The following is a 43,804-nucleotide window of genomic DNA, read 5'->3' on the forward strand; positions in this document are numbered from 1 at the left end:
GAAGTGGTTGCCTGCTATTCCGTGTATGGCAGGCACGGTGCCGGTGTATATCGACGCATGGCCAACTGCCGTTATCGAGGGCACATAGTTTATCATCGTGTTCTCACAACTGAAGCCCTCGTTCATAAGACGCCTGAATCCGCCTTCGCCAAACATGTCGTAATAACGGTAAAGATAGTCCCAGCGCATCTGGTCAACAACAATTCCCACAACGAGTTTCGGCCTGTCGGCTCCCGCAGCCAACGCTCTGGCGCTGCCAAAGGCCGTGAACATCAACACCGCCGCAACGGCATTAGCAAGTAAAGAAAATCTTTTCATCTTTTGTGTATATTAATTACAGTTTGTTCAGGGTGCTAAATTAACAACACCGGTTTACACGAATGTTTCACCGGTGTTACAATTAAGCTACGCAGCACCACACAAAGTGCGGTGCTGCGTATATGCTAATAAGTAAAATTCTGTTACAGATCCTCGCCCGTGTACTCGAGCAGCGGCAGCGTTCCCCTGAGTGCTCCGAGGGCGTTGTAGGCAAGAGAGCCCATCTCGTCCTCGCCCGGACAGATAACCACAGGAGCTATATATTCTACCTGTGCCTTCAGTCTGTCGGTGCAATAAGTGTCGTAGGCAATGCCGCCGGTAAAGATTATGGCGTCCACCTTTCCTACAAGAGCCACATGCATGGCGCCTATCTGCTTGGCGATGGTGTAGAGCATGGCGTCTACTACGTTCTTGGCGTGCTCGTCGCCTTCCTCCACATTGCGCGAGATTGTTATCATGTCGTTGGTGCCGAGATAAGCCGTGAGACCTCCGCGGCCGCTTATCATCTGCTTGATCTGCTTCTGTGTGTATTCTCCGCTGAAGCACATCGCAACGAGCTGGCCTGCCGGAAGCGTGCCCGCACGCTCTGTTGAGAAAGGTCCTTCGCCGTCGAGGGCGTTGTTTACGTCGATCACCTTGCCCTTGCGGTGCGCACCAATAGATATTCCTCCTCCAAGATGCACGACGATGAGGTTAAGGTCTTCATACTTGCGGCCTATCGAAGCGGCGTATCTTCTTGCAACAGCCTTCTGGTTGAGGGCGTGGAACACCGACTTGCGCTCCATGCCGGGAATGCCCGTGAAGCGTGCTTCGGGACAAAGCTCGTCGACAACCACCGGGTCGGCTATATATGCCGGACAAGAGCAGCGCACGGCAATATCGTCTGCAATAAGCGCTCCGAGGTTGCAGGCATGCTCCATCTGGGCATGTATGAGGTCGTGCTTCATCTTGTCGTTGACGGCATAAACGCCTCCCTTAAGAGGCTTCAGCAGTCCGCCGCGTCCGATAACGGCGTCGAACTTCAGCTCGATGCCGGCCTCCTCAAGACACTTGAGGATGAAATCACGACGATATTCGTATTGGTCACTGATATGATGGAATGCGGCAAGCTCGCTCACCGGATGGTGTGCGCCGGTCATCCATACAGACTTTTCGTCTTCATAAACAGCAAGTTTAGTTGACGTAGAGCCAGGGTTTATTACAAAAATTTTCATTCAAGACAAATTGTATAAATGATAAGTTAAAGAACAATTATCTATGGCATGGCCGCCAGAGGCAGCCACGCTCACATGGAAATGTTTTTGTCCTGAGGGCGCGTCAGCCAAGTATGCCTGTGCAGGCAAGAGCCAGACTGTAATATTTTGACTCGCACGAGTCGGCACGTGAAGCAACAACAACGGGCACTGTTGTACCGCAGAGTATGCCTGCCGTCTCGGCTTTTGCAAACAATGTGATTGTCTTATAGAAGACGTTGCCCGACTCGATATTGGGGAATATCAACACGTCGGCATTGCCCACAACGGGCGATGTTATGCCCTTGATGCTTCCGCTGTCGGCATCGCATGCCGTCTTGACATCCATCGGGCCTCCCAGACACACGTCGCCGTACTCGCCTGCCTCTGCACGCTTCTTCAGCTCTTCGTAACAGATTGTGTGAGGGAACTTCTCGTTCACCTTCTCTGTGCAGTTGATAAGAGCCACGTTAGGACGGCTTACGCCCATGTGGCGGCTTGCGCTGACGGTGTAACGCAGTATGGCGTCAAACTGGTCGAGAGTAGGACGCGGAACCACTGCTGCGTCTGAGAACACGATAAGCTTGCGGTAGCTCGGTATCTGGGCAATAGTTATATGGCTCAATACTCTGCCTGGCTCAAGCAGTCCGTGCTCTTTATTAAGAATGGCGCGTAAAAGGTTATCGGTGTTGAGCGTGCCCTTCATGAGCACGGCAGCCTGACCCTCCCTGACAAGATCCACAGCCTTATAGGCCGCATCGTCGGGAGTAGGCTCCAGATACACCTCTACATGTCCCTCATACATCGAACGGAGACGCTCGAACTCAGGTTTACACTCACCAGCACACACCAACAAGAAGTCGGCAATTCCTTCCTTAAGACATCGTCCTACTACATATTCAGTGTGAGAGTCGGCCGGGCAGACTACTGCCACACGCTTTCTGTTAGTAACAGAACACTGACGGCTGACAATGTCGTCAAAATTTTGTATTGATTCCATAGCGAATAAGATTTGAGTATATAGACTGATTTTGCGGGCATGAACAGACTCACGGACTGTCATTAACTGCACAAATCGCCTTGTTTTGTGCAAAGATAGTGTTTCAACGGCAAACTTCAAAATAATTAGAGCAATAATAATGCGTTTTAAAGAATTTTAGACCAATCAATACGAAAAATGCGGTGTTTTATATCACAACGGCACTAAAACACACAGTCAACAGGTGTATATCATGGCTTATATTTACAATAAGCTCGAAGATTAGCACTTTATTACACAAAACGTTAGTTACGAATTGAAAGCAGAACCACCTAAACGGCTGTCCCGACAGGCCGAAAAGCACCCGACAGACACGCCCGGAGAGGCACGAGCAGATAAAAACCGTAAGTAAAATATCTATATTTGTTTGTATCTATCACGAAAATTCCACAAATAATTCTATAATCAAAAGAAAACAACAAACATTTGATTATAAACTAAAAGCTATCCTTTCAGAATGCAAAAGGGCATCTTTCACACTGCGAAAGGTCACCTTTTAAAAGGCAAAAGCATAGCAACCGAACGGCATGCGCCCCACCCTGACGGCACGACGCATGCAAACAAAACGGCACAATAGTACTTCAAGGCGTCGGGATGCTTACAGACTGTAAGATGCAGGACGCTAAATGAGCGACAGACCATAGTCGTGCTTTATCTCGTCCATGACAAAGACACTCTCGATAGACGACAGATAGTCGAGACGGCCGAGCACGTTGAGGATGAAATCCCTGTAACTCTTCATGTCGGTAACGTTCACCTTAAGCAGATAGTCGTATCCGCCGGAGATGTTGTAGCACTCAGTAACCTGCGTCAGCGACCTGACCACGCCGGCAAACATGGCTGCCACATCGCTGTTGAGGCGCGTCAGCTTTACCTTGCAGAACACCACGAAGCCGCGGTTGAGCTTGTCGGCGTTGAGCACAGCCACATATTTCATTATGTAGCCTTCGCGCTCAAGACGCTTAAGGCGCTCGAACACCGGTGTGGACGAAAGACTGACGCGCGACGCCAGTTCGCGTGTTGTGAGCCTGGCGTTATCCTGCAAAGCCTGCAATATCTGAAGGTCTACCTTGTCGAGTTTGTCTGTTGCTGCCATAGAATATTTTTCTTTTTAGATGCCGAAAGCGGCATTCGCCAATATTATTTTTCTAAACACAAAGGCAAATATAGTGATATCTTCTAAATTACAGACACATATTGGCAGAATAATCCATACTTTATAACTTTGCAGGACGAAAACAACATTAAGGATAACGTATAACTCTAACAAGACAAACGACATGAGCAAGAATGACGGAAAACTGAGATTTGAGACGCTGCAGCTGCATGCCGGACAGGAACATGCCGACGCTGCCACGGGAGCAAGGGCCGTGCCCATATATCAGACTGCGGCATACGTGTTTGACAACGCTGCCGACGCCGAGGCGCGCTTCAGCCTGAAACAGCAGGGCAACATATACAGCCGGCTGACCAACCCCACGCAGGAGGCGCTCGAGGCACGCATGGCAGCGCTCGAAGGCGGCGTGGGCGCACTGGCAGTGGCATCGGGGGCGGCGGCCATAACGTATGCCATAATGAACCTGGCAAGGCAGGGCGACCACATCGTGGCGGAGAAGAACATATACGGGGGAACATATAATCTGCTCGCTCACACGCTGACTGACTATGGCATAAGCGTAACCTTTGCAGACATATACGACCTCGACGCCATTGAAAGCGCCATAAGAAACAACACCAAGGCTGTGATTATTGAAACGCTGGGCAACCCCAACTCTGACGTGGCGGACATAAGGGCCATAGCCGACATTGCCCACAGGCACGGTCTGCCGCTGATTGTGGACAACACTTTCGGCACACCTTATATAATAAGGCCGATAGAGCACGGCGCCGACATCGTGGTACACTCGGCCACGAAGTTCATCGGCGGCCACGGCACTTCGTTAGGAGGAGTGATTGTAGACGGCGGAAACTTCGACTGGAATGCCGGACAAAAGTTTGAACAGCTTACAAATCCTGATGCCGGATATCACGGACTGGTGTTCACCGAGGCAGCCGGACGGGCGGCATACATAACACGCATAAGGGCAACGCTGCTGCGCGACACGGGGGCAGCCATAAGTCCGTTTAACGCCTTCATGCTGCTGCAGGGTCTGGAGACGCTGTCGCTGCGCGTTGAAAGGCACATCGAGAACACGCTGAAGATAGTAAATTTCCTCGACGGCCACAGCAAGGTTGAGAGCGTGAGCCACCCCTCGCTGCCGTCGCACAAGGGGCATGACATCTACAAAAAATACTACGACAGAGGCGCAGGCTCTATCTTCACATTTAACATCAAGGGCGGCAGGCAGGAGGCTTTCAGGTTTATAGACAGCCTCAAGATATTCTCTCTGCTGGCAAACGTGGCCGACGCAAAGTCGCTCGTGATACATCCTGCCAGCACGACCCACTCTCAGCTCACGCCCGAAGAGCAGATTAGCCAGGGCATTGGGGCAAACACGATACGCCTGTCGGTAGGCATAGAGAATGCAGACGACCTTATAGACGACCTTAGTCAGGCTCTCGACAGCATCTAACCCCAATCAGTCATTAGGCCGCACATAGCTTTATCAATTCTGTGTATTCATGCTTTCAGCCTGCCTTTTTGTTTCTATTGGCGTCTTTTTGTTCGCTTTTTCTTGACATAGCCCGCTATGCCTGCAAAAGATCCAACAAAAAGCTGCTCAATATAAAGCAAAAATACAGACCTAATCATAATAACGGATTGGGGGTTAACTCTAACAGGCTGCACATAAAAACGCCAAGGAGCACATATCCCGAGGAGCCATGCCGCATGGCATAGGCTTTGTTCCGCAGGGATGTGTGCGCCTTGGCGTATGTCTTTATCGCGTAAGCGAGAACTTCAGACTCAGGCCAAAGTCCTGAGTGGTGGTAGGATAGCTGCTGCTCGAAAGCAACGGCGTGTTGGTCTGGCGGTCGTAATAGAAGCTCATTGTGAGCAGGCGCGACAGCGTGTAGTCAGCCGAGAACGACAGCTTGAACGCCGAGTTGCCGCTGCTGGCAGAACTTGTCATCGAGGCTATGTCGCGGCAAATAGACGCCTGCTTGCGGTAAGACAGGTCTAGACGCAAGTTGAGGTCGGTGTTGAATCCGGTGCTGCGCGAGCTGTTCGACGTTGAGTTGTTGTTGTTTTCGTCGTTGCTGCGGCTGCTCTTCACCTTGCGACGGCGGCGTCCGCCAAACAGTTTGAAGTTGTTTATCTTGTAACCCATGCCCACAACCCAGTCGTGACTGGTGGCCTCGTTGATCTGTATACTTGTCATACTGAGGCTGAGCACTCTCGTTGTGCGGTACTCCAGCTTGCAGGTAAGGTTGTTGTTGAAGGTCATGTCTATTCCGAGCAGCGGCGAGAAGGCCTCGTTGATGCTCACAGTGCTGATGTTATACATGCTGCTCGGCACGGGGTTGCCGGTTGACACGTCGCTGACGAAGCCCAGACCGTTCATATATTCCATAAACGTGCTGTAAGAGCTGTATGAGCCGATGGCATAGATGCTCTTGTAGGCATGGTTGATGTTGAAGCTCTTGAACACGTCGCGGAACCACGGCAACTGTGACAGTCCGCTATATTTCACCGTCCAGTTAGGCAGCAGGCGCGACAGTGCGGGGAATATGTTCAGCGAGTTGCCGCCCATGCTCGTATAGGCCGAAAGGAAAGCCGGTATCATTACGTCGGCGCTGTACTTGCTGACAGATCCGTTGGCAGGGTCGAACTTCTGTCCGGCAAGCGAGCTTCCGGCTGGATATTCGGCATTGGTGTACTGTGCCTCGACACGGCTCCGGAACGACTCTAGCGAGTTGCAGAACTTCTCGAATGTAGCCGAATGGTAGCCGTTTGTGGCGTCGCCCATTCCCTCAAACGCGCTGCCGAGACTTATCGTGGTCATGGTGAGCGTTCCGCTCTGTGTGGTCGGCGAGCCGGAGTACATATATTGTATGCTCTTCGACTTGGTTTCGGTGCGGCTTGCGTTGAGGTCTATCTTCAGGTTCTTCACCGGTTCGAGTGTCATTCTGAGCTGCAGGTCTTCAGTCAGACTTGTCGTGGCAGGCGTGGCCACACTGTCGTTCATGAGCAGCCAGCCGCGTTCGGCACTCTTCTCGATGTAGCTGTCGTCAACAAAGCCGAACGCAAAGTCGAGACCCGGAGCCATTGTTCCGCCGCTGCGCTGACCGAACACGTCGCCAACGTTGGGCATGAAGCCCGGCAGATACATGCTGTACTGGTTGCGGTAAGAGAAGCTAACGTTGCGCACGAGCATCAGTCCGCGTGCCACACACTGGGCTGTCTTATACCAGACGTTCTCATCCAGCGGAGCCTTCGGTGTAACGGTGAGCTTCAGCGTCGTCGTGCTGTCCACCTTCGACGTTATCTTTATGCGGTTGTTGTCTACAGCCTTATACTTCAGCCTGAAGGCCTTGCCGTCCTTTGTCTTGGCCGTAACCATAAGCCTCTTGCTGTTCTTGCCGTGAGACACTATCAGCGTGGTGTCAGGATTAAGCACAATCTCCTTTTCAAAGCTGCGCTTGTTCTTCGGCAGCAAGCTCTTTTCCTTGTCGGCGTCCTTTCCGTCCTTACCGCCGTTTCTGCCATTCTTGTCGTCGGCCTTCGACGTCTTGTTGTTGGCAGAGTTCTTTGCCTGCTTCAGCTGGTTGCGTCTCTTCAGCTGAGACGTGCGCGACGTTCTCGAACTCTTGTTGAATCTGTCGTTGGCCTTCTTCAGGAACGGCACATGGTTGTAAAGCCTTTCAAGATTGAACGTTCCGTTAAGGTTGAACGTGCGGTTTGTAGATATCTCGTTACCCAGCGACGTTCCGTCCTCAAGGTCGGTTCCGCGGGTCCAGCTGTAGGTTGCATTATAGTTGGCATCAGAGTTGATCCAGTCGAATATCGGAATAAGATTCAGCGGCAACTGATACGACATGTTGAATGTCTGGTTATAGTCAAGCGGGCGTCCAAAGTCCTTTATACTTGTCCACACAGAGTCTTTCCATGCCGCATACTGATCGGGATAGAGGTCTTTGTTTATCGGCGTGTAAGGCTCTTCTATCTCGGCATGTGTGGCACTGTTGAAGTTCATGTGGAGATTCTTGGTCAAGTCCCAGCGTATCGAGAACTCACGGTTCCACAAGAACTGCTCGCTGAAGGTCAGCGGCAGTTGATTGCCGTCGGTGCTTTCCATGTCGCGCTCCTGAAGTTCATAATAGTTGCGCAGCATTTCCGTGTCGAACGTTATGTTCTGCGGCAGCCAGTTAAGACCGAAGTTCTTCACGATGTCATACCACTTGCTCTTGCTCTTTATCATCTTCTTGAACGGCTCGAAGGTCTTGTAGACAGGAGTGTAGCTGTAGTTGATGGCTCCGCGCCAGTTGTCTTCGTTCTCATAGACGGTTGTCTCGCCGCTCGTGTGTCGGTGGCTGTGGCTGTAAGAGAACGAGAAGTTAGCCGGGTCGTACGGCATGGGGTGACGCTTGGTCTGTATTCCGACACGCACATTCGACAATGAGAAGTTGGTGTTTGTGGTCTTCGTCACGGCAATGCTCTCTATAGAGTCGCGCTCATGCTCGTTGGCAGTTGCCTCGAGAGCATCTTCAAGGAGCATATCCGTATCAAGCGGATTATACTTCGGACGTGTTTCTTCCTGCGTTATAGAGTAATAAAGCGGAGCCGTAACCTTGGCCTTGTCGGGGAAGAACTTGCCCAACTCTACGTTTGCCGTGAAGCTGTAAGTCTTATAGTCGTCCTGCGAACGCTCGGCTACGCCGTCTTCAAGTCCGCCGAATCCGTCGGTAACTATTTTTCCTGTAGCGTTTATAGTTCCAACATCCGACAGCTGAACATTGAGCGCTCCCTGTGCTGCCCATCCGCCTTCGTTGTTATATTCCTTCAGACGGAGTTCGTTGACCCACACCTCTCCTGACTTCATCTCGCCCGAAAGGTTACGCACACCTATCATCATGACCTTAACCTCGCCAAGGGTAGGATTACCCATGATGCTCACCTTGTTGTTAGGCTTGTCTTCATCATAGGCCGAATACACGGTGTTGTATGATGCAAGTCCGAGTCCGCGGGCCTTGTTGCGTTCTTTCTTCAGCGATGTGAACACGCTCAGCGGTATGTCGAGCATATTCTCCTCCGGCCATACGAGCTTACAGTCTGCCAGGCTATATCTGTTGTATTCGCCCGGAGCAGTAAGTTTCAGAGGTATCTCATACTCGTAGTAGTTGTTCTTATAGTCGCTTCCAAGACGGACAAACACGGCAAGCTGATTGTCTGTCAGATTAGTTGTATTCTGCTCAAAGGCATTGGCATGCACAAACATCTGCAGGCGCTTATACTGGCGTATGTCGAGCGTGGTGTTCTTGTATACGGCCTTCGACTCATTTGTCGACATGTTCTCAATCACGATGTTGAGAGCCTGTTCGTTGTCTTCAGTAAGCTGCGGCTGTGTGGGGTCTTGTCCGCGCTGTATGCCCGGAGGCAGCACATAGTTTACAGGCGTCTTGTCGCTGTTTTCCTCAATGCTCACCGCACTTACCGACATGCTTCCGGTCTCATTTGCTCCGGTGTTGAGCGACTGGTCGTAGACGCGCCATTCGCCTCTTACAAGGTCGAACGTGGCAAAACGCAGCACTATAGGCTTCTGGAAGTTTGTAAGGAACATACGCATGAAGCGCACAGATGTGAAATCGTTTATCGAGCCTACACGCTCCTCATACTCGCTCAGAGGTATTCTGAACTGATACCATGTGGCATGTCCTGGCTTGCCGTTACGCAGCGTGGGCGATGTCTCGCGCTTGTCGACAATGAAATTTCGTCCCACCACGAGGTCTTCGGGGCGGATGCTTATCTTGTACTGATAATACTTCTCATATTCGTTCAGCGTGTAATCCTGGTTGATATCCTCAACATCAGGCGTCGTCTTGTAAGACGTGTCATAGCTTTCTGTACGGCTGTCGCTGTCAGGCGAGTTGCCCTGAGGATTGTTTATCCTCTTATATCTCTGCAGGATAGACGCCTCTATCTGGTCGAAGTCTGATCCGCGGAAGTAATGGTAGTCGTCGTTGGCGGGGTCATTCATTATAGAGTCGAGCTGTGCCGCTGACACCTTACCCTGAATGGCTGTGAGGAACTCCTGATATGGTCCGAACTCTCTTTCCTCTGCGTCGGTAAGTCCGTTGTAACCTACATCCTGCAAAGCTCTTGAACCGGTTGTGGTTGCAAAGGCGTAAGTAACGGTGGCCTGCGTAGGTATCTTACCCCACTGTGTGGTAGTGTAGCTGCCTGAACCGTCGACAGACATGCCGCTCTCATAAAACTTCTTACCATCGCGCAAGATGTCTTCGCTCACTTCTCCGAGGTTGATGTAGAAGTCGCCGCCATATTGGTTGGCGTCGCTCTGTTCATTAGAATAGATGAACGGGTCGAGCAGCCAGAACTCGATATACTCAATGTTGGCAGTTTCAAAGTCGCTTGTGTCGAGCTTACGCATCATACCGCCCCAGTGCTGTGTAGGATTCTGCAGCGTTCCGTCATAGTTGAGGTTTGGATTAAAGTTGTAAGGACCGCGCTCAGAAGGATAATATGCGAGGTTGAGTATAGGCAAGGTGGCTGTTGCGCCGCTGTAGCTGTTGTTGTCGCGGTTAGGGAAAAGTTCCTTTACATACACCTCACGCACGTAATAGTTGCTTAGCTGCTCAAGGTCGCCCTTGATGTGAGCCGGAGTGAGCGATGAACTGCGGCGCGTGAACAGCGGGTCGATGTTATACCATGCCAGCAGCGCACGGTTGTATCCGCTGGAAAGCGTCGTCTTGTCCGACTGCTCAGGGAACATGGAAGGCACGCTCGAAAGCACCCACGATGTAGGCGATGAGACGTCAATAGTGTTTTTGGTGTTCTCAAAGTCGTCGATATACGACGCATTGTCCTGCACTCCGCTTGCCTGACCTGCGATGAGCTGCGCAAACTCTCCGGTGAATGATATCACAGAGGGCTGCGTACAGTGAAGGAAAGGCAGCTTGTCGAGCATGTTTGTCAGCCACTGGCTCTCTTTCTTCCAGTTGATGTTGAAGCCCCATAGGGTGTTGTTCAGAGGTTCAGAGCCCATCGTAACCTTCGTGGTGAGCGCCTGTTCCGACAAGTGCTGTATCGTACCGCTTATCTGGAAGTCTTTCGAGAAGTCGTATTGCCAGTTGAGTCCGAGCATGGTCTTACGCTCCTGGGCATAGTCGGTGTTGCTCTCGAGCGATACGTTAATGGCCGTTCCGGCATCAATGATGCTCTGATTAAGGATTGTCACCTCGCCTGACGAATAGTCTACGGTATAGTCAGAACCTTCGGTAAGCGTAACACCTCCGGCCGTAACAACTACGGATCCCTGCGGCACATTGTATGCACCGAGCGATATTACGTTGGCAAGTGTTCCGCGAAACTGTCCTACAAGCTGATACTTGTCTTTCTCCGCTATCTGCTTTGCCACTGTCTTTGTTGAGTCGTAAAGCTCTGTGAAGCTATATTTTGCAGCCACATCCGGAGCCACGCCCTTGGCCGTAAGAGCCTTATACATATAGTCGCCGAACGGCTCTGCCTCAGGGAAGAACACGCGTCCATTGCTTATGGTATAGCCTTCAACATAGTCGAAATATCCGTTGCTGTTTGCCTTGTTGTTATTGTCGAGTCGGTCGGCACCGAGAAGCTTTATGATGGTCTGATCCTTCACCTGCTGTTCGGGGATATAAGACAGGTAGACACCTGTGGTGTCGCTCTGGAACTTGACGTCAAGACGGAACTTGTCTTTCTCAACAGACGAAGCAAGATAATAAACGTTCTTCATCATCAGGTCCCAGTTGCCCTGCTGCGGGTTGTTGCTCGTGTTCTTGAGTGATTTTACGAACAAGGCCTGGTTGACGTCCTGTATGTCGGAAGCAAACTCTCCCACCTGATATGTAACGCCACCATAGGTATATTCGTAAGCAATGGCCAGCACCTGGTCGGTCTGCAGCGTCGACTTCAGCGAGATGTATCCCAGCGATGTGTTGACGGTATATTCAGAACTGTTAAGCAGGCGTGCGCTCTCCAGTTTCTCATAGTCAACACCACCCACGAAGCCCGGAATAGCATCGAGTACGGAAGAAGTCTGGTTAATATCGCGTGCAGCTGCATAGCTGTTCACCATTGTCGAATATTCGCTGTTGGCATTGTTTCCCGGCACATTCTGCCCTGTCAGTCCCCACATGGAGTTGCTCACCTTGGTGTTCTCTCCAAGGTCGGTCAGAGCCACGATGTTGCGCGAGTTTGATGTCGTACCCGTCTTGTTGGTCACCCATATCTCCACGCGGTTGATGGTTATACCTGTGGTTATGTTAGGCAACTTCTGCATGGCTGCATCATACTTGTCGCGGAAATACTGCGAAAGGAAGAAGTGGCGGTTTTCCTCATAGTCGGCAGCATCTATCTCGAATGGCGTAAGCTGCACACCACCCTGCGACGACACGCTCTTTGACGACGACTTCTTCTGTGAGATTACGGTCTGCAGCGACAGCTTACCAAACTGCAGGTCGGTTCTGATACCGAAGAGCGATGTGGCTCCATTGACGAGCGACGAGTTGCTCGGGAACGACACGTTACCGCCCTCAACCAGCTTTATTATCTCGTCTTCCTTGCCTTCATACTTCAGCTTCATGTTCTGCGAGTCGAAGTCGAAGGTAGCGTCGGTGTTGTAGTTGAGGTTCATGTTCACCTTGTCGCCCACCTTACCGTTCACGCTCAGGTTTATCTTCTCGTCGAAGTCCATCGTCGTGGTCTTACGGTTTCTGATAGGCAGCGAAGGGTTGTCTATGTTCTTGAGCGTGGCTCCAAACTTCAGCTCGGCCGTACCCTGCGTCTTTATCCTCACACCGCCGGGACCGAATATCTTTTCAGCCGGTCCGAGGTCGAAGTGCATGTCGGTGAACGAGAATTTCTCCTTGCCCTGCTCCTTTACTATCTCGTCATTCTTTGAACGGAAGAAGCGGTCGAACTCCTTTTTCTCGCTCCACGCGCGATACTCCTCAGGCGTCATGGCTATCGGCGCCGAAAGATATCCCTCGCCCATCTTTGAACCTATGTAGTAGCGGTTGAGCGTGTCGTTATAGACAACCTCCTGCGAAATGTTTCCGGGCATAGACAGGTCGGCCATGCCGCGGTCGAGGTCGTCCTGAGTGATAGGCACAATGCGCTGTATCTTCCAGCGCGGATGCAGCAGCGAGTCGGGTATAGAGTCGTCCTCTATTATCACTTCGGGCATGGCCACTGCCGTGCGCTTGGCCGTATCGGCCTGAGCCACATTGCCGCGCGCACCCTGCTGGCGGTTGTTCTGCCGTGTGCGGTCGTCCTGAGTGTAGGGCAAAGCCAATCCGTAGCTGGCCGCACTCACGGCAAGCATTATCAGCAAAAGCCCATAAATCACCCTTTTTATACGCATATCAAAGTTAATGATGAAGAATGGCCGGCAATCAGAAAGGCCGGTTCAGCCACACGTGCCAACAATACAAAACCATTCTTCGCTTTTTGAGTTATTCTTAAATTATCCGTTTATCGCTATATCCAGCACTTTACTTTATCTGCTTCAAGGCCAGCTTAACCACCTGCTCAACCGGCAGTTCGGGCTGCTCCTTCAATATTGCCACGACAACCTTTGCCGACGGTGCAGGCGCAAAGCCGAGCATGGTGAGCGCGCCCACAGCCTCGTCCTTCACTTCCTTGTTAACCATGTCAGCCTGCTGTGCTGTCTCCTGCGGCACTTCGCCGGTTATGCCCAGAGATGCTATCTTGTCTTTCAGGTCTACTATTATGCGCTGTGCCGTACGCAGACCGATGCCTTTCACGGTCTTGAGCACGCGCTCGTTGCCCGACGATATGACGCCGCACAGTTCTGCCGGCGAAAGCTCGGAGAGAATCATTCGGGCCGTGTTGGCTCCTACGCCCGACACAGATATGAGCAGCAGGAACATGTCGCGCTCCTCGCGTGCGGCAAAGCCGAAAAGCACATACGCGTCTTCGCGTATGCTCTCATATACGTGCAACTTTACTTCTTTCTTGCCTTGAATGGCAGTATATGTGTTTAGCGAAATGTTCAGTCCGTAGCCCACGCCGCCCGTGTCTATCACGGCATAAGCCGGGCTAAGTTCTGCCAGTTCGCCTCTTACGTATTCTATCATTATCTTGTCTGTATTGCTTTTTTACCTTATTTATAACGAGCATATTTATCTTTTATTGCATGACGCCGGGCTATTTAACCAAAAATGTCGCCGGGCACATGCTGCCTGACGACATTTTGTCTATATCTGATTATGCTTTTCTGCGCATCGGTATGTGCTTACCGTGGTGCTTACTTGTATCTCATCCACTTTATCATCTCGCCTATCGACGGTTTCTTGCCGTACATAAGTATGCCTACTCTGTAAATCTTGCCTGCCATCCATATCAGGGCCAGGGCCGACGCGTAGAGCACAACGAGCGAAAGCACTATATGCCATACAGGAGCACCGAGCGGCAGTCTTACCATTGACACTATAGGCGAGGTGAACGGTATGAACGAACACCACACGGCAAGAGGTCCGTCAGGGTTGTCGGCACTGTACATCGCGGCATAAAGAGCAAAGACAAGCACTATGACGATGGGCGTCATAAACTGCTGCGAGTCTTCCGACTGGTTGACCGAAGCACCTACGGCGGCGAATATAGATGCGTAAAGCAGATAGCCGCCTATGAAGTTGAGAACGAACACCAGGCCGAGCATGGGCAGGTTAAGTCCGGATAAGGCCGACATGAAGGCGGCCATATCGTCTGAAGCCATGTCGGGAGTGGCAGCCATGCCTGTGGCCATCATGTCGGGATTAGACAGGCCGAAGCCTACTCCTGCAACGCTCATTATCACGGTTATCATTATTCCCCAGATGGCAAGCTGCAGTATGCCCACAAGGCCGATGCCAATAATCTTGCCTATCATGAGCTGGAACGGGCGCACCGACGACACCATAAGCTCCACTATGCGGTTGGTCTTTTCTTCCATTACGCTCTGCATCACCATTCCGCCGTAAGACATCACAAACATATATATGAGGAACGTGAGCACCATGCCTGCCAGCATTGCCAGTTCGGCGCTCGACTCCTGCTCTGAGCCGTCGTCGGTCCATTTCACGGTTCTTATGTCGTAGCTCTTGTCGAAGTCGTCCATTATCTGCTTGAGCTGCGGGATGTTGTATTTCACGAGTTTGTCGTGGCGTATCTGCTCGTCGAGCGTGTTGTTCACAATGCGCGAGAGGCCCTGCGGCACTTCCTTGCGCGAGTAGATTGTGGCTGCTTCGGGATGCTCCAGCAGGTCGGCCTTTATCTCTATAACGGCGGCAAAGGCGGTGGTGTCCGACTTAAACTCGCCCAACATCAGGGGCGTGGGCACAAAGCGGTACGACTCGTCGTCCTTGAACAGCTTGGCATATTTGCCGGTATGGTCTATCACTGCCACCTGTTTCTGCTCGCCGCTCTTTATCGTCGACAGCATCAGGGGCACAAATATCAGTGCCGCAAAGACAAAGGGCATGAGTATGGTGAGCAGGATGAATGATTTTTTGCTCACGCGGTTGATAAACTCGCGCTGTATTATTATTAGTGTCTTGTTCATGATTTGCTCTAAGTTTATTTATTGTTTGCTATCTTCTCCGGCCTTTTCTTCCGTCGCGCCGTCGCCTCCCACGGTCCTGATGAATATCTCGTTCATAGAGGGCAGACATTCGGCAAACGATGTTATCTCGTTGTTGGCCGACACCGCGCCCAGCAGCTGCGCGTTGCTCATGTCGGCCTTCTTGCGCAGGGTGTATATCGTCTCGCCGCCCTTGTTCTCTGTCTCTGTCACCTCAATGCCTTCCACGGGCACAAGCTGCTTGCCGGCAGCCAGTCCGAGGCGGTAGGTGTCGGTCTTGAAACGTGAGCGCACCTCGTTGACGTCGCCCTGCAGCACCACTTCCGAATGGTTTATCAGGGCTATGTTGTCGCATATCTCCTCCACCGACGACATGTTGTGCGTAGAGAATATTATGGTGTGGCCTTCGTTTTTAAGTTCAAGTATCTCGCGCTTCAGCAGTTCGGCGTTCAAGGGGTCGAACCCTGAAAACGGCTCGTCGAATATCAGCAGCTGCGGCCTGTGCAGCACGGTTATAACAAACTGCACTTTCTGCTGCATACCCTTCGACAGTTCTTCGAGCTTTTTGCCCCACCACGGCATTATGCCAAACTTATCAAACCATTGTCTAAGTCTTTTTTCTGCCTCGGCCTTATCCAATCCTTTCAGCCGTGCCAGATAAATGGCCTGCTCGCCCACGCGCATCTTCTTGTACAGTCCGCGTTCCTCAGGCAGATAGCCGATGTTGCAGATGTCGTCTACCGACAGCGGATGTCCGTTGAAGGTAACGCTGCCTGAGTCGGGCACGGTTATGCGGTTGATTATTCTTATCAGGGTTGTCTTTCCGGCGCCGTTCGGTCCAAGCAGTCCGAACACCTTGCCTTCGGGCACTTTTATACTTACTCCGTTGAGTGCAGTATGGTTAGCGTAGCGCTTCACTACGTCGTGCGTCTCGAGGAATATTTTGTCCATGTTATTTTAAAGTATGATATGTTATTGTGCCACAAAGTTAAGGTTTATTCGTCAACAAGCAAAAAAATCTGCAATCTTTATTAAGTTAAAAGTGAAAAGAGAAAAGTGAAAAATCCAAATGCAAGTAAGTAGATAATACCCACAAGACATTTGACTTTAACTACGGAATGTTAGAAAACAACAAGACTAATGTTCTGTCGGATATGACATCAGACAGCATTAAGTATCAGGATTTGTGATCCGAGAATGTTAGGCGCATTAGTCTTATAACTATAATAATTTATGGCTTGGAACGAAAAGAAGCAACAAGACTATTGTTCTGTCGGATATGCTATCCGACAGCATTAAGTATCAGGATCTTTGATCCGCAACTCATACCTATTAATCAAAATTGGAAGTAATCGGAGAAGCTAATTTGTGATCCGAAATACATACCTGATAATTTAGAATAGGAAGTAAGCGGATTGATAAATCCTTATATTCAATTCCGGCAGATTGCAAATCAGCCGGCACATTAGCTTTGTTGATTCATATCGGTTGCACAAGCGGTTAAATGAAAAGTGAAATAACAATAATCCACAAGAGTATCGAATTGACTGACGTCGAACTTTGTTTCTTCACTCTTCGTTCTTCACTCTTCACTTAAAACGCTATTAGCGTTAACACCGAGTCGACTACAGACGCAATGGCGTCGCCGATGGTGAACTTGGCATGAAAGAATATTCTTACACACAGGTATGCGAGAAACATCGTAACCAATATAAACAACGCGGCAACAAGCAGCGTAGCCCATGAAGGATACAGCGCCACAGCCAGCGTGGCACCACTGATAAGCATATATTCTATGCCTGAAACAATACGTATGCCGCGCAAGTCTGACTTGCTTAATGTTCCCGGGTACATTCTTTTAAGTCCTGGTATCAGCATGTCTGCCTTACCCGACATCACCACAGGCGCAGCAATAAAGATGATGCAAGCAACGATGAACAAAGATATTTTCATAGGCTCGGTTTATATATTATCGCCACAAATATAACTTGTTTACATCAAAAGCACTACAAAAAAGCTTTTAAATTTTCATAATAATACTGTCAGTCCATCTAAAACTTTCACAATATGATGTCTACTTTTATTTCTGCTGCAACGGCTCCAACTTAATGTATAACGAGACCTCCCAAACCTTATCAGGAATTGACAAATCTTTCGAAATATTTCTGTCGAGCATTGCCTCTTTTGGAATAGTCAATATTTCTTCCCAACATGATATGCGTTTCACCCTACGATTATACTTTTTCAACATTATGCTCAGGTCTTCTGCCAAAGGAGTCTTCGCAAGTTCTTTTTCAATATCCGAATGCCAATAATAGCCATGCTCGTTAAGCTTACAATTTGCATTCAGCAGATTGGTTGTCATTACGGCTATATCGCCAAATGTAGACAAAAATCCAGACATCGCATCCATTGTTGTTAAATCGTAGACCTTGGATGCTGCGCCTAAGCACAAATCCATCTCATGGATCAGTTCTTTATACTCAGGTATATGATACTCATGATTTCTAGAATCTGATATCCTAAAAGCCGTAGTGTCATTACTGCTACCATTTATATATTGAAAATATTTTTGGGTAGGGAACATACGAAATTCTATCCATCCCACTTTATTTTCTCTCGTTGCTACGATAAGCGAAAACGCAGAGGTGTCATTTTTTGTTACTACAAAGAATTCTGTTTCCTTACGCTCTTCATTTTTAGGACCTACAATTTCCGAACACACTATCGTGTCCGGCTGTGTATTACCTTTAGGCATACTACAACTTTGACCGGTTAATGTAAAGCTTGCAGATGCGGCAAGAAGCACTATCGGCAAAAAAAAATTCTTAATTCCTATTTTCATCTTTACACAACAAGGTTTTTATAGTTTTAGATTTAAAGTGTATAGCCGCAAAGAACTTCATCAAAGAAAACATCAATATGCCTAATTACACTTTAATCATCGCCACAAATTTAATAAAATTAAGACAAATGAACAATTAAGAGACTGACTTTTTCATTTAACATCAGAAGTTTTATAGACTGAAATTAGCTTTACTGACCATCGGCTACTTTATTATATTCCGGCAGCTCTTTCGATGTGCTCAACAATTCGTATAAACCAGCCGGAACAAATTTCATGCAACAAAATAGCAGACAGCACAAAATTTGCATGGAAAACATTCCGTACGAAAATAAAAAAGATGATAATGCGTCTTTACAGACGCGCCATCATCTTTATATTACAGCCTAATACTTATCCTGAATGAAGTGTGTACGCAATCTTTGTTCAGACTGAGGTTTGTCAATGCCGTTATTGCGCCCACACTCAATACATTTCAACAGCCACGCCATATTATGACCTAACACACGCATGGTCTGCAGTCCTTCTTTATCCTTCATCACATCGTCGGGCGTGAAGCCATGCACAGAATTCCAGTATTGAGAAGACACAACGGGCATATTGCATATAGTAAAATACTGGTTAAGCTGTTCAAACGTGGCAGACGCTCCTCCCCTGCGGCACGACACCACCGAGGCGCCCACCTTACCGGCCATACGGCTTTCGGAAGAATAGAACAGACGGTTAAGGAACGACACAAGCTGACCCGACGGACCGCTGTAATAAACCGGCGAACCGATGACTATGCCATCAAACTCATCAAGCCTTGCCTGTATATCTTTTACTATATCGTCTCTGAAGCAGTGGCCCGTGCGCATGCAGCTTCCGCACGCTATACATCCCGCCAGCGGCTTCTTGCCGAGATAAAGCAGTTCTGTGTCTATTCCGTCGGCTCTCAAAGCCGTTTCAACCTCATGTAAGGCGGTGTAAGTGCAGCCCTCCTTGTTAGGACTGCCGTTAATAAGCAATACTTTCATTGTATTCAGAATTTATGAGCCAGCTCGACAGCCTTGGCGCAGCCGTCGGTCTTGTTTATGTCTCCCTCGTTAAGCACGGCCGGAACAAGCACTTCGCCCACAACGTCCCATTTCAACAAAGCAGCCGAACGCTCAAGCGGAATGCGTACGCCGTCCATAACCGTCATGTCGTCTTCCTCGCAGCAGGCAATCAAGCCGAATTTCTTACCTGCAATATCCTTTCCGCCTACAACAAGAGAAAACAGACGGTCAATAACGCCTTTTATCTGTGCAGGTATAGAATACCAGTAAGTTGGCATTGTAAACACCACGGCATCGGCATTTAATATTGCCGGGGCTATTATATTGAAATCATCGTCAAACGAGCATGCCTTTCCTGTCTTATAGCATGTCATGCACGCATGGCATCCGTCAATCTTCATCATTGCCGCATCAAAACGTTCTATCTTGTGTCCGCACTTCTCAGCCTCCTTTATAAAAGCTTCTGTCATGGCAAAGCTATTGCCGTTTTTACGCGGACTTCCTGTAACTACAACTATATTCATAACCTAAAGTTCTATTTATTTCTGTATTGTGTCTGAATTCTGATTATATGCCTTGGCCACGCATTTCCACTCACCGTTAATTTTAAGCATCAGCAGATAATCGGTGAAATCAATGCGTCCGCCCCATTTTTCTTCAAGAACGCGCACCACGGCAAGCGTTTCTTCAACGGCAATAACGTCCACACGAGCCTTGAAGTCTGCGCCTCCGCCAACCGAGTCGACATTGTTATAAAACTGATTTATGCTTCCGTGCTCAAGTTTTCCGTCAAGATAGCCAAACAGCACGGCCTCGTCTATAAACAGTTCTTTAGCATAACTGCTGTCGCCTTCGGCAACACTTCTGACAAACTTCATGGCTGCTGCCTCAACAGCCTTGTATTCTTCAATACTTGCTCTCATAATGTTTTCATAATTTAAAGATTCATTTTATAATGAAAGCGCAAACAAGACGCAAGGGCGTCTAACCGGCCGGAATGCAACTTATCGTGTGCAAAGATACGAGATAGTAAACATTTTTGCAAGTACCGAAAAATTATTCAGATACTGAAAAATATATCAGTATATTAACTTTTCGGATTATTATGTTTACTTTTGCACAAACATTAAGACGAACAATACCATGTATGAAAGAAAGATACCCGTTAACCTCGACTGTCCGCTACGCCTTACGATGAGTCTGATAGGTTCAAAATGGAAGTCGTGCATCTTGGACGAGCTGCGCGACAAGACGCTCAGACCGAGCGAGCTTCATAAGATATTTCCCGAAGCCACGCCACGCGTGCTCGACTTGCAGCTCAAAGAGCTTGTTGAAGACGGACTGGTGTCAAAGACCATATACCCCGAACTGCCTCCCCGTTCTGAATATGCCATAACGCCACTCGGAGCAACATTAATTCCGATTATCGACGCCATGATTGAATGGGGCAACAAGAACACCGAGCTGTTTCAGAAAAAATACGGCAAGCCTAAGAACGAATAACAACAACTCTTTGCCGTATGCAGAGTGAAACTATTGTTCCGGTGAATTTATGCGAGTTAATAAACGCAGCAAAAAAATAAGACAACATAAAGTATAAGAACCAAAGGTCAGTAAATAATTTTGAAATAGCACCGCTTCGGGTGCTGTCGGCTTGTTGAGTAATAATCCGTGGGTGACACACCCACGGTTACTAAAGTGAAGCCCTTCGGGCTAAGAGTTAGCCTTAATCAGCTGCAACGCATTTGAATTCTTCACTCTTCGTTCTTCACTCTTCACTTAAACTTAAATTTCCTCTTTTTGCTTACACTCTGATTTTCCTTGACGCTCTCAGACGGCGATATTTGAAAAATAAAATCTGTCGGGCGTAAAAACGGGCAGTTTTCGTGTGCAATTATAATTAGTTGACCGAATGTGTGTTATCATTAATCATAATCATTATGTGCAACAAAATCAGGGCTAAAACGGCATAAAAACAGGACTTTTTGCCTTGAAAAGCGGGCTGTTTTTGATGCGAAAACGGGCCACTTTCGGATAAAAAGTGGCCGAGTAATTTTTCAAAAGCATACCTTTTGCGATTTATTGTAAATATACTTTACCATCTGAACCGAACCAAAGGCTCTCTAAATTCTATTTCGACAGAAAATCCTGACAAAAGTCAGATATCATTTTGAACGGCATTATGCACTTATTGCTTTCATTATGAAACATCACAATAACCGCCATGACACTGAATGTGCGGCTAAACATGCGGCTGCATAAGCTGTAAACAGAGACCTACATACAGGCCGTTTTTAAGCCAGGTAACAATCCTTTGCCGTTTGCCTTATTTACACATTCAGAAAGTAAGATATATAATATTTTCAGTTACGTTTAATAACATTAACGCTGATTATTGTTGAAAAAACACATACAAATTATCCGTCAACTGAAAATTTGCATTATCTTTGCATAAGATAAGCTGCATCTCAGCATAAATAAAAGAAATAGGATAATAAAAGAATCAGATAAATTTTTAGACAATATGAAGAAAATCAGAGCAGCCGTAGTGGGCTACGGCAACATAGGCAAATTTGCCGTTGAGGCACTCGAAGCAGCTGAAGACTTCGAGATTGCAGGTATAGTAAGACGCCACGGAGCAGAGAACAAGCCGGCAGAGCTGGCCGACTATGAAGTGGTGAAGGACATCACTGAGCTGAAAGATGTTGACGTGGCCATCCTTGCCACACCGACACGCAGCTGCGAGGAGTATGCAACAAAGATTCTTGCACTCGGCATCAACACCGTTGACAGCTTCGACATACACACAAGCATACGCGAATATCGTTCTAACCTGATGAAGATATGCAAGGAACACGGCACTGTGGCTGTGATTGCAGCAGGATGGGACCCGGGTTCTGACAGCGTTGTACGCACACTAATGCAGAGCCTTGCACCTAAAGGACTGAGCTACACCAACTTCGGTCCGGGCATGAGCATGGGCCACTCTGTATGCGTGCGCTCTAAAGAGGGCGTAAAGAACGCTCTGTCTATGACCATACCTAAGGGCGAAGGCATACACCGCCGCATGGTTTATGTTGAGCTTGAAGAGGGCGCAAGTCTTGAGGAGGTTACAAAGGCTATCAAGGCCGACCCGTATTTCGCAAGCGACGAGACTTACGTTATGCAGGTTGACAGCGTTGACGAAGTGCAGGACATGGGCCACGGCGTAAACCTTGTGCGCAAGGGCGTTAGCGGAAAGACTCAGAACCAGCGCATGGAGTTCAACATGAGCATCAACAACCCTGCCCTGACAGGTCAGGTGCTCGTAAACGTTGCGCGCGCATCTATGCGCCAGCAGCCCGGATGCTACACCATGGTTGAAATCCCCGTAATCGACCTTCTGCCCGGCGACCGCGAGGAGCTGATAAGCCACCTGGTGTAAATTCTAAGTGAAGAGTGAAAAATCCAATAGTATTGTGGATTTCTGTCAGTAGTTAAAGTCAATATGCTTTAACCACTGAAATAAAGTTAAGGAGATGTTTCTTTGAGCGCTGCAAAAAAGGGAACATCTCCTATCTTTATCAGGCCATAACGGATTGAATTGTCTGCCAGCTACTCACTGTGCATAAGAAACGTAATGTAGCTAAATGTATTTTAACCAAAATCGTTATTAGAATCCGGTCGGGATTTTTGCTTTATATAAAGCGGATTTTCGTCAGTTTTTGCTGTCATAGCAGACTATGTCAGGAAAAGCGAACAAAAAGACGGCTGAAAGCATGAATGAACAAAAGTGATAAAGCAATGTGCGGCATAATGACCGATTGGGGTTTAATAAACAAGCCCGCCGGAAAAGATTAAGTACGCACTGAATTTTATTCCGCCAACGGATGATTTTATATAGCCCTATGCATTTTATATCAAACATAAACCGGTTTATTATAACAGCATTTATAATATTCAATTCATTTTCTGCATATTCAGCAAATACAGGACACGATGAATATTCAGAGCGAAATGAAGCAGATTCATTCATTGCCCGTATGCCTGAAAAGCTGCAGGAGCGTCAGACTGAAGCTATCCGCAAGGCAATGTCCGGCAATAACGACCTGCTCCTTAACGTAAGAAACGCCCGCAATACAGCAGCCAAGCTGCCCAACGGTGTCTATCGAACAGACATCAGCAAGAGTCTGACTCTTTTTAGAAGCAAGCGCTACGACAACGACGCAATACCACTGCTTGTATATTTCCATGGTGGCGGCTGGGTTATAGGAAGTATAAACAGTTGTTCACGTTATTGTGCTGCGATGGCCGAAAGAGGCATTGCCGTACTTGCCGTAGATTATAGGCTCGCCCCCGAGCATCCTTTCCCGGAAGGGCTGAAAGACTGCATAGATGCCGTAAAATTTGCCTGCAAGAATATGGAGGAATGGAAATGCAGCAGCATATCCGTAGGCGGAGACAGCTCAGGCGGAAATCTTGCCATAGCCACGGCATTGAGTTTCCCTGAAAACACTTTCAGCAGCCTGATTACATTCTATCCCGTTACAAAAGCCTATGCTGACAACTCCGAATCATGGAAACTGTTCGGAAAAGGATTCGGACTTGACAGCGAACTTATGAACGCTTTCAACGAAGCATACACCACCAAATCGCATAATCCATTAGTATCTCCCGCAGAAGCAGACGACCATGCCCTTGCAAAACTTCCGCCAACGTTGCTCGTGGCGGCCGAACGCGACATTCTACGATGCCAAGGAGCAGAATTTGCAGAGAGGCTGAAAAATATTGGCATAGAACAGAAATACATTCTGATTCCCGGTTCGGTCCACTTGTTCATTACGGTTGACGGACAGCCCACAGCGTTCAAACATTCTGTAAATGAATCGTCTGAGTTCATATTCAGACATTCAGGACAAGCCACGCAATAAGGATAAGCGCCATATATGCGCTGAAACCACATGTATTGCACAACAGCAATCCACCCCAAGAAAGAGCAACGCCCATTTATGCTGTTCTACCGTATGCCGGAAAACAAAAGGCCTATCGCCACTCTGACTTTCCACATACGTGAGGTAGCATATTTTCTTATACAGGATTAACTTTAATCGCAATATTCAGAAACGAATATTTTTTCATTCATAAGCATAAAAAAATCCGCCGGGCAAAAGGACGTCCGACGGATTTTATTTTTAAGTATGAGTAAAAGACAAATTAAAGAATTAATCTTCGTAGATATCAATTGTCAATAGCAAAAGCCTTAATCACTCCATTATCAACAAAGCATATGGCTTTAACTCCTTTAACTACTTCTAACTACTTTAACTCCTAAGAAAACTATTCATCCGGCAAGAAGAGCGGATCTTCGGGCATAACCATAACAGGCTTCTGCTCATACTGCTTAAGAGTCTTGGCAGGAACATACTTCTTGTCAACAACGAGGCGGAACATATACTCGTTGAACCACTCGTTGGTCATTATCAGGCAGCCCTTCTGGCCCCAGTCGCCGCCCCAGCTGTTCTCAACCTTCCACTTTGTGGGGTTGCCCTTGGCGTCGAGGTCAACAGCCGTAAGAGTCATGGCGTGAGTAGAGCCGCTGTCGTAAGTCATGATGCGCTGAGCCTTGTTCATGCCGAATGTTGTGCCGAAGAGCGAGCCGTAGTCATAGTTGCGCGGGTCGCAATAGCCACGCTTGCGGTCGAGGAACTTACCCACGTCGTAAGAGCTGTACATCTTCTTGCCGTCTTTCAGAGAGGCGATGGCAAGTTTGGCTATTTCTTCCATCGGCAGGTTAAGATATTTCCAGTTAGTTCCGTCGTATGTGTGGCGGTCGTATTCCACCTCGTAAGTCTTGTAATACTCGCGGCGCGGGTCGTTCATAACCATGATGAAAGAGCCGCCTATGGCTTTGCCGCCAAGCATCTCGGCAGCAAACGACTTCGGAGTGAATTTCTTTGCCTCGGTAACGGTGCGTCCGTCCTTGTTCTTGAAGGCATAAGTAAACTCCTTTACAGGCTCGCCTATGGTAAGAGCCAGCATGCGGTAGATCTCGCCCAGCATCTTTGTCTTCTCGGCATTAATCTCCTTTGCGCTCTTTCCGCTGTTAGCCATGTCGCGCAGCTTCAGGCCGAACTCGCGCAGCTTTGACTTAATCAGTGACGTAGCCTTAGATGTGTTCTCGGCAGAGAATGTCTCGGGCATTACCTCTGCAGGCACAAGTCCGTATTTGTCAACAAGGTCTGACACACCGCAGAATGTACCGCCGTCGTTGAGCGGACTCTTGAAGAAGAACTGAACACGCACATCGTCCATAGGCTTCGACGCACAGTCGATAACGCCCTGCAGGAAGAGATTTGACTTCTCGAGCTGATCCCAGAAGAAGAGATAAGCATGAGACAGGTCGACACGAAGCGAGTCGGTGCGGTTGGCGAAGTTTGAGCGTATCACGTTGAAGCCGCTGAACATCCAGCAACGACCGCTCTGCTTCTGGTCGGTAATGCTCTGCGACTTGGTCTCAACACTGAAGTAGGTGTCGAGAGCGCCCTGGTTGGCGTAGTTCTGAGCCAGGTTGTCGATACTGTTAGACGCCACGGCGTTAAACAAAGCCTTGTCGGCAGTTGTCAGCTTCTGCGACTGCTGAATTTCCTTGAGCATATCAGCCGATATGCCTCCGTCCTTTGTCTGTGCATGACATGGCAGCGATAACAGCGCAACCACCATGCCCGACATGAAAATACCCTTGTTAATATTCATTTTTTCTTTATTTTTTTGTTTGTCGCAAATTTACATCTTTTTATTGAAAAACACACTATACGGCCTTTCATTTTACATTTATCCCCACTTAATTACAGTCATTAACGCCCCCATTTCATCCGCCAGGGCACTTTACACCTTAATAAAAATAAACGAATTTATTTTGTTCTTCAATCTGTTTACATTATCTTTGCAATGATATTCAATAATAAGACGACCGTGGAATCTAACGATTTTAAGCTTCTTAACAAAATAAATTATCCCGCCGACTTAAGAAAGTTGAAAGAAGAACAGCTGCCGCAACTGTGCAAAGAGCTGCGCGACGACATTCTGAAAGAACTTTCGGTAAACCCGGGGCACATGGCCTCGAGCATGGGAGCAATAGAACTTACCGTAGCCCTGCACTACGTGTTCAACACACCGGAAGACAGACTGGTTTGGGACGTAGGACACCAGGCCTACGGACACAAGATTCTGACAGGCAGGAAAGACCGCTTCTGCACCAACCGCAAGCTGAACGGAATAATGCCCTTTCCGTCGCCGTTAGAAAGCGAATACGACAGTTTTGTGTGCGGACATGCCTCTAACTCTATTTCTGCCGCGCTGGGAATGGCACTGGCTGCAAAGAAGACCGGCAACGGCAAGAGACATGTGGTGGCTATTATAGGCGACGGTGCCATGAGCGGCGGACTGGCCTTTGAGGGACTCAACAACGTGTCGACCACGCCTAACGACATGCTCATCATCCTCAACGACAACAACATGAGCATAGACCGCAGCGTAGGCGGACTGAAGCAGGCTCTGCTGAAGCTGAACACCAACGAGACCTACAACAATGTTAGATTCAAGCTGTCGAAATGGCTCAACGCAAAGGGATATCTCGACGAAGACCGCCGGCAGGGCATACTGAGGCTGAACAACGCGCTGAAGTCGGCCATAAGCCATCAGCAGAACATCTTTGAAGGCCTCAACATAAGATACTTCGGCCCGTTCGACGGACACAACATAACAGAACTGGTAAGGGTGCTGCGACAGCTAAAGGACATGAAAGGCCCCAAGCTGCTGCACCTGCACACAATAAAGGGGCACGGATATGCACCGGCCGAAAAGGCTGCAACGATATGGCATGCCCCCGGAAAATTCAACATCAACACAGGCGAGCGCATAACAGACGACGAGACTGGAGTGCCGCCTAAATATCAGACAGTGTTCGGCGAGACGCTGCTCGAACTGGCAAAGAACAATCCGCGCATAATAGGCGTTACGCCGGCAATGCCTACAGGATGCTCCATGAACATTCTGATGAAGGCGATGCCCGACAGAGCCTTCGACGTGGGCATTGCCGAAGGCCACGCCGTAACATTCTCGGCAGGAATGGCAAAGGAAGGCATGCTGCCGTTCTGCAACATATACAGTTCGTTCGCACAGCGCGCCTACGACAACATCATTCACGACGTGGCAATACTGAAACTTCCCGTCGTTATATGTCTCGACCGCGCCGGACTGGTAGGCGAAGACGGAGCCACACACCACGGCGCCTTCGACATTGCGGCCCTGAGACCCGTGCCTAACCTGACCATAGCCTCGCCTATGAACGAGCACGAACTGCGCAACCTTATGTACACGGCGCAGCTCGACGGCAAAGGACCTTTCGTGATAAGATATCCGAGAGGACACGGCGTGATAGTAGAATGGCACAATGAGTTTGAAGAAATTGAAGTGGGAACAGGACGCAAGCTGAAAGACGGCAACAGCGTGGCCGTGCTGTCAGTGGGCCCGATAGGCAACAACGTTACCAAGGCCATAGAAGCCGTAGAGAAGGAATGCGGCGGAGCACAGATTGCCCACTACGACATGCGCTTCATAAAGCCGCTCGACGAGAAACTTCTGGCCGAGGCAGCATCAAAGTTCAAGCATATCATAACCGTTGAAGACGGAGTGCGCAAGGGCGGATTCGGCTCAGCCGTGCTCGAATGGCTCAGCGACAACAACTATACAACACGCGTCACAAGACTCGGACTGCCCGACAAGTTTATCGAACAGGGCACCGTAAACGAACTGCAGCACATAACGGGCATCGACACCGAAACGATAGCCGCGACAATAAAGAATGCCATAGGCAGCATATCCTAAACAATAAAGATGTAAAATGAAAATCATCATAGCTGGAGCTTATGCCATAGGTACTCACCTGGCAAAGCTGTTATCACGCAACGATCAGGACATTGTGCTGATCGACGAAGACGAGGAAAGGCTCAACAACATCAGCAATGACTACGACCTGATGACCATCCACTCCTCGCCTTCGAGCATACAAACTCTTAAAAACGCCGGCGTGCAACACGCCAACCTGTTCATCGGAGTCACGCCTGACGAGAACATGAACATGAACAGCTGTATACTTGCAAAGGCTCTCGGAGCAAAAAGAACGGTGGCAAAGGTGAACAACTATGAGTTTATTGACGAAAAGCTGAAAGAATTTTTCAACAATCTCGGCATCGACTCGCTCATCTATCCTGAGAACCTCGCCGCACGCGACATAACCAACGGTCTGAAGATGAGCTGGGTGAGGCAGCGCTGGGACGTGCACAACGGCGCACTGATAATGCTCGGTATAAAGCTGAGGGAGACATGTGAGATTCTGAACGAGCCGCTAAAAGACCTCTGCAAGCCCGAATCGCCATATCACATCGTGGCGATAAAACGCGGCGAAGACACCATTATACCACGAGGCGACGACGAACTGAAGATATACGACATGGCATACTTTATGACCACACGCAACTATATTCCGTATATCAGAAAGATTGTCGGCAAGGAACACTACGTGGACGTAAGGAACGTGATGATAATGGGAGGCGGCAACACGGCCATAAGAGCCGCGCTGACCATGCCCGAATACATGAACGCAAAGATTATTGAGGCTGACGAAAAGCGCTGCGAATATATCAATGAGATTGTAGACACCGACAGGACAATGGTGATAAACGGCGACGGACGAGACCTGCCGCTGCTCATTGAGGAAGGTATAAAGAACACGCAGGCCTTCGTTGCCCTGACGGCTAATGCCGAGACAAACATCCTGGCATGCCTTACGGCGAAGCGCATGGGCGTGAGAAAGACCATAGCAATGGTTGAAAACCTCGACTATGTGAGCATGGCTGAAAGCCTTGACATCGGTACTATCGTCAACAAGAAGGCCATAGCCGCAAGCCACATCTACCAGATGATGCTCGACGCCGACGTGAAGAACACCCGTTTCCTCATGACCGCAAACGCCGACGTGGCAGAGTTTACGGCACAGCCGGGTTCGAAGATAACCAAAAAGAAAGTATACGAGCTGGGACTTCCCAAGGGAACGACAATTGGAGGACTGGTAAGAAACGGCGAAGGACATCTTGTGTCCGGTAACACGGAGATTGAGGCAGGCGACATAGTGGTTGTGTTCTGCCACAACGTCAACATGAGCAAAATAGAAAAGTTCTTCAACTAAAAGCATAAAATGATAAACTTCAAAATCATATATAAGGTTATAGGCTCGCTGCTCTTTATTGAAGCGATAATGATGCTCTACAGCCTGTGCGTGTCGCTCTACTATAAAGAAGACGACATTATGGCGTTTGTCATATCAATAGCCATAACCGTCACCACGGCCATAGGACTGAAATATAAGGGCTATCATGCCGAAAACAGCATGGGACGCCGCGACGCTTATCTGCTTGTAACGCTGACATGGGTCATATTCAGTATTCTTGGTGCCCTGCCGTTCGTGATAAGCGGATATATACCGAGCTTCACAGATGCCTTCTTTGAGACGATGTCGGGCTTCACAACCACAGGAGCCACGATTATCGACGATGTGGAGAGCCTGCCCCACGGCCTCGTGTTCTGGCGCTCCATGACCCACTGGATCGGCGGCCTTGGTATCGTGTTCTTCACCATTGCCATATTGCCGTCGCTCGTAGGCGGAAGCATGAAGGTGTTCTCGGCAGAGGCTACGGGCCCGATAAAAACGAAGATGCACCCCCGACTGAGCACCAACGCCAAGGCTATATGGGCCGTCTACCTGCTTCTCACCGTAGGATGCGCAGCCAGCTTCTATGTTGCCGGCATGAGTCTTTTCGACTGTCTTAACTACTCAATGTCGATAACGGCCACAGGAGGCTTCGCACCTCACAACTCAAGTACAGGCCACTTCCATTCGGCCGTGATTGACTATATCTCTATAATATTCATGTTTCTGTCGGGAACTAACTTCACCCTGCTGTATCTAAGTCTCTTTAAGGGCAAGATAAAGTCGGTTGTGAAGGATGCCGAACTTAAGTTCTACTTCTGTGTTGTGGCACTGGCCACTGCCGGAATTATGTTCTTCCTGATAAAAGACCTTAACTATAATCTGGCCGACTCGTTACGCTACGCACTGTTTCAGGTAGTAGCGTTTATAACAACGACTGGTATATTCAACGCCGACGCGGGCAAATGGCCGCACATAACATGGGTGATTCTCAGTATCTGCATGTTTGTCGGAGCATGTGCAGGCAGCACGAGCGGCGGCTTTAAGTGCATCAGAAGCGTCATTCTGCTGAAGATTATAAAGAACGAGTTCAGGCACATCATTCATCCCAAGGCCGTGCTGCCCGTAAAGATAAGCAACAACACGGTGCCCTATCAGGCGCAGGCCACGCTGCTTGTGTTTCTGTCTCTCTATCTCGCCGTGTGCCTGTTTGCATATTTCTCACTTACATGCATGGGCATAGACAGCACCAACTCTGTAACAATAGCGCTGAGCTGTGCCAGCAACGTCGGCCCTACGCTCGGTCTTGAGATAGGTCCTACGATGTCGTGGAGCGGCATTCCTGACGCCGGAAAATGGATTTGCTCGATACTGATGCTTATGGGACGTCTCGAGTTTTTCAGCGTGCTGGTGCTGTTCACACCTGCTTTCTGGAAGGAAAACTGATGCTTGCGTGAATCAACAAGAGTCTGTTTTCTATATAAGACTTTACTTACTGAAAACGGACTTTTACCTTTATATAAGAAATAATGAATAATGCATCTGCTGCGGAATTATTAATTTCATCCGCAACAGATGCATTATTCATTTTCTGCGCCATTACAGCGGCTATATTCTTAACAAGACTTACACATTGCACATATACTGAAGGCGGCTGTCATTGCCGCCCTTTCTCGTGCCTGTTGCTCTCTGAATTCTTATTTTCCGATGGCGTAACAGCCGGTGCATCACCGTCTGCCGCAGCATTGCCGGCCTGAAGATACGCCTCGATGTCGCGCTTCATACGCATGAACGGACCTGAAGTGTAATAGCCCATGTTCTTCTTCAGCATCTGCTCTATGTCCTGAACGCTGTGAGAATAGCACGAAAGCTCGTTGCGCATCTGCGTTGAATGTACTGCCTGACGCCTTATCTCGTTCTCACGCTCACGCACAAGCCGCTCGCACACCTTGGTCATTACGGGCACCACCACCTTGTCGAACAGATGATGTCCCTGTATATATAGATAGGTGGTGTCTGGCGTTACGCCGAGGCTTATCAGCTCTTTCTTCAGCGCCAGATACGACTCCTTGGCGTTGGGGTTATGATGATGCAGCCAGTTGATTTTCTTTGTAACCTTGTTGCGCACGTTGGCTATGGCCTGCTCCGGTGCGCCAAGACTGAAGCTGCCGATCTCTATCACGCGGTTAAACTCAGTTATGGTGAACTGCGTGTAGATGTCTCTGCGGTAGTACCATATAGACCATACGAACAAAGGGAAGATGGCCTCGCTGTACTGCTTGAGGAACTCGCTGAAGTTGAATATGGCGTGGTCGTTGAGCGTAACCATCACACAGACATTGTGCAGCGACGGGGCATAGCACTGAAGGTTCTCTATCGAATAGGCGTAGGTGTGAAAGACGAACGGATTGCTTAGAATGTTGCGCGACGTAACCGTAGCGCCCTGTATCAGATAGTCGTAGTCGGCATCCACGCAGGCTATCATGTCCTGCCCCACCTTGCCGTATAACAAGTTCATAAGCACGGAGCGCTTGCCCCGCTCGAGCGTGTTGTGCGACGGCAGCATCACTTCAAAATATTTTGTGTCGTCCTCATAGCTGCCGAGCAGCATGCGCCAGAAGAGCACGTCGTCGTAGCTCTCAACGTAGGCCACGATGCGCCGGCGGGCAGTCTTCGACTTCAGTCTGTTTGCCGCCTCAAAGTATTTTGAGTTTATGTTGTCCTTCAGCCGCCTGTTCATATGCCCTAAACCTTAACGTAAGTTCTGGTCGGTGATGTCGCTCACCTCTGTAACATTGTCCATCCATCCGTTCATTATCACGGCCGGCGAGTGTGTCGTCAGGATAATCTGCACGTTAGGATTAAGGTCGAGAATGAGGTCGATGAGCCTCTTCTGCCACTCGATGTGCAGACTTACTTCAGGCTCATCCATGAACAGCACGTAAGGAAGATTGTCCTCTATGAGCACCGTGAGCAATATAACCAGCATCTGCTTCTCGCCGCTCGAGAGCTGATACGGATGCAGCGTCTCGCCTATCTGCGTGAATCTTATCTCGTTTTCGGTGCGTATAATCTTCTTTCCGGTATCAGAAAAGAGGTCGTCTATCAGGTCCTGAAACTTCTTCTTGGGCTCCGACAGCTGCTGCGCCTTCACCGCCGCGTCGGGCTCTCCGCTCTGAAGGGCCGCAATGATGCGGTTGCCGATGTTCACCTGATAGTCGAGAAACTTGCGCTGAAGCTTGAACAGCTGCCAGTCGAGCTCTGTCACAAGGTTGGCTCCCACCTCGCTCAGCATGTCGGCATTGAGGAGCGGACGGTCGAAGGAGCGTATCACGTCGAACCGGATATGCGTGGCGTCAGCCGGATTTACCTTGATGTGAACACCCTTGAGCAGATGGTTGTATATGTCGCCCGTTATGCCGACGCTCTTCACCAGCTTGTTAAGGATGGTGCTCTTGCCCACTCCGTTTATGCCGCTAAGGACGTTCACCTTGCGGTCGAGGTTCCACTCCACATGGCGGCGCCCGCTCCATAGCGACTCTATCTCCACCTGTTCTATATAGTCAGCGTATTTCTGCATAATATCAAATTAATAAGCTCTTTAGACAGCAAATATAATTATTTTATCCGAAAATGTGTACCTTTGCACCCGTAAATATATCAAAAAAATAAAAAACAACATGCAAAACAATCGTCCGCTAATTGCTCACCTCTGCCTGTTCTTCGCATGTGCGTTCTGGGGTCTGATGGCTCCGCTCGGCAAAGATGCCATGACGCACGGCATAACGGGCATAGACATGGTGACATTCAGGGTAACAGGAGGAGCCATCCTGTTCTGGCTGACATCGCTGTTCACGCCAAAGGAACACGTTCCGCGCAAAGACCTGCTCATGCTTATAGGAGCTGCCATATTCGGCCTTGTGACCAACCAATGCTGCTACACTATAGGCCTGAGCATAACATCGCCCATCAACGCGAGCATCGTCACGACATCGATGCCTATCTTCGCGATGATTCTGGCAGCAATAATACTTAAAGAACCCATAACGGGCAAGAAGGCCCTGGGCGTGGTGTTCGGATGCACGGGCGCCGTGATACTGATAGTTACGAGTGCGGCTGCGGCAAGCTCTAAGGTGGGCGACATTCGCGGCGACCTGCTCTGCCTCGGCGCGCAGCTGTCGTTTGCGCTCTACCTGTCGCTCTTCAGCAAGCTGATAAAGCGCTACTCGGTGATAACCGTGAACAAATGGATGTTCACCTATGCCACGATACTTATCCTGCCGTTCACGTTCAACCACGTGGCAGGCATCAACTTTGCGGCTGTGCCTACAAGCACATGGCTCGAAACGGGCTTCGTGGTGTTCTTCGGCACATACATAAGCTACATCCTGATGATGATAGGACAGCACACGCTGCGCCCCACCGTGGTGAGCATATACAACTATGTGCAGCCGCTCGTATCGGTTACGGTGAGCATACTCACGGGCATCGGCGTGTTCAAGCCGAGCCAGGGACTGGCCGTCATACTGGTTTGTCTCGGCGTATGGCTCGTAACCAAGTCGAAGTCGCGTGCCGACATGGTGAAGGAACAAGACGCAACGCAGAAGCAGGCATAGCCCTGACGCAGAAGAATCTACATAACAAAGTCCGGCAAGAGGCGGGCTGCGGTTTCATGACAACTGAACCACAGGCGCGGCTTTTGCCGGATTTTTTGTATCATAACATATTGCAAGACATAAAAATCTAAACGAATACAGAAGGGATGACGGGAAACCTGACCGTACAGACCGGCAGCACGCCGCTGACTGAACCTGACCGGCTGTAGGCACGACACTGACCAACCGCCAAACAAGACACATAAACATATCCTCCGGCCGGAGCTGATTTACGGACGATGAGAAAGTAAAAAATCAGGACATGAGTTTTCTTTAATCTGGAAAACGAAACGCAAACAGAAGTTAACGTCACTGGCGTTACGGCTGCCTATATTTAACATTTCATCACATCTGCATAGCTTATAAAGCCCCAAACCGCCGTTTTTCCGACTGAAATTCAGTGGTTTTACACTGCAAAACGTGCCCTTTCGACTTGCAAAAGATATGCTTTTGCGACGTAAAAGCATACCTTTTAGGCATAAGGGAGATACGATTAGCAACACAGGAACCACTAACTCACTGATTAGCAACAGGTTATAAAAAGCCCCGATTTTTACGTATTTTCGCGTCAAAACACGTTTCTGCGCGGGGCATGGCCATTCTGAGAGCGTTAAACAGACAGAGTTTTCTGTTTTTATCCCCAACCAAATATCACCATTCAGCCCCTTATCTGCTCCATGCCGGGCAGGCTGCCGCCGGCTTGTTTGCAGCCATTGCCATTCAAGCCAAGACCATACCGGCTCGTAAAGGCAGGCTGAAAGCATAAACAAGGCAGCTAACAGAAATAAGCATAAAGCATGATGCCGGATGCGGCTTACGGCTGATTTCAGCCTATAAGGCGGCAACGCCTTGCGTACATTATATATAATGCGTGCGCATATTTACCGAAATGATATTCTGTCATAACCACAAAAGGCATCTTGCGCGCCTTATCCAAAGGGCGCACATTCCACCGAACTCTCTATTATTCAGCATATTACAATCACGCAAAATCACACATAGCCGGCAAACAAGGCATAAAAAAGGCCTTAGCACATGACATATTATTACGACAAAATGTCACCACGTGGCACACTTTATGCCACATTTTCGCCTTTGGCACACGATTTGTATAAAAGTAAGCGAATTAATTAACATCGATAAAAACAAAAAAATATATAATTATGGGAAAGATTATAGGAATTGACTTAGGTACAACAAACTCATGCGTTGCAGTTTTCGAAGGCAACGAACCTGTTGTAATAGCAAATAGTGAAGGTAAGCGCACCACTCCTTCTGTAGTGGGCTTCGTAAAAGACGGTGAGCGCAAAATCGGTGACCCGGCTAAACGTCAGGCCATAACAAACCCGAAGAACACCGTTTACTCAATCAAGCGCTTCATGGGCGAAACTTACGCTCAGTGTGAAAAAGAGACAACACGTGTGCCGTTCACAGTAGTCAACGAAGGCGGATATCCCCGCGTTGACATCGAAGGCCGCAAATATACTCCGCAGGAAATTTCTGCAATGGTTCTTCAGAAGATGAAGAAGACAGCAGAAGACTATCTCGGACAGGAAGTTACAGACGCCGTAATCACCGTTCCGGCATACTTCTCTGACTCACAGCGTCAGGCTACAAAAGAGGCCGGACAGATTGCAGGACTCAACGTTCGCCGTATCGTCAACGAGCCTACAGCCGCAGCTTTGGCTTATGGTGTTGACAAGGCAAACAAAGACATGAAGATTGCTGTGTTCGACCTTGGTGGTGGTACATTCGATATCTCTATCCTTGAGTTCGGCGGCGGCGTGTTCGAGGTGCTTTCTACTAACGGTGACACTCACCTTGGCGGTGACGACTTCGACCAGGTTATTATCGACTGGCTCGTTAACGACTTCAAGGCTGCTGAAGGCATCGACCTCTCTAAAGACCCGATGGCAATGCAGCGTCTGAAGGAAGCTGCCGAGAAGGCTAAGATCGAGCTGTCAAGCTCTACATCTACAGAGATCAACCTGCCTTACATCACAGCTGAAGGCGGTGTGCCAAAGCACTTGGTAAAGAATCTTACACGTGCTCAGTTCGAGCAGCTGGCTCACTCTCTGATCCAGGCTTGTCTCGTTCCTTGCCAGAACGCCATAAGAGACGCCAAGCTTAACACAGCCGACATTGACGAGGTTATCCTCGTAGGTGGTTCAAGCCGTATACCTGCCGTACAGGAGCTGGTTAAGAACTACTTCGGCAAAGAGCCTTCAAAGGGCGTTAACCCTGACGAGGTTGTGGCAGTGGGTGCATCAATCCAGGGTGCTATCCTTAACAAGGAAGGCGGCGTAGGCGACATCGTGCTCCTCGACGTAACACCTCTTACACTGGGTATCGAGACAATGGGTGGCGTAATGACAAAACTTATCGACGCCAACACCACAATACCTTGCAAGAAGAGCGAAGTGTTCTCAACAGCAGCCGACAACCAGACCGAGGTTACAATCCACGTTCTGCAGGGTGAGCGCCCGATGGCAGCACAGAACAAGAGCATCGGTCAGTTCAACCTGACAGGCATCGCTCCGGCACGTCGTGGTGTTCCTCAGATTGAGGTTACATTCGATATCGACGCCAACGGTATCCTGAAGGTTTCTGCAAAGGATAAGGCTACAGGCAAGGAGCAGGCCATCCGCATCGAGGCTTCATCAGGTCTGAGCAAAGAAGAAATCGACCGCATGAAGGCAGAGGCAGAGCAGAACGCTGAAAACGACAAGAAAGAGCGTGAGCGCATCGACAAGATGAACCAGGCTGACTCAATGATCTTCACCACCGAAAACTTCCTGAAGGACAACGGTGACAAGATTCCGGCTGACCAGAAGGGCAACATCGAGAACGCACTCAACCAGCTCCGCGATGCTCACAAGAGCGGCGACATCACAGCCATAGACAACGCCATCAACGGCCTCAACACTGTTATGCAGGCAGCCAGCGCTCAGATGTATCAGAACGCAGGCGGCGCACAGCCTAACGCAGGCCAGGGCTTCAACGGCGCCAACGCCGGAGGCCAGCAGGCTCAGAACGACGGCAAGGCTGACGACAACGTACAGGACGCTGACTTTGAGGAAGTGAAATAATTCTTTGAAATAGTATAATTAAAGTGAGGCATAATTTCTATAGTTGTGCCTCATTTTTTTATTTTTAGACGACAATTATGAGTAAAGAATTTATTAGAAAATCAAAAGAAGACAAACCTGTTGTAGCTATATGTTACGACTTTGACAAAACATTATCTCCTGATGACATGCAAGCCCAAGGATATATACAATCCGTAGGATACGAAGTAGAGTCTTTTTGGAAAGAATCTAATGGACTAGCAGAAGATAATGACATGGATCAAAATCTGGCATACATGTTTACAATGATTCAGAAAGCACATGGTAGGTTCGTTTTTAACAGAAAAAAACTAATGGACTATGGAGCTCAGGTACAACTATTCCCTGGGGTTGAAACTTGGTTTAAACGCATAAGAGAGTATGGCAAAGACAAAGGAGTGATTGTTGAGCATTATATTATATCATCTGGTCTTAAGGAAATGATTGAAGGTACAAAAGTCGCAAACGAATTTGAAAAGATTTATGCAAGTTCCTTCTATTATGACAATGATGGAGTTGCTCAATGGCCAGCACAGGTTATAAACTATACAAGTAAGACACAGTTTCTTTTTAGAATTGAAAAAGGAACATTGGACGTGAATGACTCTGGTGTAAATGATTATTTTGCACCTGAAAAAATTCGTATTCCTTTTAGAAATATAATTTATATTGGAGACAGCGATACTGACATACCTTGCATGAAACTTGTAAATTCATATTCCGGTCATTCTATTGGTGTTTATAATCCAGAAACGAAAGACAAGAGAAAGGTGTATAAAATGATTGAGGATAAACGAATTAAGTATTATGCTCCAGCTAATTATAAAGAAGGCTCTGAATTGGATATATTAGTCAAAAATATTATTGACACAACCGCTTCAAATGAAAAATTGATGTCCATTCATTACCGGAATAAACAAGAACAGGTTAAACATAATGGAAATTTAGCCAATCAGGAACATAAAGAAAAAGAAAAACTTATTCTGGACTTGGAAAATAGCAACAGTTTTAAACAAACGCATTCTATAATTTCAAAATTAAAAAAGATCAAGAACTGGAGTCCTGAAGAAAAGAATCAATTAAAAATGATTGCTGAAAAGAATAAACAAATTTCTTATATAATGAAAGACAGCGATGTTGCAGAATTTTTTGCTTCGATATCTTAACCACTAAGCATCCTACACATCAAATTGTAAGTGGACGTAATTATTTACTACAAAAGATTTCACAAAGAAGAAGAACTAAAAAGGGCTGAAACCATCAAATTGATTTCAGCCCTACTTATGTTTAGTAAAATAGGTTTTATCTTATGGCAATAATTCTAAAATCTGATTTTTCGCATTGTTGTCTGTCCTGATTCAGAAGTATGCTTAACGATATAAACACCATGAGTCAAGTTATGACCAGGAACCTGAATACCTTGGAGATTGAAAACTTCCAGTTTACCTTCCTCAGAACAGCATATTGTTCCCTCCGGAGTTACGTAAATTGAAACATTAGTTATTTCATTATTTCTGATATCAGTTGCTCCGGTTTCAATGTGTGCCTTTGCGGCATTGTCTATAATACCGGTCTTACCATTTATCAGCAAAGCTACGATTGACAGATATTTTGTGCTCTGTACTCTCGGCAGCTCAATATCCTTAGTGAAATCATAAAATTCTCCAACCTCAACCTCTGAAGGCATACTGTTTTCTATTCCATTATAATCGAATATACCTCTTGCCACATGATTGAATTTAATCGGTGCCGGATTCGGAAGGTTTTCAAAGCCTCCCATCTCACCATTCGCACCTCCGGAATAAGCATTTGCCTGCGTAACTCCAGTGATACTGTCCTCAAGTATGACAAAAGCTATGCGATAGTCAAGATCCTTGCCTGGATTAGCAAACGTCGCCGTAACCTTTGCATGTACGACATTGTCTTCTAAGTTTGCACTTGTCACCATGCTGGCAACGGCCTGATCCCTTACAAGATTCTTGTATTCACTTTCAAGATTACCCGACAACGGACTGCAAACCTTTTGCGGGTCTCTGTTAATGATACAGTTTGGATATGAGTCGAAATAATTCTGTATAGGTGCATAAGTGTCCTCGCTGAAGACATCTCTATCGTGAGCGGCTATACCGATAAATGTATCAGGATATTTCTCATCCATATACTCGAAAGCCACAATTCCTTTAGGACACCATCCGCACCAAGTGCCAGTACCTTCTTCAACAACCATCCTTCTTACAAAAGAATTCTCTGTAACTTTGATATATGCAACAACATCATTATTAACAGGATTGGCATCTTCTATGCCATTAACAGAAACAAGTTTCATATTGACTGTGTGCATTCCAAATTCGTTAATAGCAGGCACATCAATGCTGAAGCTTGTAGAAGAACCGCCTGTAAGATACGTGGTTTTCTCAATTGTCTGAGTTTCGCCGTTGTCAATATTGTATTCAACCTTATAGCCCTTTATTGCCTTAGTCGAAAGATTTTCAAGCTTTGCCGTAAGTTTAAATCCCTCACCCGGTTTTACCAATGTTTCATTGTTTACTATTAAGCGTGCGTCTTCGGGCAAGTCTTCGCCTTCAATGCGGACAGCAATATTCAGAGCATTGTATTTATACTCTTCATTACCGGCATAGTCTATCCATGCGTTGTCTCCGTCTTTCACCCAACATCCGTTTACATTATAAATGCTTGAACGTCCTATAGGGTTTATACCTACGCAAGAATATCCCACATAAAATCCCTTGCCGCTTATTACGTATGCATCATCGAAACTAAAAGAAGCCACACCTGTTTTTTGCGAACCGAACGTTTTCTCTGTTTCAGGTGTACCGTCAAGATCTTCAGTAATGAACACCTTCAATTCACTTACCGAATTATACAGTCCAACACGTACAGCCGTAGCCTTCTTTCCCTTGTAAAGTTCTGCTACTTCAGAAGGTATGTATATGGCTCCCGAAACAGTTGTATTCTGCCCTATACCGATACCATTTAAAATGATATTATCACTGTATCCCCAATAAATTTGGGCCGCTACATCAGCCCGGCCAAGCATAAAGAGCAAAGATAATAATAATAATTTTAGATATTTCATTTTGAATAAAATAATAGGGTATGATGTTATTATTGTCTTTTTATAAAAATCGGATTACGACCTTCCGCTACAGGATGGTCGTAATCCGGACAAAAAGATTATCTGCATACATTAACTTTGACGTTGTTCATAGAACCGTCAGCAGCAACAGTGTGTATTATATACAATCCAACAGGAAGATTAACTGCCAAAGAATTCTGCGAGCCGTTCAGATTAAACATCTTTATCATCTTACCGCTGATATCATATACATAAACCTTCTTAAGGTTATTTTCATTAAAGTTCAAAGTAGAAGTCTTTGAATCATACCATACAGAGTTAGCACCAATATTTACATTTTCAATATTGCCTGCAATGCCCCTTATTGCCATATGTATAACAGGAACCTTCCAATATGCCATCGGTGAACCGTCACTAAGGATTGATCTTGTATTTTCAAAATCATCATTGTTGAACATCTTAAACAATGCAGGATAGTCATTTCCTACCAAACCGTTCTTGACAACTGCTATACACAAGTTTTTATCTTTCTTGTATTCAAATTCTTCAGAAAGGATGAAAGACATAAAGTTTGTTCCAGGATTGATTGTTACAGATCCTTCGTAAACCTGTGTCATATCTTCAAGTGGAATAGCCTCGCTTTCAGTTTTGAAGATAGTCTTGTCCGTATTGCACATATAGATTTTTACATCTACCGGACCAAGAACAGAAGTGATTTCGTTACCAGTATATTCATATGCTATACGGCTTATACTTCCGTCAGTCTCAACATTGATCTCGTCTGCAAAATATAACGTCTGTGTCATACTTTCACCTACGATGAAAGACATAGGAATTCTGGTGTCATCACCTATTGTATTTTCATCTGTAACGAGAACATTGTACGGCGGCATGCCTTCCGGCAATACGTTTACAGTATACGGTTCAGTAACATTATTACTTTCGTCGCCGTCACCCTCAATTTCAACCAAGCCAACAAGTTCGACCTGGTCTTCAACATCAGGAACATAAGTTACAGTAACCTCTGCGGTCTTGAACATTTCAACAGCAGGAACATCTGTAGTTGAACCTAAGACAACATAGTTGCCATTGTCTACACGTGCAATCTTAACTTCGTATTTGTCTGCCGTCTTATAAGAGTTGTTGTACAGTTTTACCTTACATGTATTATTTCCATTGCATACTGCATCAATAATTCCATCCAAGCTTACAGCGCTCATATCAACAGGATGAATCTCCTCTATCGTTACTTCCTGCAAGCTGAAGATATCGTCGCCTGTTACCAAAGACACGTCTATTCCATAATTGTAAACACCTGTCTCCTTAATCTCAACAATGTCTTCAAATGTCTTAACGTAGTAATATTCATCTGCAGAGTAACCCTTCTCTTCGCGAAGCACGTTTGTCATATCGCCAGCAGTCTTTCCTTGACCGATAGCAATTCTAAAGTCTTCCTTACAGCCATTAGGACCCAAATAAGTCTTTATCTTTGTTGTTATTTTATACGTCTTTCCTGCTTCCAGCTTGACATCCGGTGAAATCAACCAACAGTTTTCTCTCTGATGTGTTGTTGTCATCATTCCTTCGTCTCCAGCCATAGAGCCACCGCTCCATTCCCAATCGCCAAGATTTGTCCATGCCTCTGAGAGAATCTGGTCTGTGAAATTGAATTTCACAGGAGTTGTGTATGCTGCTCCGGCTATGAACTTCTCTGTCTCTGTTGTCTCACCGACACCTGTTACGTTTGAAGTCTGTATTGTATAATAGTAGCACTGCTGATTACCTAGATTTGTATCTGTAAATGTAGTTTCAGTCTGGTCTTTAGCAATTTCAATTTCGTCAGGATAACGTATGATTGTATATTTAAGTCCATCAGGATTTACATATCCGCCGTTCATACCAAATTCAGGAGCATCCCATGTAACAGTAACACTTTCTCCATTGTTCTGCACTACAATATTTCCGACAGCTCCGGGAACATCCTCGCCTACGAAAACGCTAATGCTGTCCTTGATACCTTTTCCAAATTCATTGCACGGAACAACATAATATGTGTTTATTCCTGCATTTGGAGTTTCATCTGTCCATGACATTTCCTGTCCTTCCTTGCCTTCTGCAGGGAGAGTAGCCGCCGGTGTTTCTGAACCATCCTTATATATCTGTACTTCTTTCAGGTCTGTAAGTTCCTTTTTATTCCACTGCAATGAAGGATTCGTCCATGTCAATGTGCTTTTCATTGATCCTGTCATATCGGGAGTAGCTTTCAAATCCTGAACTTTTGCAGGTGCATTCTCATTTTCAGGCAACGTATAAGGAATATACAGTCCTACGAAATCACCCCAGAATGCTCCAAGAGCTTCCATATTACCAGTTTCCAGATTTACAGTATACAATTGCTGCTTGTTATCATCTGCTCTAAGGGCGATCCAATATAAGTCACCTGTAGTGTAGTCAAATGACATTGTTCCATAATAAGCTGTAACAAACGAACTTCCGTTATAAGAAAGCTTCACTTCTTTTTTAACATCGAAGTTGTCTGTATCATATGCAATAAGCTTTGCACCTACGTTACTTTCACCTTCATATATTGAATTCTGCACCCATAATGTACCTTCCATATCTACAGACATAGCAAAAGATATGAAATCAAAATCATGCAGTTTTGTCGGCGTACCCGTAGCTCTGTCTATTTTGTAAAGAGTTGACACCTGTGCCTGATTTTCTTTGGTTGTCTGTCCAAGAGCATACACCTCGTCTTTCACGGGGTTATATGTCATGCAATACAACGTATAGCTATGCCAGTTGTCATAAAAATCATCTCCCTGCTCGAAATTCTTGACTATATCCAGTTCTCCCGTCTCCGGTTCAACTTTTACAAAGGCATACGGATAGTCATATCCCAATGAATACTGGAAAATATAAAATGCATAATAAGCATCGCCGCCCCAGCATCCACATCTCAGACCATCAACGAATGACTGTGAACCAGGATTCCAAGTTTTTAGCTTTATAGCATTTTGAGGCTCTTTTGACCAGAACTTATACCATCCACGCTCTTGATTGTAATAATCATCCAATGTTGTTGCATACATCAGGATTCCTTTTTCTTTTTCCTCATTAGGATTCACTTTTTGCATGCCATTAGTCTGTAGTTTAGAGCTAACTCCTAATTTAAAATCAGGAAATTTTTGTCCCGTTTGCGCATGAACGGAAAACGATGTTGCTGCTACTAAAAGTAACAAAAACAAATAGTAACTTTTTTTCATAGATAAAGTTTTTGTTGTTAACAATTATTGTTTTAATAAAGATTTCAAGCCATATCAAGCTTGATTTTGTTGAGAGAATGCCGCCTGCAAGTGTGTATGCAAAGAGGACTGTGAACTTAAACAATTACCGGTTGAAATGGGAATAAAACCTATTAAAAAAGGAATTTAAAATCAACTATAAAGCAGAAATAACGGCTCACCCGATAAATAGTGGGGAAAGAAAATATT

28 protein-coding genes are annotated in these 43,804 nt (G+C 47.3%); 10 read left to right on the forward strand and 18 right to left on the reverse strand.

Translation table 11 applies throughout. The features are described from left to right. The 4 genes from QVO66_RS11765 to QVO66_RS11780 form a co-directional block, all read right to left on the reverse strand. Positions 1-273: alkaline phosphatase family protein (locus QVO66_RS11765; protein WP_288172859.1), on the reverse strand; the 273-nt coding region annotated here is incomplete at its 3' end. 188 nt (positions 274-461) lie between these two features. Then, positions 462-1,532: a butyrate kinase gene (gene buk / locus QVO66_RS11770; protein ID WP_021855690.1), complete on the reverse strand. Its 1,071-nt coding sequence runs from the start codon at positions 1,530-1,532 to the stop codon at positions 462-464. A gap of 103 nt (positions 1,533-1,635) precedes the next feature. Further along, positions 1,636-2,550 (reverse strand): phosphate acyltransferase, encoded by a 915-nt coding sequence (locus QVO66_RS11775; protein ID WP_021855692.1) that lies wholly within the window; start codon positions 2,548-2,550, stop codon positions 1,636-1,638. A 661-nt stretch (positions 2,551-3,211) separates the two neighbouring features. Continuing rightward, positions 3,212-3,685 carry an Lrp/AsnC family transcriptional regulator gene (locus QVO66_RS11780; RefSeq protein ID WP_021855694.1) on the reverse strand — a complete coding sequence of 158 codons (474 nt, stop codon included), beginning with the start codon at positions 3,683-3,685 and terminating at the stop codon, positions 3,212-3,214. A 184-nt stretch (positions 3,686-3,869) separates the two neighbouring features. Here QVO66_RS11780 and QVO66_RS11785 point away from each other — a divergent pair, with 184 nt between their 5' ends. After that, complete coding sequence (locus tag QVO66_RS11785; RefSeq protein ID WP_021855695.1) at positions 3,870-5,162, forward strand: O-acetylhomoserine aminocarboxypropyltransferase/cysteine synthase family protein; 1,293 nt, start codon at positions 3,870-3,872, stop codon at positions 5,160-5,162. A gap of 306 nt (positions 5,163-5,468) precedes the next feature. Here the strand turns inward: QVO66_RS11785 and sprA are convergent, their stop codons facing one another. The 9 genes from sprA to QVO66_RS11830 form a co-directional block, all read right to left on the reverse strand. Next, positions 5,469-13,106 (reverse strand): T9SS outer membrane translocon Sov/SprA, encoded by a 7,638-nt coding sequence (gene sprA, locus QVO66_RS11790; RefSeq protein ID WP_021855696.1) that lies wholly within the window; start codon positions 13,104-13,106, stop codon positions 5,469-5,471. Positions 13,107-13,236: 130 nt separating this feature from the next. Then, positions 13,237-13,842: a Holliday junction branch migration protein RuvA gene (gene ruvA, locus QVO66_RS11795; RefSeq protein WP_021855697.1), complete on the reverse strand. Its 606-nt coding sequence runs from the start codon at positions 13,840-13,842 to the stop codon at positions 13,237-13,239. Between the two features lie 170 nt (positions 13,843-14,012). Then, the gene (locus QVO66_RS11800) at positions 14,013-15,305 is read right to left on the reverse strand and encodes an ABC transporter permease (RefSeq protein WP_021855698.1); all 1,293 of its coding nucleotides are present in this window, start codon (positions 15,303-15,305) and stop codon (positions 14,013-14,015) included. 18 nt (positions 15,306-15,323) lie between these two features. Further along, complete coding sequence (locus tag QVO66_RS11805; RefSeq protein ID WP_021855699.1) at positions 15,324-16,274, reverse strand: ABC transporter ATP-binding protein; 951 nt, start codon at positions 16,272-16,274, stop codon at positions 15,324-15,326. 642 nt (positions 16,275-16,916) lie between these two features. Next, positions 16,917-17,276, reverse strand: a complete 360-nt coding sequence (locus QVO66_RS11810) for a hypothetical protein (protein ID WP_021855700.1) — start codon at positions 17,274-17,276, stop codon at positions 16,917-16,919. Positions 17,277-17,403: 127 nt separating this feature from the next. After that, a complete protein-coding gene (locus tag QVO66_RS11815; protein WP_021855701.1) occupies positions 17,404-18,168 on the reverse strand; it encodes a hypothetical protein in 765 nt (254 codons plus the stop codon). Between the two features lie 386 nt (positions 18,169-18,554). Next, positions 18,555-19,184, reverse strand: a complete 630-nt coding sequence (locus tag QVO66_RS11820; protein ID WP_021855702.1) for a flavodoxin family protein — start codon at positions 19,182-19,184, stop codon at positions 18,555-18,557. Positions 19,185-19,189: 5 nt separating this feature from the next. Beyond that, positions 19,190-19,729: a flavodoxin family protein gene (locus tag QVO66_RS11825; protein WP_021855703.1), complete on the reverse strand. Its 540-nt coding sequence runs from the start codon at positions 19,727-19,729 to the stop codon at positions 19,190-19,192. A 15-nt stretch (positions 19,730-19,744) separates the two neighbouring features. Further along, entirely contained in the window at positions 19,745-20,128 is a 384-nt protein-coding gene (locus tag QVO66_RS11830; protein WP_021855704.1) for a nuclear transport factor 2 family protein, read from the reverse strand. A 220-nt stretch (positions 20,129-20,348) separates the two neighbouring features. Between QVO66_RS11830 and QVO66_RS11835 the strand changes: the two genes are divergently transcribed. The 3 genes from QVO66_RS11835 (at position 20,349) to QVO66_RS11845 (ending at position 24,115) form a co-directional block, all read left to right on the forward strand. Continuing rightward, a complete protein-coding gene (locus QVO66_RS11835) occupies positions 20,349-20,708 on the forward strand; it encodes a winged helix-turn-helix transcriptional regulator (protein ID WP_021855705.1) in 360 nt (119 codons plus the stop codon). A 1,021-nt stretch (positions 20,709-21,729) separates the two neighbouring features. Next, positions 21,730-22,629 (forward strand): diaminopimelate dehydrogenase, encoded by a 900-nt coding sequence (locus tag QVO66_RS11840; RefSeq protein WP_021855707.1) that lies wholly within the window; start codon positions 21,730-21,732, stop codon positions 22,627-22,629. 598 nt (positions 22,630-23,227) lie between these two features. Further along, complete coding sequence (locus QVO66_RS11845; protein ID WP_369678063.1) at positions 23,228-24,115, forward strand: alpha/beta hydrolase; 888 nt, start codon at positions 23,228-23,230, stop codon at positions 24,113-24,115. A gap of 406 nt (positions 24,116-24,521) precedes the next feature. On the opposite strand, the gene QVO66_RS11850 is transcribed toward QVO66_RS11845, so the two are convergent. Then, positions 24,522-25,937, reverse strand: a complete 1,416-nt coding sequence (locus QVO66_RS11850) for an aminopeptidase C (protein WP_021855709.1) — start codon at positions 25,935-25,937, stop codon at positions 24,522-24,524. Between the two features lie 195 nt (positions 25,938-26,132). On the opposite strand from QVO66_RS11850, the gene dxs reads away from it, so the two are divergent. From dxs to QVO66_RS11865, 3 genes are read left to right on the forward strand one after another with little or no spacing between them, the layout of a single operon-like run. Then, positions 26,133-28,070 (forward strand): 1-deoxy-D-xylulose-5-phosphate synthase, encoded by a 1,938-nt coding sequence (dxs, locus tag QVO66_RS11855; RefSeq protein WP_021855710.1) that lies wholly within the window; start codon positions 26,133-26,135, stop codon positions 28,068-28,070. A 16-nt stretch (positions 28,071-28,086) separates the two neighbouring features. After that, entirely contained in the window at positions 28,087-29,430 is a 1,344-nt protein-coding gene (gene trkA, locus QVO66_RS11860) for a Trk system potassium transporter TrkA (protein ID WP_021855711.1), read from the forward strand. Positions 29,431-29,439: 9 nt separating this feature from the next. Beyond that, entirely contained in the window at positions 29,440-30,897 is a 1,458-nt protein-coding gene (locus QVO66_RS11865; protein WP_021855712.1) for a TrkH family potassium uptake protein, read from the forward strand. A gap of 211 nt (positions 30,898-31,108) precedes the next feature. Here the strand turns inward: QVO66_RS11865 and QVO66_RS11870 are convergent, their stop codons facing one another. Beyond that, entirely contained in the window at positions 31,109-32,191 is a 1,083-nt protein-coding gene (locus tag QVO66_RS11870) for a DUF4435 domain-containing protein (protein ID WP_021855713.1), read from the reverse strand. A gap of 12 nt (positions 32,192-32,203) precedes the next feature. Beyond that, positions 32,204-33,031, reverse strand: coding sequence for an AAA family ATPase (locus tag QVO66_RS11875; RefSeq protein ID WP_021855714.1), 828 nt, complete (start codon positions 33,029-33,031; stop codon positions 32,204-32,206). Between the two features lie 100 nt (positions 33,032-33,131). Between QVO66_RS11875 and QVO66_RS11880 the strand changes: the two genes are divergently transcribed. The 3 genes from QVO66_RS11880 to QVO66_RS11890 all read left to right on the forward strand — a co-directional run bounded on the left by QVO66_RS11880 (position 33,132) and on the right by QVO66_RS11890 (position 38,379). After that, the gene (locus QVO66_RS11880; protein ID WP_021855715.1) at positions 33,132-34,067 is read left to right on the forward strand and encodes a DMT family transporter; all 936 of its coding nucleotides are present in this window, start codon (positions 33,132-33,134) and stop codon (positions 34,065-34,067) included. 1,202 nt (positions 34,068-35,269) lie between these two features. Further along, positions 35,270-37,195: a molecular chaperone DnaK gene (dnaK, locus tag QVO66_RS11885; RefSeq protein ID WP_021855716.1), complete on the forward strand. Its 1,926-nt coding sequence runs from the start codon at positions 35,270-35,272 to the stop codon at positions 37,193-37,195. A gap of 77 nt (positions 37,196-37,272) precedes the next feature. After that, positions 37,273-38,379 carry an HAD family hydrolase gene (locus tag QVO66_RS11890; protein ID WP_021855717.1) on the forward strand — a complete coding sequence of 369 codons (1,107 nt, stop codon included), beginning with the start codon at positions 37,273-37,275 and terminating at the stop codon, positions 38,377-38,379. A 155-nt stretch (positions 38,380-38,534) separates the two neighbouring features. On the opposite strand, the gene QVO66_RS11895 is transcribed toward QVO66_RS11890, so the two are convergent. Both QVO66_RS11895 and QVO66_RS11900 read right to left on the reverse strand, forming a co-directional pair. Further along, positions 38,535-40,310, reverse strand: a complete 1,776-nt coding sequence (locus QVO66_RS11895; protein WP_288172857.1) for a secretion protein — start codon at positions 40,308-40,310, stop codon at positions 38,535-38,537. 98 nt (positions 40,311-40,408) lie between these two features. Continuing rightward, complete coding sequence (locus QVO66_RS11900) at positions 40,409-43,447, reverse strand: T9SS type A sorting domain-containing protein (RefSeq protein WP_288172858.1); 3,039 nt, start codon at positions 43,445-43,447, stop codon at positions 40,409-40,411. Positions 43,448-43,804: the final 357 nt, after the last annotated feature.

This window comes from Prevotella sp. CAG:255 (assembly GCF_000431195.1).
Classification (GTDB): Bacteria; Bacteroidota; Bacteroidia; order Bacteroidales; family Bacteroidaceae; genus Prevotella; species Prevotella rara.

What these genes read in the sequence shown, in the direction of transcription:
- buk (WP_021855690.1), bottom strand. Translation starts at nt 1,532, where the DNA reads ATGAAAATTTTTGTAATAAACCCTGGCTCTACGTCAACTAAACTTGCT.
- QVO66_RS11775 (WP_021855692.1), bottom strand. Translation starts at nt 2,550, where the DNA reads ATGGAATCAATACAAAATTTTGACGACATTGTCAGCCGTCAGTGTTCT.
- QVO66_RS11780 (WP_021855694.1), bottom strand. Translation starts at nt 3,685, where the DNA reads ATGGCAGCAACAGACAAACTCGACAAGGTAGACCTTCAGATATTGCAG.
- QVO66_RS11785 (WP_021855695.1), top strand. Translation starts at nt 3,870, where the DNA reads ATGAGCAAGAATGACGGAAAACTGAGATTTGAGACGCTGCAGCTGCAT.
- sprA (WP_021855696.1), bottom strand. Translation starts at nt 13,106, where the DNA reads ATGCGTATAAAAAGGGTGATTTATGGGCTTTTGCTGATAATGCTTGCC.
- ruvA (WP_021855697.1), bottom strand. Translation starts at nt 13,842, where the DNA reads ATGATAGAATACGTAAGAGGCGAACTGGCAGAACTTAGCCCGGCTTAT.
- QVO66_RS11800 (WP_021855698.1), bottom strand. Translation starts at nt 15,305, where the DNA reads ATGAACAAGACACTAATAATAATACAGCGCGAGTTTATCAACCGCGTG.
- QVO66_RS11805 (WP_021855699.1), bottom strand. Translation starts at nt 16,274, where the DNA reads ATGGACAAAATATTCCTCGAGACGCACGACGTAGTGAAGCGCTACGCT.
- QVO66_RS11810 (WP_021855700.1), bottom strand. Translation starts at nt 17,276, where the DNA reads ATGAAAATATCTTTGTTCATCGTTGCTTGCATCATCTTTATTGCTGCG.
- QVO66_RS11815 (WP_021855701.1), bottom strand. Translation starts at nt 18,168, where the DNA reads ATGAAAATAGGAATTAAGAATTTTTTTTTGCCGATAGTGCTTCTTGCC.
- QVO66_RS11820 (WP_021855702.1), bottom strand. Translation starts at nt 19,184, where the DNA reads ATGAAAGTATTGCTTATTAACGGCAGTCCTAACAAGGAGGGCTGCACT.
- QVO66_RS11825 (WP_021855703.1), bottom strand. Translation starts at nt 19,729, where the DNA reads ATGAATATAGTTGTAGTTACAGGAAGTCCGCGTAAAAACGGCAATAGC.
- QVO66_RS11830 (WP_021855704.1), bottom strand. Translation starts at nt 20,128, where the DNA reads ATGAGAGCAAGTATTGAAGAATACAAGGCTGTTGAGGCAGCAGCCATG.
- QVO66_RS11835 (WP_021855705.1), top strand. Translation starts at nt 20,349, where the DNA reads ATGTATGAAAGAAAGATACCCGTTAACCTCGACTGTCCGCTACGCCTT.
- QVO66_RS11840 (WP_021855707.1), top strand. Translation starts at nt 21,730, where the DNA reads ATGAAGAAAATCAGAGCAGCCGTAGTGGGCTACGGCAACATAGGCAAA.
- QVO66_RS11845 (WP_369678063.1), top strand. Translation starts at nt 23,228, where the DNA reads ATGCCTGAAAAGCTGCAGGAGCGTCAGACTGAAGCTATCCGCAAGGCA.
- QVO66_RS11850 (WP_021855709.1), bottom strand. Translation starts at nt 25,937, where the DNA reads ATGAATATTAACAAGGGTATTTTCATGTCGGGCATGGTGGTTGCGCTG.
- dxs (WP_021855710.1), top strand. Translation starts at nt 26,133, where the DNA reads ATGATATTCAATAATAAGACGACCGTGGAATCTAACGATTTTAAGCTT.
- trkA (WP_021855711.1), top strand. Translation starts at nt 28,087, where the DNA reads ATGAAAATCATCATAGCTGGAGCTTATGCCATAGGTACTCACCTGGCA.
- QVO66_RS11865 (WP_021855712.1), top strand. Translation starts at nt 29,440, where the DNA reads ATGATAAACTTCAAAATCATATATAAGGTTATAGGCTCGCTGCTCTTT.
- QVO66_RS11870 (WP_021855713.1), bottom strand. Translation starts at nt 32,191, where the DNA reads ATGAACAGGCGGCTGAAGGACAACATAAACTCAAAATACTTTGAGGCG.
- QVO66_RS11875 (WP_021855714.1), bottom strand. Translation starts at nt 33,031, where the DNA reads ATGCAGAAATACGCTGACTATATAGAACAGGTGGAGATAGAGTCGCTA.
- QVO66_RS11880 (WP_021855715.1), top strand. Translation starts at nt 33,132, where the DNA reads ATGCAAAACAATCGTCCGCTAATTGCTCACCTCTGCCTGTTCTTCGCA.
- dnaK (WP_021855716.1), top strand. Translation starts at nt 35,270, where the DNA reads ATGGGAAAGATTATAGGAATTGACTTAGGTACAACAAACTCATGCGTT.
- QVO66_RS11890 (WP_021855717.1), top strand. Translation starts at nt 37,273, where the DNA reads ATGAGTAAAGAATTTATTAGAAAATCAAAAGAAGACAAACCTGTTGTA.
- QVO66_RS11895 (WP_288172857.1), bottom strand. Translation starts at nt 40,310, where the DNA reads ATGAAATATCTAAAATTATTATTATTATCTTTGCTCTTTATGCTTGGC.
- QVO66_RS11900 (WP_288172858.1), bottom strand. Translation starts at nt 43,447, where the DNA reads ATGCAAAAAGTGAATCCTAATGAGGAAAAAGAAAAAGGAATCCTGATG.